This window comes from Oliverpabstia intestinalis (assembly GCF_009696065.1).
GTDB classification, from domain to species: Bacteria; Bacillota; Clostridia; order Lachnospirales; family Lachnospiraceae; genus Oliverpabstia; species Oliverpabstia intestinalis.
The window spans coordinates 57672-99804 of sequence record NZ_VUMS01000013.1 but is presented as its reverse complement, the minus strand read 5'-3'; the positions used below and the strand labels follow the sequence as shown (position 1 = coordinate 99804).

44 protein-coding genes, 2 tRNA genes and 1 rRNA gene (1 of these 47 running past the window's edge) are annotated in these 42133 nt (G+C 44.3%); 5 read left to right on the top strand and 42 right to left on the bottom strand.

The genetic code is table 11. From position 1 onward, the window contains the following. From FYJ57_RS08645 to pcrA, 14 genes are all read right to left on the bottom strand, one after another. Positions 1-122, bottom strand: a 16S ribosomal RNA gene (locus FYJ57_RS08645); the annotation flags it as partial. 327 nt (positions 123-449) lie between these two features. After that, a tRNA-Ser gene (locus FYJ57_RS08640) sits at positions 450-538 on the bottom strand. Positions 539-575: 37 nt separating this feature from the next. Beyond that, positions 576-661 (bottom strand) — tRNA-Ser (locus FYJ57_RS08635). A gap of 96 nt (positions 662-757) precedes the next feature. Further along, a complete protein-coding gene (gene ispD, locus FYJ57_RS08630; protein ID WP_328597453.1) occupies positions 758-1462 on the bottom strand; it encodes a 2-C-methyl-D-erythritol 4-phosphate cytidylyltransferase in 705 nt (234 codons plus the stop codon). 18 nt (positions 1463-1480) lie between these two features. Then, positions 1481-2503, bottom strand: a complete 1023-nt coding sequence (tsaD, locus tag FYJ57_RS08625) for a tRNA (adenosine(37)-N6)-threonylcarbamoyltransferase complex transferase subunit TsaD (protein WP_154432346.1) — start codon at positions 2501-2503, stop codon at positions 1481-1483. Continuing rightward, the gene (locus tag FYJ57_RS08620; protein ID WP_154432345.1) at positions 2469-3416 is read right to left on the bottom strand and encodes a ribonuclease Z; all 948 of its coding nucleotides are present in this window, start codon (positions 3414-3416) and stop codon (positions 2469-2471) included. The genes tsaD and FYJ57_RS08620 overlap by 35 nt, the downstream gene beginning before the upstream one ends. A 16-nt stretch (positions 3417-3432) precedes the next feature. Further along, positions 3433-3882, bottom strand: coding sequence for a ribosomal protein S18-alanine N-acetyltransferase (gene rimI, locus FYJ57_RS08615; RefSeq protein WP_022171382.1), 450 nt, complete (start codon positions 3880-3882; stop codon positions 3433-3435). Beyond that, positions 3882-4592: a tRNA (adenosine(37)-N6)-threonylcarbamoyltransferase complex dimerization subunit type 1 TsaB gene (gene tsaB / locus FYJ57_RS08610; RefSeq protein WP_118575585.1), complete on the bottom strand. Its 711-nt coding sequence runs from the start codon at positions 4590-4592 to the stop codon at positions 3882-3884. The genes rimI and tsaB overlap by 1 nt, the downstream gene beginning before the upstream one ends. Beyond that, complete coding sequence (tsaE, locus tag FYJ57_RS08605; protein WP_022171384.1) at positions 4589-5032, bottom strand: tRNA (adenosine(37)-N6)-threonylcarbamoyltransferase complex ATPase subunit type 1 TsaE; 444 nt, start codon at positions 5030-5032, stop codon at positions 4589-4591. Before tsaE ends, tsaB begins: the two co-directional genes overlap by 4 nt. A gap of 15 nt (positions 5033-5047) precedes the next feature. Next, positions 5048-5551, bottom strand: coding sequence for a YcxB family protein (locus FYJ57_RS15850; protein ID WP_022171385.1), 504 nt, complete (start codon positions 5549-5551; stop codon positions 5048-5050). Between the two features lie 69 nt (positions 5552-5620). After that, complete coding sequence (locus FYJ57_RS08595) at positions 5621-7102, bottom strand: glycoside hydrolase family 32 protein (RefSeq protein WP_154432344.1); 1482 nt, start codon at positions 7100-7102, stop codon at positions 5621-5623. A gap of 121 nt (positions 7103-7223) precedes the next feature. Further along, positions 7224-8624 (bottom strand): 23S rRNA (uracil(1939)-C(5))-methyltransferase RlmD, encoded by a 1401-nt coding sequence (gene rlmD / locus FYJ57_RS08590; RefSeq protein WP_154432343.1) that lies wholly within the window; start codon positions 8622-8624, stop codon positions 7224-7226. A 101-nt stretch (positions 8625-8725) separates the two neighbouring features. Further along, positions 8726-8959: a hypothetical protein gene (locus FYJ57_RS08585; RefSeq protein ID WP_154432342.1), complete on the bottom strand. Its 234-nt coding sequence runs from the start codon at positions 8957-8959 to the stop codon at positions 8726-8728. Positions 8960-9044: 85 nt separating this feature from the next. Then, positions 9045-11270 carry a DNA helicase PcrA gene (gene pcrA / locus FYJ57_RS08580; RefSeq protein WP_154432341.1) on the bottom strand — a complete coding sequence of 742 codons (2226 nt, stop codon included), beginning with the start codon at positions 11268-11270 and terminating at the stop codon, positions 9045-9047. 250 nt (positions 11271-11520) lie between these two features. Here pcrA and FYJ57_RS08575 point away from each other — a divergent pair, with 250 nt between their 5' ends. Beyond that, positions 11521-12132: a DUF1836 domain-containing protein gene (locus FYJ57_RS08575; RefSeq protein ID WP_022171389.1), complete on the top strand. Its 612-nt coding sequence runs from the start codon at positions 11521-11523 to the stop codon at positions 12130-12132. 86 nt (positions 12133-12218) lie between these two features. Here FYJ57_RS08575 and atpC read toward each other — a convergent pair whose 3' ends face one another. The 11 genes from atpC to FYJ57_RS08520 form a co-directional block, all read right to left on the bottom strand. Beyond that, complete coding sequence (gene atpC, locus FYJ57_RS08570; RefSeq protein WP_022171390.1) at positions 12219-12620, bottom strand: ATP synthase F1 subunit epsilon; 402 nt, start codon at positions 12618-12620, stop codon at positions 12219-12221. A gap of 13 nt (positions 12621-12633) precedes the next feature. Next, positions 12634-14034 carry a F0F1 ATP synthase subunit beta gene (gene atpD, locus FYJ57_RS08565; protein ID WP_022171391.1) on the bottom strand — a complete coding sequence of 467 codons (1401 nt, stop codon included), beginning with the start codon at positions 14032-14034 and terminating at the stop codon, positions 12634-12636. Positions 14035-14089: 55 nt separating this feature from the next. Beyond that, positions 14090-14956 carry an ATP synthase F1 subunit gamma gene (gene atpG / locus FYJ57_RS08560; RefSeq protein WP_154432340.1) on the bottom strand — a complete coding sequence of 289 codons (867 nt, stop codon included), beginning with the start codon at positions 14954-14956 and terminating at the stop codon, positions 14090-14092. Between the two features lie 22 nt (positions 14957-14978). Then, positions 14979-16508 (bottom strand): F0F1 ATP synthase subunit alpha, encoded by a 1530-nt coding sequence (atpA, locus tag FYJ57_RS08555; protein ID WP_154432339.1) that lies wholly within the window; start codon positions 16506-16508, stop codon positions 14979-14981. 9 nt (positions 16509-16517) lie between these two features. Beyond that, positions 16518-17057, bottom strand: a complete 540-nt coding sequence (atpH, locus tag FYJ57_RS08550; protein ID WP_022171394.1) for an ATP synthase F1 subunit delta — start codon at positions 17055-17057, stop codon at positions 16518-16520. Then, a complete protein-coding gene (gene atpF, locus FYJ57_RS08545; protein ID WP_106492777.1) occupies positions 17054-17557 on the bottom strand; it encodes a F0F1 ATP synthase subunit B in 504 nt (167 codons plus the stop codon). Before atpF ends, atpH begins: the two co-directional genes overlap by 4 nt. Positions 17558-17588: 31 nt before the next feature. After that, positions 17589-17867: an ATP synthase F0 subunit C gene (atpE, locus tag FYJ57_RS08540; protein ID WP_022171396.1), complete on the bottom strand. Its 279-nt coding sequence runs from the start codon at positions 17865-17867 to the stop codon at positions 17589-17591. Positions 17868-17942: 75 nt separating this feature from the next. Next, on the bottom strand, positions 17943-18701 hold the full coding sequence (locus FYJ57_RS08535) for a F0F1 ATP synthase subunit A (protein ID WP_154432338.1): 759 nt from the start codon (positions 18699-18701) through the stop codon (positions 17943-17945). Positions 18702-18718: 17 nt separating this feature from the next. Next, the gene (locus tag FYJ57_RS08530; RefSeq protein WP_117525707.1) at positions 18719-19135 is read right to left on the bottom strand and encodes a hypothetical protein; all 417 of its coding nucleotides are present in this window, start codon (positions 19133-19135) and stop codon (positions 18719-18721) included. An 18-nt stretch (positions 19136-19153) separates the two neighbouring features. Next, positions 19154-19426 carry an AtpZ/AtpI family protein gene (locus FYJ57_RS08525; RefSeq protein ID WP_154432337.1) on the bottom strand — a complete coding sequence of 91 codons (273 nt, stop codon included), beginning with the start codon at positions 19424-19426 and terminating at the stop codon, positions 19154-19156. A 322-nt stretch (positions 19427-19748) separates the two neighbouring features. Next, complete coding sequence (locus FYJ57_RS08520) at positions 19749-20045, bottom strand: YerC/YecD family TrpR-related protein (protein ID WP_022170986.1); 297 nt, start codon at positions 20043-20045, stop codon at positions 19749-19751. A gap of 196 nt (positions 20046-20241) precedes the next feature. Between FYJ57_RS08520 and FYJ57_RS08515 the strand changes: the two genes are divergently transcribed. Both FYJ57_RS08515 and FYJ57_RS08510 read left to right on the top strand, forming a co-directional pair. Further along, positions 20242-21180 carry a tRNA modification radical SAM protein MnmL/YtqA gene (locus FYJ57_RS08515; RefSeq protein WP_154432336.1) on the top strand — a complete coding sequence of 313 codons (939 nt, stop codon included), beginning with the start codon at positions 20242-20244 and terminating at the stop codon, positions 21178-21180. Continuing rightward, the gene (locus tag FYJ57_RS08510; RefSeq protein WP_022170984.1) at positions 21173-21688 is read left to right on the top strand and encodes a DUF4364 family protein; all 516 of its coding nucleotides are present in this window, start codon (positions 21173-21175) and stop codon (positions 21686-21688) included. The genes FYJ57_RS08515 and FYJ57_RS08510 overlap by 8 nt, the downstream gene beginning before the upstream one ends. A 28-nt stretch (positions 21689-21716) precedes the next feature. Here the strand turns inward: FYJ57_RS08510 and FYJ57_RS08505 are convergent, their stop codons facing one another. From FYJ57_RS08505 to infC, 5 genes are all read right to left on the bottom strand, one after another. After that, positions 21717-23039 (bottom strand): replication-associated recombination protein A, encoded by a 1323-nt coding sequence (locus FYJ57_RS08505; RefSeq protein ID WP_022170983.1) that lies wholly within the window; start codon positions 23037-23039, stop codon positions 21717-21719. Positions 23040-23117: 78 nt separating this feature from the next. Beyond that, positions 23118-23795 carry a polysaccharide deacetylase family protein gene (locus tag FYJ57_RS08500; protein WP_154432335.1) on the bottom strand — a complete coding sequence of 226 codons (678 nt, stop codon included), beginning with the start codon at positions 23793-23795 and terminating at the stop codon, positions 23118-23120. Between the two features lie 95 nt (positions 23796-23890). After that, positions 23891-24247: a 50S ribosomal protein L20 gene (gene rplT, locus FYJ57_RS08495; protein ID WP_022170981.1), complete on the bottom strand. Its 357-nt coding sequence runs from the start codon at positions 24245-24247 to the stop codon at positions 23891-23893. A 28-nt stretch (positions 24248-24275) separates the two neighbouring features. After that, entirely contained in the window at positions 24276-24473 is a 198-nt protein-coding gene (rpmI, locus tag FYJ57_RS08490; protein ID WP_022170980.1) for a 50S ribosomal protein L35, read from the bottom strand. A 32-nt stretch (positions 24474-24505) separates the two neighbouring features. Then, the gene (gene infC, locus FYJ57_RS08485) at positions 24506-25000 is read right to left on the bottom strand and encodes a translation initiation factor IF-3 (RefSeq protein WP_022170979.1); all 495 of its coding nucleotides are present in this window, start codon (positions 24998-25000) and stop codon (positions 24506-24508) included. A 473-nt stretch (positions 25001-25473) separates the two neighbouring features. Here infC and FYJ57_RS08480 point away from each other — a divergent pair, with 473 nt between their 5' ends. Beyond that, a complete protein-coding gene (locus FYJ57_RS08480) occupies positions 25474-26643 on the top strand; it encodes a hypothetical protein (protein ID WP_022170978.1) in 1170 nt (389 codons plus the stop codon). 260 nt (positions 26644-26903) lie between these two features. Here FYJ57_RS08480 and FYJ57_RS08475 read toward each other — a convergent pair whose 3' ends face one another. The 5 genes from FYJ57_RS08475 to argC form a co-directional block, all read right to left on the bottom strand. Beyond that, the gene (locus FYJ57_RS08475; protein ID WP_154432334.1) at positions 26904-27218 is read right to left on the bottom strand and encodes a DUF1540 domain-containing protein; all 315 of its coding nucleotides are present in this window, start codon (positions 27216-27218) and stop codon (positions 26904-26906) included. 110 nt (positions 27219-27328) lie between these two features. Continuing rightward, complete coding sequence (locus FYJ57_RS08470) at positions 27329-28522, bottom strand: aspartate aminotransferase family protein (RefSeq protein ID WP_154432333.1); 1194 nt, start codon at positions 28520-28522, stop codon at positions 27329-27331. Continuing rightward, positions 28509-29402, bottom strand: a complete 894-nt coding sequence (argB, locus tag FYJ57_RS08465; RefSeq protein WP_022170975.1) for an acetylglutamate kinase — start codon at positions 29400-29402, stop codon at positions 28509-28511. The genes FYJ57_RS08470 and argB overlap by 14 nt, the downstream gene beginning before the upstream one ends. Positions 29403-29441: 39 nt before the next feature. Continuing rightward, positions 29442-30665, bottom strand: a complete 1224-nt coding sequence (gene argJ, locus FYJ57_RS08460) for a bifunctional glutamate N-acetyltransferase/amino-acid acetyltransferase ArgJ (RefSeq protein ID WP_022170974.1) — start codon at positions 30663-30665, stop codon at positions 29442-29444. A gap of 48 nt (positions 30666-30713) precedes the next feature. Next, positions 30714-31754 (bottom strand): N-acetyl-gamma-glutamyl-phosphate reductase, encoded by a 1041-nt coding sequence (argC, locus tag FYJ57_RS08455; RefSeq protein WP_154432332.1) that lies wholly within the window; start codon positions 31752-31754, stop codon positions 30714-30716. A 321-nt stretch (positions 31755-32075) separates the two neighbouring features. On the opposite strand from argC, the gene FYJ57_RS08450 reads away from it, so the two are divergent. After that, positions 32076-33302, top strand: a complete 1227-nt coding sequence (locus FYJ57_RS08450; RefSeq protein WP_022170972.1) for an argininosuccinate synthase — start codon at positions 32076-32078, stop codon at positions 33300-33302. A gap of 101 nt (positions 33303-33403) precedes the next feature. On the opposite strand, the gene FYJ57_RS08445 is transcribed toward FYJ57_RS08450, so the two are convergent. The 7 genes from FYJ57_RS08445 to FYJ57_RS08415 form a co-directional block, all read right to left on the bottom strand. After that, entirely contained in the window at positions 33404-35830 is a 2427-nt protein-coding gene (locus FYJ57_RS08445; protein WP_154432331.1) for a ribonucleoside triphosphate reductase, read from the bottom strand. A gap of 258 nt (positions 35831-36088) precedes the next feature. Continuing rightward, entirely contained in the window at positions 36089-37324 is a 1236-nt protein-coding gene (gene hflX, locus FYJ57_RS08440) for a GTPase HflX (RefSeq protein ID WP_154432330.1), read from the bottom strand. Between the two features lie 11 nt (positions 37325-37335). After that, on the bottom strand, positions 37336-38370 hold the full coding sequence (locus tag FYJ57_RS08435; protein WP_022170969.1) for a tetratricopeptide repeat protein: 1035 nt from the start codon (positions 38368-38370) through the stop codon (positions 37336-37338). Continuing rightward, positions 38367-39713, bottom strand: a complete 1347-nt coding sequence (glmM, locus tag FYJ57_RS08430) for a phosphoglucosamine mutase (protein WP_022170968.1) — start codon at positions 39711-39713, stop codon at positions 38367-38369. Before glmM ends, FYJ57_RS08435 begins: the two co-directional genes overlap by 4 nt. Positions 39714-39749: 36 nt before the next feature. Continuing rightward, positions 39750-40820: a peptide chain release factor 1 gene (prfA, locus tag FYJ57_RS08425; protein WP_154432329.1), complete on the bottom strand. Its 1071-nt coding sequence runs from the start codon at positions 40818-40820 to the stop codon at positions 39750-39752. Between the two features lie 53 nt (positions 40821-40873). After that, entirely contained in the window at positions 40874-41731 is an 858-nt protein-coding gene (prmC, locus tag FYJ57_RS08420; protein ID WP_154432328.1) for a peptide chain release factor N(5)-glutamine methyltransferase, read from the bottom strand. Continuing rightward, a protein-coding gene (locus FYJ57_RS08415; protein WP_106492792.1) for a DUF1385 domain-containing protein crosses the window boundary here: on the bottom strand, positions 41728-42133 show its 3' end. 542 nt of this gene lie beyond the right edge of the window; the window shows 406 of its 948 coding nt (coding positions 543-948); its start codon lies off the right edge, out of view — the gene reads right to left on this strand; its stop codon occupies positions 41728-41730. The genes prmC and FYJ57_RS08415 overlap by 4 nt, the downstream gene beginning before the upstream one ends.

Below are 42133 nucleotides of genomic sequence, written 5' to 3'. Positions count from 1 at the left end.
CGTCCGCCACTCAGTCACTAAGGACTTCATCCGAAGAATCTGTCCAAAGCGCTTCGTTCGACTTGCATGTGTTAAGCACGCCGCCAGCGTTCATCCTGAGCCAGGATCAAACTCTCTAAATAAATGTTTGCTCCAGGTCAAAATCAACTCTTGGCTAATTTATCCCTTTTACTGTTTTTTAAGGATCTTTCGATCGTTCGTTTTTATGATTTTAAAAAGAACTTTCGAGGAATGTGTTTCACTGTTCAGTTATCAAAGATCAGTTTTGCATTGCCGTTTGTCTCAAACAGCTTTGCTATTATATCATGTCGTTTCCTGCCTGTCAAGAACTTTTTTTAACTTTTTTGAAGTTGTTTTTGCTTCTCTCTTGCAGCAACTTTGGTAGTATATCATGTCTACCGCTTAGTTGTCAAGAACTTTTTCCTCGCAACTCTTCGGTTTTCACCGAACGGAGAAGGAGGGATTTGAACCCTCGCGCCGCTACTAACGACCTACTCCCTTTCCAGGGGAGCCCCTTCAGCCACTTGGGTACTTCTCCAAATGCCTGATCAGAAGATCAGTTTTTTCTTTTGTAACGGAGAGGGTGGGATTCGAACCCACGCGCCCTTTCGGACAAACGGTTTTCAAGACCGCCTCGTTATGACCACTTCGATACCTCTCCATATCTCTGTAGTGGTCTGCGCTTTTGTCTCGCTCGAAGACAAGTGATATTCTATCATCTGTTTTTCAATATGTCAATATACTTTTTTCATTTTTTTTACTTTTTTTTATCATATGTTTCACGGGCAAATATTTCACCAATTTCAAGGTCTTCCGGTGTAGTAATTTTTATATTTTTATAAGATCCTTCATATAACCATACCTTATGATTTCCATAATCCTCTACTACCATAGCATCATCTGTAATTCTGCTGCTGTCATGCATCAATGCTTTTTCATAAGCTTTTTTTATCAGATGATACTCAAATATCTGTGGTGTCTGAACATTCCACACATGACTCCGATCCGGTGTAGATACCACTTTTTTTCCTTCACCAATTATCTTCACTGTATCTTTGGATGGCACACCTGCTGCACATGCCTGATATTCTTTCGCACAGTCAAGGCCTCGCTGAATCAGTTCTTCTGTGACAAATGGTCTTGCTCCATCGTGAATCAGAACATAATCTGTTTTGTGACAGGCACAAAGTCCCTGATAAACCGATTCATATCTCTCTTTTCCACCTGCAACTACTTCTGACACTTTATCAATATGATACTTCTGCACAAATGCATCTTTACAGTAATTGATTTCTGTTTTCCCACACACCAGAACAATGTCTGTGATTTCCGGTGAATCCTGAAAAGCTTTCAGTGAATAATACAGCACCGGATATTCTCCCAGCTGTAAAAACTGTTTCTGTACATTACTTTTCATCCTTTTTCCCTGACCTGCTGCCAGAATGATTGCTGTACATTTCACTGGTATCACCTTCCTTTCTTACCGTTCTCCCAGTTTCAGATTTGGAACTGCATTCAGATCCCATCCGTGACGCACACCTTTTTTGTATTCGTAATAAGCCGCAACACCAATCATTGCCGCATTATCGGTGCAAAAGATCGGCGATGGATAATAAAACCTGATATGTTCTCTCTCGCACGCTTCTTTCATTGCCTGACGCAGAGCACTGTTGGAGGCAACACCACCAGCAATGGCCAGTTTATCCATATGATGCTCTTTTGCCGCCTTTACCGCTTTTTCCACCAGTGTATCTACCACTGCTTTCTGGAAAGATGCAGCAATATCTGCCTCACAGATTTCTTCTCCCTGCATCTTACATCGATTAATATGATTTAAAACTGCAGATTTTACTCCGCTGAAACTGAAATCATAAGGATCTTCCAGTTTTGCCTTTGGAAATACAATGGCATTCGGATTCCCCTCTTTGGACACTTTATCAATCTTTGGTCCGCCCGGATATCCCAGACCAATGGCACGTGCTACTTTATCAAAGGCTTCCCCTGCCGCATCATCTCTTGTTCTTCCAAGAATTTCAAACTCTCCGTAATCTTTGACGATCACCAGATGGGTATGTCCGCCGGATACGATCAGGCACATAAACGGTGGTTTCAGATCCGGATGTTCAATATAATTGGCAGAAACATGTCCCTCGATATGATGGACTCCTATCAGCGGCAGTTTTTTCGCATAGCTGATTGCCTTCGCTTCTGCCACTCCCACCAGCAGTGCTCCAACCAGACCCGGGCCATAGGTGACTCCGACAGCATCCAGATCCTCCAGCGTAACATCTGCCTCTGTCAACGCCTCTTCTACTACCTGATTTATTTTTTCAATATGTTTTCTGGATGCGATTTCCGGCACCACCCCTCCATACAGAGTATGCAATGCAATCTGAGAAGAAATTATATTAGACAAAATGGTTCGTCCATTTTTCACTACGGAAGCTGCCGTTTCATCACAGGAACTCTCAATTGCCAGAATTAAAACATCTTTCGCACTCATTTTCTTCCTCCTCAAATAACAAATCCACGGATTTTCCATCTTTTCCAACATAACTGTTCGGGAAAATCTCTCTTACACCATCCATATATTCTTCCGGATGTACCAGAGAGGGACTGAAATGTGTCAGCCACATTTCTTTTACCTGTGCTTTTTTCGCGAGTTTTGCCGCCTCTTTCATCGTCATATGCTTGTATTCTCTCGCTTTTGCGTCTTTTTCCGGTTCTCCGTACATTCCCTCACATATCAGCAGATCCGATTCTTTTGCATGTTCTTCCATCGATACCGTCGGACGACTGTCCGTACAGTATGTGACTTTCAGACCTTTTCTTGCCGGTCCGAGTACCATATCCGGTGTATACACCTTTCCGCCTGCCTCGATGGACTCACCTTTTTGCAGTGGGTTCCAGTATTTCAGTGGAATCTCGTTGGCTTTTGCCTGTTCCACAGAGAATTTTCCACCACGGCGAATCTCTACGGTATAGCCGTAACAGGTCACATTATGGTTCACCCGAAACGCCGTGATCTCATACCCCCGAACGGAAAATTTTTCTTCCTGCCCCTGAATTTCTTTGCAAATAATTGGAAATGGAAGTTCCGGAGCAATGGTACGAAGAGCATTAACCACCCGTTCAAGTCCTTTCGGTCCGATCAGGGTCAGCGGTTCCGTACGTTCTGCATTTCCCATAGTCAGTAACATTCCCGGAAGACCACTGATATGATCTGCATGATAATGAGTGAAGCAGATCACATCGATCGGTTTAAAGCTCCATCCTTTCGACTTCACTGCCACCTGAGTTCCCTCTCCACAGTCGATCATCAGACTGCTTCCGTTATATCTGGCAAGGAAGGAGGTAAGATATCTGCGTGGCAGTGGCATCATCCCACCTGTTCCCAATAAACATACATCTAACATCGAATTTTTAATTCCTCTATCTTTCTTTTCCAACTGTCTCATGCATCATCAGTACTGCATGTTCCACAGGATCCTCATAATAATTTTTCCGTAAGCCATTTTTCACAAATCCGGCTTTTTCATATACATGAATTGCCCTTTCATTGCTCTCGCGGACTTCCAGAAAAAGACGGGACACTCCCATCTCATTCGTTATTCTGATCAGCTCCTGCACCAGAAGCTTGCCGGTACCATGGTTCTGCCTGTCTTTTTTCACAGATACATTCGTAATATCTCCTTCGTCCTGTACCATCACAACACCACAATACCCAAGGATCTCTTCTCCTTCCGCCGCTATCAGAAATAACGTATCCTGACGGATAAGAAAAGTAAAAAAACCTGTTTCTGTCCACGGGCGGGAGAAATTCTCATTTTCAATCTTCATCACCTGTTCCAGATCGTCCAGCTGCATTTCCCGAATTTTCATTATTTTTTTCCTGCTTCTCTTTCCGCACGCTCCCGCTCTGCCTGAGATACCCGAAGATATTCCGGCTGATGCTCGGCTGCTGTCACTGTCTTGCCTTCCCGGTAATATTTTTCTGCCAATGCTCCCACAGCTCCTGCACGCTGTTTGTTCAGATGTGCCGGTGCAAAACTGTACGGTACCTGCATATTTTCTTTTAACATCTCCTGATAAACCGTAACACCGTCTCCCAGAAAGATCACCGCTTCTCCCAATGCATTCAGTTCCCGGATCAGTTCTTCCACAGCAATTGCTTTCTGTCTGCTCACTGTTACCAGTTCGTGATCTGCAAAGCGGTAGATTCCGGTGTAGACCTGTTTTCTTCTCGCATCCATCATCGGGCAGATCACGCCTGTAGAATCATACAGATTATATGCCAGTGCGTCTACTGTTGGCACCGGTATCAGCGGTTTCTTTAATGCCAGTCCCAGTCCCTTTGCCGTGGCGGAACCTATACGAAGTCCAGTAAACGATCCCGGACCTGCTGCCACTGCAATAGCATCTATGGTTTCCAGATCCAGTTCGATCATCTTCGCGATCTCATCAAGCATCGGAAGCAGGGTCTGAGAATGTGTCTTTTTATAATTCACCGTATATTCTGCCAACAGCTGATCGTCTTCCACAACTGCGACAGACGCTACCAGTCCTGAGCTGTCAAGTGCTAATATTTTCATTTGTTCTCCCATCCTTCCAGACCGGTAATGGTGATCCGACGGTAATCAAATCCTTTTTCCAGGTCTTTCTCAATTGTTACATGAATACTGTTTTCCGGAATCAGTTCTTCTATCAGTTCCGCCCATTCGATCATACACACACCATTTCCGAAGAAATAATCATCATAACCGATTTCTTCCATCTCTTCGATATCTCCGATACGGTATACATCGAAATGATAAAAAGGAAGTCTTCCCTCTTCATATACCTGCACAATGGTAAATGTCGGGCTGCTGACCGCTTCTGTGATTCCTAGTCCTCTGGCGATTCCCTGAGTAAACACTGTTTTCCCAACGCCAAGGTCTCCATTTAGGGTATAGATTTGTCCTGCTTTTGCCTGTTCTCCAAGTTTCTGTCCCAGTGCAAAGGTCTCTTCAGGACTGTTTGTTTCTATTGTCATTGTTTTCCTCTTTCTTTATTTCAGACGGATCTTCAGTTTTCTTGCATCCACATGTTTTTTCAGAAGTTCCATCAGCTTCGGATAATTTTTACCGACTGCTGCCTTGGGCCATACATATGCATCTGCCTTGTTGATATAGACATACAGACATAACTGACTGTCAATCACCTTTTCCACCTGAGCCCATTTCAGATGTCCGGTCTGGGCGTTCTGGATCGTGGTGATTCCGGTACTGTCTACTTTGTAAGTAAATGGTTTACGATACACTGGTGTTCTTTTGAATCCCTGATCCGCCTTGATCCAAAGTTTTCCCGGCATCAGGAGCAGGAAAAATACAGCAAAAAATATATAACACACGCTGAACATTCTTCCCACCCGGTTCCAGGTAAGCACACACAGTGGAATCATCGCAAGTCCTGCCAGAAGACTGAGCTTTCCACGCAGGGTCCGGTAGGTATGCTGCAGAAAGAAATCAAACAGATACTGTCTGCTCATCTGCACATTAAATTGTAATTTCACTTCTGTTCTCCTTTAATTTCTGATCTTTGCACATTATAGCATAGGAATCTTATTCCCACAAGAAAGGGTCTATTCCGGCATGGTAATTGTATGCTGTGTCACGCTGAATGTTGCTTTTCCATCGCTAGAAAATACGATCCCCTGCGACTTCAAATCCGTATAGATCAGTGTTGTCATCGCCTGTTTACCATCATTTGCAAATACTTCTATTGTATACTTATCCATCACAATCCTGAATTTGATCGTTTCTTTCTCATTTGCCACCTTCATACTGCGACTGCAGATCACATCTCTTACCAGACCGGAATACGTACGATCCACGGTAAATAATTCCTGGTATCTGTTATAGTACAGTTCCGTATAATTTTCATCATCGCAGGCAAGCAAAATGGAGAATCCTTCCAGATCCTCTTTTTTTACTTCTACCGTCATATCAAAACTTCTGCCTGTGATTCCGTCCAGTTCAGCAGACTGGTTTTCCAGGGTGACATTTTCATAGCTGTGCTCGCCGGTATAATAATTTTCAATCTCACGTACCGGAAGCTGTACCAGGCTGCCGTCTTCCACATGGAGTTCTCTCGGAATGGTCATAAGACCGGTCCAGTCCATATCTTCCGGAGTCATGAAATTATCCCAGCTCTGCAGCCATGCAATCATAACTCTTCTTCCATCGGTTGTTTCTACCGTCTGCGGTGCATAAAAATCCATACCATAGTCCACCTGTCTCGCATCGCCTCTGGTATAAGTCATCGCCTCTTTCTCATAATCTCCGGTAAAATAGATGGAATTGTTTCCATTATGAAACTCCAGTCCTTCTGCTCTCATAAACTGCGGAGATACGATCAGAACCTGACAGCCGTCAAGTGCAAAGAAATCCGGGCACTCCCACATTTTTCCATAGCGGTTTTTACACTGGTCGATCATTTTCTCGTAATTCCAATGGAGCGCATCTTCAGATGTAAATAGTGCCAGCTGACCGCTTCCATCCTCTGCCTTGCTTCCGATCAATGCATAGAAGCGTCCGTCTTCTTTCCAGATCTTCGGATCACGAAAATCCACCGGGGAGCTTCCTTCCGGCAGGCAGTCTGCGGTGATCACCGGGTTTTCTGCCACTTTTTCATAATTTTCGCCATCACCGATCGCAATGCTCTGTGTCTGGCGTACCATATGTGTGCCATCCTCCAGATCTTTTTCCAGAACACTGGTATACATCAGAATATGTTTTCCTTCATGTTCCACAGCTGTTCCGGAAAAACATCCCTGACCATCGTATTCCATATCCGGTGCCAGCGCACATGGAAGTTCTTCCCATTTGATAAAATCTTTTGTCCTGCAATGTCCCCAGTGCATCGGACCCCATTTATTTTCATATGGATAATACTGATAAAACAGATGATATTCCTCACCAAATCGGGAAAATCCGTTCGGATCGTTGCACCAGCCGGTTGTCGGCGTTACATGAAATGCCGGACGTTTATCCTCATCTCTCTCCTTCTTTTTCTTTGCCTCATATGCAATTGCTTTTGCTAATTTTTCGGATTGTTTATTCATTAATTAAACCTCTCTTTGCTGTCATTTTTTGATTCTTTGATTCATCATACAATTATCTTTATTTTATCTTGTCAGATGCGTTTCGTCCAGCTGTTTTTGTACCTGCTCAGTATCATCACAGTTACTGTTTTTCTATTGTATGTTTCAGATGACAGATCGTTTCTGTGTGAACTGTCTGTGCAAACTGATCGACACATACGCACCGCTCCACGCGATAGCCACGCTGTAAAAAGATTTCCAGATCCCTTGCAAGGCTGGTCGGTTTACAGGAAATATAAACCAGATTATCCACCTGGTATTCGATGATCTTCGGAAGAGCTTTCGGATGGATACCGTCCCGCGGCGGGTCAAGTACGATAAAATCCGGTTTTTCTTCAATCTCATCAAGCACTTTCAGCACATCACCGGCGATAAATTCGCAGTTTTTGATGCCGTTTCTCTCAGCATTTTCCCTGGCTGCCACAACGGCTTCTTCTACGATCTCCACACCAATCACTTTTTTCGCCACTGCTGCCAGGATCTGTGAAATCGTACCGGTTCCGCTGTAGAGATCAAAGACCGTCATGTCTCTGGTATCCCCAATATAGCTTCGTGCAGTTTCATACAACACTTCCGCGCCGAGAGAATTCGGCTGGAAGAAGGAGAACGGCGTGATCTTAAACTTCAGTCCCAGAAGATTTTCATAGAAATAATCTTGTCCATACAGCACTCTGGTCTCATCACTCTGTACAAGATCTGCCAGTGAATCGTTCAGAATATGCAGGATTCCCACGATCTTCCCTTCCAGAGAAAGCGCCATAAGACGTTCCACCAGTTCAGAAAGATCAGGATTCAGCTGCGTAGTCGTTACCAGATTGATCAGGATCTCCCCGGTCGTATTTCCCCGACGCAGCAGCAGATGTCTCAGATATCCCTCATGGCGCATCTTATGATAATAGGTAAATCCCTGTTCCTTACAGTAATCCAGCACACAGGTCAGAATCTTCGTCAGATCTTCATGTACCAACTTACAGTCGGATGCGGTCAGCACATCATAGGTACTTCCCTTTTTATGGAGTCCCAGTGTCAGCGGGCCGTCTTTTTCGGCATCTCCGAACGAGAATTCCATCTTATTGCGGTAACAGAATTCTGTAGGACTTCCCTTGATTCCCTCAAAAACATAATCCGGGTTTCCGTTTTCATCCACCTGCCCACCGTTTTTGATCGCTGTGTCCAGGAGTCTGCGGATCTGCTCCTGCTTCATCTCCAACTGGTGGCTGTAATCCATGGTCTGATACATGCATCCTCCACACTGCGGAAAGATGGAACAGACCGGTTTTCTCGTTTCAAGCGGTGATGGTTCTAACACTTCCAGAAGCCTTGCTTCTACTCTGCCGCCCCTTTTTTTATTGATCATAAAACGAACTTTTTGCCCAGGCATTCCATTTTTTACGATCACCGTCTGTCCGTCCACCACTACCTTTCCTTTATTCGGAAATTCTATCTGTTCAATGATTCCCTCATATACTTCGCCTTTTTTCATCTGCTGTCCTTTCTTCTTGTTTTTTCTGTCTGCAGCTTTTAACCGAAGAAAAGCTCCGGGGTCTCCTCCGAAGCTTTCCTGCCGTTTTGTGTATTCACATTTTAATTTTCTTCGTTATCTTCATCTTCAAAGTAATCGTCAAAATCATCATCGAAATCATCTTCAAAGTCTTCCAGATAATCCGGTGTGAAAAAACGGTACACTGCGTATGTAATACCTGCCACTGCCGCAACGGCACCTATAATTGCCAGTACCCACATTACTGTGTTTTTGCATTTTTCTTCTTCTTTTTCCTGCTTTTGCAGCAAGGCCATTAACTCGTCAAGTTTATTCATGTTAAACACCGTCCTTTCTCTAAAAGCATAGCTTCCAAAAACTAGTATTATTATACCACTATCCCTGTAATTTTACCACAAAAATTTATTCTGTTATTTTCTTTAATTTTGCAAAGGATGCAAACATTTTCTTTGTTCCGGCTTTATCAAAATCTACTGTAACCTCATAGTCCTTGCCCCCATCAACGATCGCCTGCACCGTTCCGGTTCCGAATTTGATATGGCGTACTGTGTCTCCCACACCATAAGCAAGTCCCTGTGATTTTTTAACTTCAAACTGTTTGGGGGAAAAGCTGGTCTTCTGGTAGGTCTGACGCATCTTTGCATAACTGCTGGATGGTTCCGGCATCTTTGTAATCCTTCGCGCTTTCGGCTCTCTTCCAAGTTCTACCAGTTCCCGTGGTATCTCCCGGATAAAACGGGATACCTTGTTATACTGTGTTTCTCCTCGGATCATACGTTGCTGTGCCGCACTCAACGTCAGTTCCTTCATTGCTCTTGTAATTCCCACGTAGCAGAGACGTCTTTCTTCTTCCATATCCTGCGGATCGTCTCCCACAATTGTCATATACCCCGGGAAAATACCATCTTCCATACCCGCCAGATAGACATTCGGAAATTCAAGACCTTTCGCGCTGTGCAGAGTCATCAAAAGTACGCGGTTATCACTCTCTTCCACCGAATCGATATCTGCTATCAGTGCCACTTCCTCCAGAAATCCGGACAGACTTGGATCTTCTGCCTCATCCTCGTAAGACGCTGCTTTGGATATCAACTCATCGATATTTTCGATACGTGCTTTTGCTTCATCCGTATCTTCTGCTTCAAGTTCTTTCACATAACCTGTCTCTTCAATCAGCTTTTCCAGCAACTCTTTTACCGACAGATACTCTATCTGGCTACGGAATTTCTGAATGAATTCCACGAACGGACGTACTTTTGCACTTCCACGACCAAGTGTCGGGATCTCTTCCGCCTGTCGAAGTGCCTGATAAAAACTGATACCATAAGCATCCGCATAATCCTGCACCTTTCCGAGAGTTGCCGCACCGATACCACGTTTTGGTACATTGATGATCCTTTTGACTGCTACATCGTCTTTCGCATTATCAATGGTCTTCATATAAGCGAGCAGATCCTTAATTTCTTTTCTCGCATAGAAGTTTACACCGCCTACGATCTTATACGGAATATTTGCAATCAGGAATTTTTCCTCAAACAGACGGGACTGGGCGTTGGTACGATACAAAATCGCACAGTCCTTGTAATCATAGATTCCTTCCCGGACTTTCTGGCTGATCGCACCTGCAATATATTCTGCTTCTTCATACCCATTCTGAAACTGACGGAAATGAATGGGAGCTCCTTCTTCATTTGCCGTCCATAAGGTCTTGTCTTTTCTCCCCTCATTATTTTTAATCACTTCGTTCGCCGCATTCAGAATATTCTGGGTAGAACGGTAATTCTGTTCCAGTTTGATGACTTTTGCCTGTGGAAATACTTTTTCGTATCCCAGAATGTTTCCGATATTGGCACCACGAAACTTGTAAATGGACTGATCATCGTCACCGACTACACAGAGATTTTTATATTTCTCTGCCAACAGACTTACAAATTTGAACTGGGCAGTATTGGTGTCCTGATACTCGTCTACCATGATATAACGGAACCGTTCCTGATAATAGTCAAGCACATCCGGGCATGACTGAAACAGTTCCACTGTTTTTACAATCAGATCATCAAAGTCCAGCGCGTTGTTCTGACGAAGCTGCTTCTGATACGCTTCATACACACGGGCAATCGTCTGCGCACCATAGCCGGAAGCAGTCGAAGCCTGCAGTTTATATTCTGCCGGAGATATCAGTTCGTCTTTGGCGGAAGAAATTGCTGCCATCAATGTTCGCTCTTTAAACTGCTTGGTATCGATGTTTAACCGCTTGCAGATCTCTTTGATTACTGTTTTCTGATCATCTGTATCGTAGATCGTAAAATTATTATCGTACCCCAGTCGATCGATATATCTGCGAAGCATCCGCACACAGCTGGAATGAAAGGTACTGACCCAGATACTTTCGGAACCAAATCCCACAATCTGATCCACTCTTTCCCGCATCTCCTGTGCTGCCTTATTAGTAAAAGTGATTGCCATAATATTCCACGGATTAATCCCTTTTTCTTCTATCAAATATGCGATTCGGTGTGTCAGGACACGGGTTTTTCCAGATCCGGCACCGGCAAGAATCAAAACCGGACCTTCGGTATGGAATACCGCTTCCTGCTGCATCGCATTCAAACTATCATATTTACTCATATTTTCCTCTCCATCTCTTACATGTATCTCGAAATATTTCCGGAAATACATTTTTTCGTACAGGTGTTCTTATCATATCATGCACCCGTTCGCAAGTCAATTGTTACCGGCCACTCCCGAAACAGTATCTCAGCTGTCTTGTACCGATCCAATCACCGATAAGCTAGTTGCTTCTTGTGATCAGGAACGTTAAAAAAAAGATTTACAAATAGTATTAAAAACTATATAATGGGGTGGAAGAGGTGATATGATGACGATTGATACAAGTGATCTTTTAAACAGCATTCTTGGAAGCCTTTCCCGTATTGATTATATCAAACCGGAGGAGGTACCAAATATTCCTTTATATATGGATCAGGTAACCACCTTTATGGATGCACAGCTGGCTTCCTCCAAGCGCTATCCGGAGGATAAAATTCTTACGAAAACCATGATCAACAATTATGCAAAAAATGATCTGCTTCCTCCGCCACTGAAAAAGAAATACTCCAAAGAGCATCTTCTTGTGCTGGTGTTTATCTATTATTTTAAAAGTATTTTATCTATTACGGATATACAGGCACTCTTAAAGCCTATTACCGATACGTATTTTTCTTCCTCTGAGAACCTCTCTCTGGAAGATATTTATAATGAAGTTTTCCGCCTTGAAAAATCTCAGGTAGACATCCTGAAGGAAGATATTACCAATCGCTATCGGTTATCCCGCGAAACGTTTCAGGATGCCCCGGAAAAAGATCAGGAATTTCTGAAAACTTTTTCTTTTATCTGCCTTCTCAGTTTTGATGTATATGTGAAAAAGCAGTTAATTGAATCTCTGATCGACGATCTGCACCCGGATACTAAAGAAAAAAAGAAAAAATAGCATTAAAAATGCAGGATTCGATATTTCTTCGAATCCTGCATTTTTTGCTCGTGCCCGGGAAGATACCGAACAATTACATTTTTTCTTTATTCTTTCACTCCGAGACGAACCAGTGCTCTTTGCAGTTTTGCCTTGACGATCCGATATTCCTTATCGCTGAGACCGCCTTCTGCCAGTCTGGCTTCCGCACGTTTTCTGGCATCTTCCGCTCTCTCTGTATCTATATCTTCTTCCCACTCCCAGGTTGTTGCCAGCACATGGCAGGTTCCATTCATCACAGAAAGCATCCCGCCGATACAGGCTGCATTCTTCCTGCTGCCGTCTTCCAGTATAATATGGGCTTCTCCCATGCCAAGTGCCGTACAGTAATTGCAGTGTCTTGGCAAAATCGCAAGATCACCATTGATTGTCCGGCAGACAAGTCTTGCGACTTCTCCTTCATACAGCAGTCCGTCCGGTGTACCGATACGCAAAGGAAATGTGCTCATTCGTTACCCTCCTTTACTGGTTCTGTACTTTTGCTTTTTCAAACACCTCATCGATGTTTCCGGCAAACAGGAAGCAGCTCTCCGGAATCTCATCACACGCTCCGTCAAGGATCATGCGGAATCCACGCAATGTCTCTTTTAACGGTACATAAGTTCCCGCCATTCCGGTAAACTGTTCTGCAACCGAGAAGCTCTGCGACAGATAACGCTGTACTTTTCGTGCACGGTTAACCGTCTTTTTATCTTCTTCCGACAGTTCATCCATACCCATGATAGCTATAATATCCTGCAGTTCTTTGTAGCGCTGCAGTACTTGCTGTACTGCACGTGCAATTTCATAATGCTCTTTTCCCACAATCTCCGGTGCCAGGATACGGCTGGTAGAATCCAGTGGATCCACCGCCGGATAGATACCCTGACTGGCAATCTCTCTGGAAAGAACTGTAGTCGCATCCAGATGGGTAAATGTTGTTGCCGGCGCCGGGTCTGTCAGGTCATCCGCCGGCACATACACAGCCTGTACAGATGTGATGGATCCTTTTCTCGTCGAAGTGATTCGCTCCTGAAGTGCACCCATCTCTGTAGCAAGAGTTGGCTGGTAACCTACTGCAGACGGCATACGTCCGAGCAGGGCCGACACTTCCGAACCCGCCTGTGTAAACCGGAAGATGTTATCAATAAACAACAGTACATCCTGATTTTTCACATCACGAAAATACTCTGCCATCGTAAGACCGGACAGACCCACACGCATACGTGCTCCCGGTGGTTCATTCATCTGTCCGTACACCAGTGCTGTTTTATCAATAACACCGCTTTCTTTCATCTCATTATAAAGATCATTTCCTTCTCTTGTCCGCTCTCCTACACCGGTAAATACGGAAAGTCCTCCGTGAGCAGTTGCTACGTTGTGAATCAGTTCCATGATCAGAACCGTCTTTCCTACCCCGGCACCACCGAACAAACCGATCTTTCCACCTTTCGCATACGGACAGATCAGATCCACAACTTTAATTCCGGTTTCCAGAATCTCTGTTGCCGGAACCTGTTCTTCGTATTCCGGTGCATTTCTGTGGATCGGCCATTGTTCCTCTGTGATTACCGGACCCTGATCATCTACCGTCTCTCCCAGCAGATTAAACACTCTGCCAAGACAGGCTTCTCCGACAGGAACCGTAATCGGTTTTCCCGTATCCACCGCGGCAGTTCCACGAACCAGACCATCTGTCGATTTCATGGCAATGCAACGAACCGTATGATCTCCGGTCTGCTGCGCCACTTCCACGATCAGTTTTTCTCCATGATTGTCTATTTCTATGGCATTCAGGAGTGCAGGTAACTCCCCCTCCGGAAAGCGAATATCCAGAACCGGTCCGGTCACCTGTATTACTTTTCCAATGTGCTTTTCGCTCATCTACCAATCTCCTTACCTTATATTTTTCTTTCAGCTTCCTGCACCGTATGTCCGGCTACAGACATTCTGCACCTCCGACAATCTCCGTGATTTCCTGAGTAATGCCTGCTTGGCGTTCCCGGTTATAATACAAATTCAACTCATCGATCATATCCTGGGCATTACCGGTTGCTTTCTCCATAGCATTTCTTCGTGCTGCCAGTTCGCTTGCCACACTCTCACAGACACCACCGTAGATCAGACCTCCGAGATATTCCGGAACAATGGAGTTAAACACTTCCACTCCATTTGGTTCATACAAAATCAGATTACGAATTCTTTCTTTCTCATTATGTCCCTGTTCTTCTTTTGCAATGTCTATCAGTGGAAGTACCGGAACTGATTCCGGGTTCTGCGTCAGAATGGAAACAAATCGGGTATAACAAAGTTCCACATGACCAAATGTTCCCTGTCGAAATTCTTTGCACAGGATAGAAGCGATTTCAAAACAGTCAGCTACAGAAATATCCGCAATTTCTGCAAAAGCGTCTGTGACGTATTCCAGATTGTTGGATCTGACATATTCTACCGCCTTTTTTCCAATAGGAAGAACACTGACCATTTTCCCTTTTGCATCCTCCTCAAAACAGCGCAGTAAATTGGCATTATACCCACCTGCCAGTCCCCGGTCTCCTGCGATCAGGACATAACAGCATTTTTCCTGAACCGCTTCTTTCACATAAACAGAATAGAATTCTGTATTTCCTTTAGCTATTTCCTGTAATGTACGGTACAACTCCTGAAAATAAGGACGGCAGGTATCCGCCCGCTCCTTGGCCTTTCGCAGCTTGGAGGACGCCACAAGTTCCATAGCCTTGGTAATCTGCATGGTGCTTTCCACACTTTTTATCCGCAGTTTTACCGCTTTCATATTTGCAGCCATAGGTTCCTCCTTCTTTTTTTATTTATTTTTGAATTCTTGTATCCAAAAAGCTTTCTGTATAAGCTTCCAGAGCGCTTTTCAGTTTTTCTTCTGTTTCTTTTTCCAGTTTTCCGCTTTCCCGGATCACCTGCATCACTTCTGCTCCACGGGCATCCGTATCCAGCCATATATATAACCCTTCCTCATACAGTTCCACATCTTCTGTCACTACTTTGGACAGAATTCCTTTTGTGACCGCATAAAGAATCGCTACCTGCTTTTCTACCGACACCGGTGCATTCTGTTTCTGTTTTAAAACTTCTACAATCCGTGCTCCCTGTTCCAGACGCATTTTGGTATCTGCATCCAGATCAGAGCCAAACTGTGCAAAACTTTCCAGTTCTCTGTACTGGGAATAAATCAGTTTTAATGTACCGGCAACTTTCTTCATTGCCTTAATCTGCGCATTTCCTCCTACCCTGGAAACTGAAATACCCGGATTAACTGCCGGCATAACACCGGAATGGAACAGTTCTGATTCCAGGAATATCTGTCCATCCGTGATAGATATGACATTAGTCGGAATATAAGCTGAAATATCTCCTGCCTGAGTCTCAATGATCGGAAGTGCCGTCAGCGATCCTCCTCCATGTGCATCATCCAGTTTTGCCGCACGTTCCAGAAGCCTTGAATGAAGATAAAATACATCGCCCGGATAGGCTTCACGTCCCGGTGGGCGTCGAATCAGTAATGACAGTGCCCTGTATGCCACTGCATGCTTACTCAGATCATCGTAAATAATCAGGACATCTTTCCCCTGATACATAAAATATTCACCCATCGCACAGCCGGTATACGGTACGATATACTGCAGCGGACTTGCCTCCGATGCAGTAGCTGCAACCACTATAGTGTAATCCATAGCACCATTTTTCTCCAGATTTTCCACCAGAGAGGCTACGGTAGAACGCTTCTGTCCGATTGCCACATAAATACAGATCACATCTTTTCCTTTCTGATTCAGAATGGTATCGGTGGCTATGGTTGTCTTTCCTGTCTGGCGGTCACCGATGATCAGCTCACGCTGACCTCTTCCAATTGGAACCATTGAGTCAATTGCCTTGATACCGGTCTGCAACGGCTGACATACCCCCTGCCGTTCACAGATACCCGGCGCCTGACTTTCAATTGGCCGATACTCCGATGCACTGATCGGTCCCCCCGCATCGATTGGCTGTCCCAGCGCATTGACAACTCTGCCTATCAGAGTCTCACCTACCGGAACGGATACTACTTTTCCGGTTCGTTTTACCATCTGCTCCTCACTGATGGTTTCCCCCGAACCAAATAAAACAACAGATACACTGTTTTCTTCCAGGTTCTGTGCCATACCAAAGCTTCCGTCTTCAAACTCCAGCAGTTCCCCTGCCATACAGTTTGCAAGACCACTGACTCTGGCAATTCCATCACCTACCATCAGAACGGTACCTGTTTCATCCTGCCGGATCGCATTCTCATAATACTTGATCTGACTTCGGATGACTTTGGATATTTCTTCTGGTTTCAGTTGCATGTTTTCCTCCTACACTGTTGCATGATGAATCTTGTCGGAAATCTCCGAAATCCGGTTCTTCACCGTTCCGTCCAGCAATTTTCCATCCAGTTCTACCCGAACCCCTGCCAGTAACGCCGGATCGGTTTTCTGAATCAGGATAATCTCTTTTCCACTGATTTTTTTCAGTTTTTCTTTCAGGCGTTTCTGCTGCTCCTCCGACAGAGGACAGACACTGGTCACAACCGCCTCAGCGATATTATGATCTTCATAATATCTGCTTTTGAAAGCCTCGAAACAGCCGGAATATTCCCCGAGAAGATTTTTCTCACACATCAGTTTCATAAAATTCACCAAATATCGTTGCGCCTGACCTCCAAATGCCGCCTCGATCATCCCGTTTCTTTCCATCTGAGGAATCGAAGGTTCTGACAACAGTCGTTCATACTCCGGATTCTCCCGTAAAAGTGTGCGGATCTGTTCCATCTGCCCGAGAATCTCACCGGTCAGATTTTCCTCAGCTGCAAGGTCGTACAGACTGCCCCCATAGATTCTGGCGGTTTCTGTCATGATACTTCACCTACATTCGATATAAATTCGTCTATTAGCTTTTCATGGTCTTTTTCATTAATTTCACGTTCAATGACTTTTCCGGCAATCTCCACGGCCATATCGCCAATCTCGCCTTTCACTTCATTGACTGCTTTTTTCTTCTCCTGGGCAATCTCTTTTTCTGCTTTATTCTTCATTGCAAAGGTCTGATCCTGAGCCTCTTTTAAGATTTTTTCACTCTGGATCGCAGCAGTATTTCTTGCGCTGTCCAGAATCTCATTGGCCTTTTGTCTTGCGTCCTGCATATTTCGTTCATATTCTGCACGAATTGCCTCCGCTTTCGCTTTTGTCTCCTCCGCCTGTATGATTTCCGCATCTGCAGCCGCGCGTCGTTTTTCCAGTATCTCGTGTACCGGTTTGAACAAGAATCGTTTGATCAGATACATCTGAATAAAAAGATTGCAAATCTGTGCAACAAATGTCCAGGGGATAATTCCTACCAGTTCCTGAACCTGCATAATGTTATTCCTCCTAGTTTTCTTTTCGTTCTTATCCCAGGAATTTCATAAACATGCCAGGTGCCACAAAAATCAGAAGCAGACCGGTTACAAAACCATAGATACCCGTGGTCTCTGCAATTGCGCATCCAAGCAGCATGGTACTTGTAACATCGCCTTTACATTCCGGCTGCCGTCCGATTGCTTCCAGTGCTTTTGCCACTGCATTTCCTTCACCGATACCAGGACCAATACCCGCGATCAGCGAACATCCTGCGCCGATTGCACATCCTGCCAGTGCGATACCTTTTGCCAAAATCTGAAAATCCATATTATTTCCTCCTATAAGATTTACCTGAAAATTTCGCTACACATGTTTTCTTCTGTTTTTCCCTGTATCGTCCATCTATTCCTCTGCTGCATTCGCGATGTACATCACCGTCAACATACAGAAAATAAATGCCTGCATCACTCCGGAAAACCAGTCAAAATATACAGATAATACTGCGGGGATTCCCACATCCAGAACCGGGATCTGCGAAAGTACATTTCCCACTGCTCCCGGAATCAGTCCCAGCAATTTTCTACTTGCCAGAGCAAGTGCTCCATAAATCAGTGCATTGATTACAACCCCTGATAAAATATTACCGAAATGACGGCACGCCATACTGATCGGCGTTGCCAGTTCAGAAAGAATATTGAATGGAGTCATAACCGGAATCGGTGTGGTAAATCCTTTCAGATACCCTCCCACACCGTTTGTTTTTATCTTCTGCGCTGTGATCATCGTAAAAACCACAACTGCCCATGCAGCCTCTGTAGAAAGATCCGCTGTCGGACTGCGAAGTCCGATCAGACTGATCAGATTGGATACCACACTGGTTGCAAACAATGCTGAGACGAACGGAATCAGGTACCGGAACTTTTCTCCCATATTTCCCAGTACAAACTTATCCGCAGTCTCCACGATCCATTCGGCTGCCGCCTGTTTTTTTGAAATATTCCGTACCTTCAGTCCTCTGGTCAGCCAGAAGCATATTCCCGTGATCAGCGCCATGACGATCCAGCTGACAATCAGTGTCTCGCTGATCTGTAATTCTCCCAGAAGCGGTACATCGATCGGGGTCGTAAAAAAGACCTTTGCACCGGAGATATCAACCTCCATCCCTGTCTCTCACCTCCTTATTTTCCTTTCACTGCTCCCACCAGTTTGATTGCTGTTCCAGGAATCAGAAGTGGAAGGATTCCAGCTACAAACTGAAAACAGGGAAGAACAATTGTAAGAATCACCCACAGCATCTGCATCATGTTCCTCTGAGAATAACTGGCCTGAATCCATCGCTTTGCCGCTGCTTCCTCTGTCTCAGCTGCGGCTTTCTGCACTGCCATCCCCATCAGAAAAAAATTCAATACCGCAACCGCACCGCCGAAAAGCCCGCCAAGAATCACAGTATAATCAAACGGTACTTTCTCCGGAATCACAAGATGCAATGCCAGAAACACACACCACATCACTGCCACACCTGCTGCCGTATACACCATAACATGTTCTGTTTCTTTTCTTACGGCAGGCTGGATTCTTTCTTTTCTATTGTCCATATTGTCCTGTTCCCTTTCCTAAAGATGTCTGTTGAAAGATACTTTTGATTTTCTTTTTTCTTTTTCTGTCCGTTCCTGACGCATAACCACCGACCGGTAAAACTTCCACGCTGTCATGGCAGATCCTCCAAGGCCAAAGAAAAAGCCGATCAGATAGACCCAGCCACCCAATGACCAGCGGTTACTGCTCCACCAGCACAGCCCCAGACAAAGTAAAAGAGGTGTCACGAGAGACAGACTGAGCTGTGTCAGCATCGTAAGTTTTTCAATGATGTCTGTCCACTTTTTCATTTTCCCTTCCTTTCTGTGCATTTTTTACAATAGTTATCTTTCCTTTTTGAAAATTTCTTGTTCACATTGTAACATATTTTTGGTATTTCGGCAAACATTTTTATGTATTGTTATTTTTTTCTCACTTTTTTCATTTTCTGTTCGTAAAATTTTTCTTATTTTATAAAATATTGGCAACTGTTTATAAAATTTTATATATTTCTGTAAATTCTGCGGATTTTTACTGTTATTTCTTTAACAGCAAAACACACAAAAAGATCCTGTGGCTTTGATTTTCCAACCACAGGATCTTTTCTTTCGTACTTTATTTTCTTTTTGTTCTTTATTCTTCTTTCTCTCCGATCCGGTTAAAAACCATCTCATATCCGTCATTTCCGTATGTCAGAGAGCGGTTCACACGGCTGATCGTTGCTGTGGATGCTCCGGTCTTCTCGGAAATCTCCAGATATGTTTTCTTCTGGCGCAGCATCCGTGCCACTTCAAATCTCTGAGAAAGTGATAACAGCTCGTTGATCGTACACACATCTTCAAAGAATGTATAACATTCTTCTTTATTTTCCAGACATAAAACAGCTTCAAACAAATGATCGACTGCCTCTGTATGTATTTTTTTACTCATGATTTTCTCCTTTACTACCCCATATTTTCATTGCGAACATAAAGTACCACCATTTCTTCTTCCGGGCACTTAATATGATACAATTTTAACACAATACAGCAAAAAAGCAAGGGGTTTTTCCTGTCTGGTGTTTTGACTTGCAAAGCGTCCCCTCCAATGATATGATTAAATAAATTGGGAAAAGGACGGGACTGTAATGAGAAAATGGCTGGAAAAACCTTATCATTCCCTGGACTATATGCTTCAGGATCGTTTCAAAGAAAAAGTTTATAAAATCACATTAAACGGAGGTATGTCCTGTCCTAACCGGGATGGTACACTGGGAAACCGTGGCTGTATCTTCTGCAGTGCCGGAGGTTCCGGTGACTTTGCGGCAGATCCTTCCCAGTCAGTTTCTGCGCAGATAGAGTCTCAGATGTCACTGATACAAAAAAAGCGCCCGGTACAGAAGTTCATTGCTTATTTTCAGGCATACACAAACACCTATGCACCGGTTTCATATCTTCGCCCGCTCTTTTTTGAAGCCATCCGTCATCCAGGTGTGGTAGCTCTCAGCATCGGTACCAGGCCAGACTGTCTGGGGGAAGATGTTCTCACACTTCTCTCAGAACTGAACACTATCAAACCGGTATGGGTAGAACTGGGACTTCAGACGATCCATGCCGATACTGCTGCCTATATCCGAAGAGGTTATCCACTCTCTACTTTTGAAGCCGCAGTAAAAAATCTGCATGCACGTAATCTTGAAGTCATCGTTCACACAATTCTCGGCCTTCCCGGGGAATCTTCGGAACAGATGCTTGAGACAATCAACTATCTGAACTGCCAGCCCATCCAGGGAATCAAATTGCAGTTGCTTCATGTGCTGAAAGGAACCGATCTTGCTGATGATTATCTTGCCGGAAAGTTTCAGACACTTTCCCGTGAAGAATACCTAGACCTTCTGATTTCCTGTCTGGAACATCTGTCCCCTGATCTTGTCATTCACCGTGTGACCGGTGACGGACCCAAAAATTTACTGATCGCACCTCTCTGGAGCAGTGCCAAACGTTCTGTACTCAACGACCTGCATCATATGATGAAAGTTCGAAACACCTGGCAGGGTCGACTTTATAAGGAGGATCTGTATGATTGAAAATACCTCTACACTTTATAAAATGATCATTTTATACATGCTGAAAAAAGTAACCTTCCCTCTTTCCAACAGCCAGATTACCAACTTTCTGCTGGATCATGAATATACCACATATTTTCATATTCAGCAGACGATCCATGATCTGATGGATACACATCTGATTCTGGAGCGAAAACAGGGAAACAGTATCTGCTATGAGATCACTCCGGAAGGTCAAAAAACACTTTCTTATTTTGAAAAGAATATGTCCGATTCCATCCGGCTGGAGGTGGACAGCTATATCCTGGAAAAAGGATATGAAATGCGGAATGAGAATTCTATTACCGCCGAATATTACCGCACACCGGAACAGGAGTATACCGTCCAGCTCGGTGTACTTGAAAAAAATGCACCGCTGATCCAATTAAAAATCACTGTTCCCACTGAAGAAATGGCAAAAAATCTCTGTCATAACTGGCCGAAAAGAAGTCAGGAAATCTATGCATCGGTGATGACATCTCTTTCCTGACTTGTTCTGTTCACTCCGTTCTTTTCTTTTATTCTTCTCTCTCCCGTAAATGTCGGAGTCTCTCTCCGGCCTGTTTTTCATAACCGATATCTGTTGGGTGATAAAAAACTTCCTCTTTGATCTCATCCGGCAGGTATTGCTGTTTCACATAATGTTCCGGGTAATCATGGGCATACAGATAACCAACACCATGCCCCAGTTTTGAGGATCCTTTATAATGAGCATCCTGCAGATGTGCCGGAACACTTGTCTTTTTCTTTTTCACGGAAGCCATCGCTGCAAAGACTGCTTCACAGGCAGTATTACTTTTCGGCGCAGTTGCCACATAGGTTACTGCTTCTGACAGAATGATCTGTGCTTCCGGCATTCCGATCCGTTCTACTGCCTGTGCTGCAGCTGTAGCAACGACAAGTGCCTGTGGATCTGCCATACCTACGTCTTCTGCCGCACAGATCATGATTCTTCTCGCAATAAATTTGATATCTTCTCCCGCATACAACATCTTCGCCAAATAATAGACAGCTGCATCCGGATCAGATCCCCGCATACTTTTAATAAATGCTGAGATGGTATCATAATGCTGATCTCCTGTCTTATCGTAACGCACTACCCGCTTCTGGATGCATTCCTGCGCTGTTTCAAGATCTACATGGATTTTTCCGTCTGCACTTCTCTCTGTAGTAAGAACGCCAAGTTCTATTGCATTCAACGCTGCCCTTGCATCTCCACCGGCAAGGTCAGCCAGAAAGTCCAGTGCCTCCTCACTGACTTCTGCATGATAACTGCCCAGTCCCTTAACCGGATCTGTAACAGCCCTGTCCAGAAGTTTTCGGATATCCTTTTTTTCCAACGATTTCAGTTCAAAAATAATGGAACGGGACAGCAACGCACCGTTTACCTCAAAATACGGATTTTCTGTGGTAGCACCAATCAGTACCAGTGTACCGTCTTCTACAAACGGCAACAGGTAATCCTGCTGTCCCTTATTAAACCGGTGGATCTCGTCTACGAACAGAATCGTCTTTTTCCCGTACATTCCAAGATGTTGTTGCGCTTCTTTTACCACTTCCTCCATATCTTTTTTTCCGGCTGTGGTCGCATTCAGCTGGGTAAATCTTGCGCTTGTCGTGTTGGCGATCACTTTCGCCAACGTGGTTTTTCCGGTTCCGGGAGGACCGTAAAAAATAACAGATCCCAGTTTGTCTGCCTTGATCGCACGGTACAGCAATTTGTCTTTGCCGATAATATGTTCCTGCCCAACCACTTCCTCCAGCGTCGTCGGCCGCATTCTCGATGCCAGAGGAGACTCATTTTCCAGCGTGGTTTCTTTCATATAATCAAATAAGTCCATCTTACGTCCTTTCTAATTCCTTTTGTTGCATCCGGCTGCACTTTCTTTTATCATAACAAACTTTTGTTCCTCTGTCATCTATTCCAGAACCATTTCTTCCACATTAACAAACACAAAACCCTGTTTCTGCAGATGATCCACAAGGGCAAATGCCGCATCCACGGAACTCCGATACCCGTCATGCATCAGGATCACATCTCCTTCTTCCACCTGTCCGGACAGACAGCTCAGTACCTGTTCCTTATTCTGCAGTTTCCAGTCCAGAGAATCCACATTCCAGAATACCGGGATCATATCCACCACCTTTTCCAGTTCCTGACTCCATGCCCCATACGGTGGGCGGATATACACGGGAGCTTTTCCTGTCCACTCCCGGATCAGCCGGTTTGTCTTTTCAATCTCTCTCGCCGCCTCTTTTATGCTCAGTTTGTTTAACTGCACATGATGATACGAATGATTGCCAATCAGATGTCCGTCTTTTACCAGCTCTTCTACCATTTTACGACGTCCTTCCATGTTCTCCCCCAGAAGAAAAAAGGTTGCCTGCACTCTCCGTTCCTTTAATCCTCTGGATAATTCCACCGTGTACTCACTTGGTCCGTCATCAAACGTCAGGGCAACTTTACGTGCTTCCTGCGGTTCCTCCACCAGTTCCTGTCCGCTCACCATTATCATCCTTTTTCCCTTCCAGGCAAGGAACAGATACAGCATCCCGATCACCACCAGCCCGCTCTTCTTCCAAAGATACTTCTGCATCTTATCGCTCCGGTCTTTCTCGTTATGTTACTTTATGTAAAAGAAGACAAAAAAAGACCGCCGCATCTTGCGACAGCCTTATCTTTTGTTTTTAATTAAGCCAGTTTGCTTTTAGCCAGCTCTGCCAGTGTAGCAAATCCTTCTGCATCGTTGATTGCCATATCAGCCAGAACTTTTCTGTTCAGTTCAACACCAGCCAGTTTCAGACCGTACATAAATTTGCTGTAAGACAGTCCGTTCATTCTTGCTGCTGCGTTGATACGAGCGATCCACAGCTGTCTGAACTGACGTTTTTTCTGTTTTCTTCCAGCGTATGCACTTGTCAGAGCACGCATTACAGACTGTTTTGCAACTCTGTACTGTTTGGATCTTGCTCCTCTGTAACCTTTAGCCAGTTTCAGAACTCTATTGTGTTTTTTCTTTGCGTTTAATCCGCCTTTAATTCTTGCCATCTCTTATATTCCTCCTTCAAACTCAATCTTATAAATACGGTAAGATTTTTTTCATGTTCTTAACGTTGCTCTGATCCAGCACGGTAGCTTTTCTCAGATTTCTTTTTCTCTTCTGAGTTTTCTTTGTTAAGATATGGCTTTTATAAGCTTTATTTCTTACGATTTTACCTGTACCTGTAGTTTTGAAACGTTTAGCAGCTGCTCTGCTTGTTTTGATTTTTGGCATTTTATAGTCCTCCTTAGATTTACTCTGTTATTTTAACGTTTTTCAGTTAAAAACATAGTCATGCTTCTGCCTTCCACTTTTGGTGCTTTCTCTACCACTGCAATGTCAGCCAGTTTTTCTGCGAAATCATCCAGAATATATTTGCTGTTGTGCATGTGTGCCATCTCTCTTCCACGGAAACGAAGAGTAACTTTTACCTTGTCACCTTTGGAAATGAACTTTCTTGCAGCACCTACTTTAGTGTTCAGATCGTTTGTATCGATATTGGGAGACAGACGAACTTCTTTAACATCAATTGTACGCTGTTTTTTCTTTGCTTCTTTTTCTTTTCTGGCCATCTCATATCGATATTTTCCGTAATCGATAATCTTGCAAACCGGTGGCTTAGCCGTCGGTGCAATCTTCACCAGATCCAGTCCTGCTTCCTGAGCATGTTTGTATGCATCTCTGGAAGACATGATTCCCAACTGTTCCCCATTCTCGCCAATCAGACGAACTTCTCTGTCTCTGATCTGCTCATTAATCATTAAATCGCTAATAGTAGTGCACCTCCATTATTCTTAGATAACCTTTCCATATGATTCGCATTCACTGCCCTGCAGCATAGCCGCATAAAAAAAGCAGATAGACCGACTATCCGCAAATTTCCCCTAAGATTACTCTTTCCACTTAAGTATTAACCATAGTCACTCTTGTGCTAAGGTGAGAGCGGATACTCTTCTTTGTTTTCATACTTGAATAGGATAGCATAGATTCTTTTTTCTGTCAATATATTTTTGATGTTTTTCCTGTTTTTTTATTTTATTATTTTTACTCTTATAAAATCTTTTCTTTGTATATACTGTAGTACTTCTGACATTTTCCTTACGCTTCCCTGTATTTTTCTCTCCCTGTCTTGTATCTGCCGTAAAATCTGGTATAATGACCATGAGTTTAAATCAGAATGCATGTTCCGATAGAGATGCATCTGGCTTTTTCTAATCTAAGGAGGGGAATATTTATGAAAAAAAAATGGATGGCTTCCACGGCTCTCGCCTGTTCCTGTATGTTATTAATCAGTGGCTGCTCCGGAAATAAAGCAGATGATTTTGATGCTGTTGCTTATACAACTGCATATCTCGACGGTATGATCCGCGGAAATGTGGATACGCTTTCTTCCTTGTCAGGAGTTTCTTCTGATGATCTTACAGCCACCTTCAATTCCATGATCGATGATCTTGTGTCTTCTTCCATTGGCGGCGACGGAAGTAGTCCCGGAAGTACACAGATTTCTCCACAGCTGCGTCAGGACTATACTGATTTCTGGAAACAGGCTTTCAGTAACACAAAATACGATGTAAAAAAAGCAGATAAAAAAGAGAACACCTATCAGATAACTGTAGATACCCAACAAATGCAGCTTTACACTGCCATGGAACCGATTTATGATGAGAAACTTGCCGATTATCTAAAGGATAACAGCGTAGACAGTGACCAGTATATCGAAGATGTATACTCTCTGATGCTGGAAGCTTATCAGACCGCCCTTGACAAAGCAGAGTACAACGATCCGGAATCTGTTACTGTAACTCTTCAGAAAGATGATTCCGAGCAGTGGAGTATTTCTTCTGACGATATGACCACTCTGAAAAATGCTCTGATTGATCTTGCCTCTCTGAATCCTTCTGCTGATGGAACCACCGGAACACCTGCCCAGGTAACCGCAGAAGATATCGCTAACAGCCAGTCTGAGGGAGCTCCGAATATGGAATATCCGAAGGATCTGGAAAGTACACCAGCTTATAAAGTGGGTGATGCGATAACTATTCAAAGTGACGGAAAAGACGTTGCTACATTTACGATTGACAAAGTAGAAGTTACGGATGACCGCAGTGAATATGATACTTCTAATCCTGATAAAGTTATTGTCATTACATACACATATAAAAATCTGGCATTTGATGATCCTCTCTTATATGATCAGATGAGTTTTCGTGTGCTTGACGGTGATACTGTATGTCTTCCTTATTATCTGGCAGATCTGACTTCACCGGATCTTGCCACTACCGGTGGCGATGCAGTAACTGCTACCGCAGCTTACGGCATCAGTGCTTCCTGTAATGAAGTGACCATCTATGTGGATGGAGCTCAGATCGCATTCCCATTCCAGGTTTCCGCATCTGTTTCATAATGTTATCTTTTTCGTAACTATTCAGTAGCCACTGTCCCGCGAGGTGTTTTGACATGAATATGTCAAAATCCCGAGACATACAAGCCAAAATGCATTTAAACGATAAAAACTCGCAAAGCGTGTTTTTATCGTTTAAATGCATTTTGGCTCGTAACTGTGAAGGTACTGAACAGTTACTCTTTTTCAAAAAACTCTCCGTCTTTGTGTTTCGCCTCAAAGACCGGAGAGTTTTTCTTATCTTATTGCAGAATCATCTTGCTTTATTCACACCGGAACGTTCCACAGCAGGTTTCTTCACAGATACAGGCCTGGCTTCCATCGATGTGTACATGATCCGCCTGGCATATCTCCTGTCTGTTATAGGTACAATCATGGGCTGTACATCCGACCTGAATAGAGCTGCAGCCGCCTCCGCATGTATAAGCATTGGACATTCCGGTCTTTTCCACAAAACTTGAACACCAGGTTTCATTTTCCGTAGCTGCATGATCTCCTTTTACCTGGATATCTCCTTTGGAACAAAGATTATCCTTATTATACATACATTTTACCGCTGAACACTGTAATACTGGCATTGCACATACCTCCTTCTTCTTAATAATAAAGAGCATGTCCGGACTGCTTTCTAATCCGGGCATGCTCTAGTATGTGCACATGTTCTGTTTTTATACCCAAAATCACTATCTTAAACAAGTGCTTTTTCCAGTTTTTCGATCATCTCGTCGATATCTGCTTCCGTAATCACAAGCGGAGGTACCATACGAAGCACGTTCGTCCCTGCGGAAATAACCAGCAGACCGTTTTCAATTGCTTTCGTAACCACTTCTCCTACCGGTTTTCCTTCCAGTACCAGTCCCTGCATCAGACCTTTTCCACGTCTTGTGGTAATAAAATCATATTTTTCCACCAACTGATCCAGTTTTTTCTCCAGATACGGTGCAACTTTATTGACATGCTCCACAATTTTTTCAGATTCAAACAAGTCAAATACTTTACTGACTGCCGCACATGCCAGAGGGTTGCCACCGTATGTGGTTCCGTGGTCGCCAGGTACTAAAGATGCGTTGGCTGTCTTTTCATTCAGGACAAAGGCTCCTACCGGAACACCGCAGCCCAGGGCTTTCGCGCAGGTCATAACATCTGGCTGTACGCCGTAAGCCTGGCAGGCAAACATGTTTCCGGTACGTCCCATACCGCACTGGATCTCATCGAGGATCAGCAGAATATCGTGCTCATCGCACAGTTTCCGTACGCCCTGAAGGAATTCCGGTTCTGCCGGATAGATACCGCCCTCACCCTGTACGGTTTCCATGATGATCGCACAGGTCTTGTCGGTAATCTGTGCTTTCACGCTTTCAAGATCATTGAAATCTGCAAATTTGATTCCTCCGATCAGTGGTTTGAATGGATCCTGATAGTGGGTATTACCGGTTACGGATAAGGCTCCCAGACTTCTTCCATGGAAAGAATGGTTCATCGCGATGATCTCATGATCGTTGGAGCCATCTTTCAGGTAAGCGTATTTTCTTGCTACTTTGATCGCACCCTCAATGGCCTCAGTTCCGCTGTTTGTGAAAAACACTTTGGAAAGTCCGGTTGCTTTTACCAGTTTCTCTGCTGCTTCCATCATTGGTACATTGTAATACAGGTTGGAGGTATGGATCACTTTATCGATCTGATCCTTCAGTGCCTGATTGTATGCCTGATTATTGTATCCCAGGGCAAATACAGCGATTCCTGCTGCAAAGTCCAGATATTCTTTACCATCTACGTCATACAGATGGACACCGTTTCCTTTGTCCAGAACGATCTGGAAACGATTATAGGTATGCAGAATGACTTCTTCTGCCCGATCGATATATTCTTTACTGTACGTCATAATCTTTGATCTCATCCTTTCTCAGAATTGCGGTTCCGATTCCTTTATTTGTAAAGATTTCCAGCAGCAGACAGTGCGGGATTCTTCCGTCCAGAATATGTACTCTTGAAACACCTTCTTCGATCGCATCGATGCAGTTTTGTAATTTCGGGATCATGCCACCGCCTACATTGCCGTTATCGATCAGTTCTTTTGCTTCTTTTACAAATAATTTGGACAGCAGGGTGGACGGATCATTCGGATCCAGATATACGCCTTCGATATCGGTCAGGAATGCCAGTTTTTCTGCATGGACTGCCTTCGCGATCGCACATGCCGCATCGTCTGCATTGATATTGTAAGTATCAAAGTTTTTATCCAGACCAATCGGACAGATAATTGGAAGAAAATCCTTTTCCAGCAGATCTTCGATGATCTTCGGATTCACGGAAGTTACATTTCCCACATATCCGATATCTTCCCCGTTGGAATATTTCTTTTCTACATTTAACAGGGCACCGTCCTTTCCGCTGATACCCACTGCCTTTACACCGAGAGATTCTACCAGTGTTACCAGTTCTTTGTTGACTTTGCCAAGAACCATCTCTGCAACTTCCATGGTATCTTTATCGGTTACGCGAAGACCGTTGACAAATCTTGGTTCCATACCGACTTTTCCTACCCAGCGGCTTATCTCTTTTCCACCACCGTGTACAATGATCGGCTTGAATCCTACCAGTTTCAGAAGTACCACATCCTGGATGACCTGACGTTTCAGATTTTCATCCACCATTGCGCTTCCGCCGTATTTTACCACAATAATTTTCCGGTTAAACCGCTGAATATAAGGCAGTGCTTCGATTAACACCTGTGCTTTTTCCAGATATTCTGTCTTTACCATTTTCTTTTGTTCTCCTCTTTCTGGTTCTTGTATATCTATTTATGAACGATAGTCCGCGTTGATCTTTACATAATCATAGGTCAGATCGCAGCCCCATGCGGTAGCTGTCGCCTCTCCCATCTTCACATCTGCAATCGCTGTTACTTCTTTTTCGGAAAGAATCTTTGTCGCTTCCTCTTCACTGTAATCGGTCGCTACACCGTCTTTGATGATCTGCAGTTTTCCTGCTTTACTCTCAAAATACAGATCTACTTTTTCCGGATCAAACTGTGCCCCGGAGTATCCCATCGCACACAGGATTCGTCCCCAGTTCGCATCATGACCAAAGATGGCTGCCTTGGTCAGATTGGAAGTGATGATAGATTTACTTAAAGTTACCGCCTGTTCTTTGCTCTCAGCGCCAACTACTTTTACTTCAAATAATGCGGTTGCTCCCTCTCCGTCTCCGGCAATTTTCTTTGCCAGACAGGTATTGACATAGAGCAGCGCATCCAGGAAGGTCTGATAGTCTTCATTTTCTTCTGTAAGCTCATCATTGCCTGCAGCTCCGTTTGCCAGAAGCAGTACGGTGTCGTTTGTGGAGGTATCTCCGTCTACCGAAACCATATTATAAGTATCTTTTACCACGGTACTCAGTGCTTTCTGCAGCAGTTCCTTGGAAATTGCCACATCGGTGGTCAGAAAACCAAGCATCGTACACATATTCGGATGGATCATACCGGATCCCTTGCACATACCGCCAAGTGTTACGGTCTTTCCTCCGATCTCCATGGTCACTGCCACTTCTTTCGATACGGTATCTGTGGTCATGATTGACTGTGCTGCCAGTTTTCCTGCCTCTCTTGTATGAGATAACAGCGGTACCAGATTCTTTATGCCTGCACCCAGAAGATCCATCGGAAGCTGTTTCCCGATGACACCGGTGGATGCCACCAGTACAGAATCTTCCGGAATCTGTAGGCTTTCAGCTGCGATCTTTGCGGTTTCTTTGCAGTAACCATATCCCTCTTCACCGGTACATGCATTTGCCACACCACTGTTGCATACGATTGCCTGTGCTGTCGGTGCATCGTATACAATATGCTGATCCCATTTTACCGGGGCTGCCTTCACCACATTAGTTGTGAAAGTTCCTGCTGCCACACACGGTTTCTCGCTGTATACCAGTGCCATATCTTTTGTATTTCCTTTTTTGATCCCGGCTGCCAGTCCTGCTGCCTGAAATCCTTCTGCTGCGGTAACTCCGCCGTCAATAATCTTCATCATGTCAACTCTCCTTTGAGACTCTTTCGTTCTGTAGTTTTTTCTCTCCTACGGGAACATTGGAACCAGTTCAAGTCCTTCACTCTCTTTCAACCCAAACATCAGGTTCATGTTTTGTACGGCCTGTCCAGCCGCTCCTTTTACCAGGTTATCAATGGCTCCCATCATGATGATCCGGTTGGTTCTCGGATCTATCTTGAAGTTTACATCCACATAGTTGCTGCCTTCCACCCATTTTGTCTGCGGGCAGACATCTTTTTCCAGTACACGGACGAATTTTTCATCTGCGTAATATTTATCATAAATTGCCTTTACCTCTTCATACGTCACATCTTTTTTCAGGCTTGCATAGGCCGTTGCCAGAATCCCACGGTTCATCGGTACCAGATGCGGAGTGAAGTTGATCGTGATCTTTTCGCCGCATGCATAACCCAGCTGTTCTTCAATCTCCGGGGTATGACGGTGGGTCGCCACACCATACGCTTTCATATTTTCATTGACTTCGCAGAACAGATTGTCCACTTTCGCACCGCGTCCTGCACCGGAGGTACCGGATTTTGCATCTACGATAATCGTGTTCGGATCGATGATGCCTTCTTTTACCAGCGGATAGCAAGTCAGGATACTGCAGGTTGTATAGCATCCCGGATTGGCTACCAGACGGGCTTTCTTTACATCCTCACGGTTGATCTCACACAGTCCGTACACAGCTTCTTCGATAAACTGCGGTGATTTGTGCTCCAGTTTGTACCATTCTTCATATACCTTTACATCTTTGATACGGAAATCCGCACTCAGATCGATGATCTTTACTTTCGAAAGAATCTCTTCATTGACTAAAGATGCACACAGCCCCTGCGGCGTTGCTGTGAAAATCACATCCACCTGATCTGCCAGGACTTCCATATTATCATCCATGCAGTTTGCATCTACCAGCTGGAAGAAGTTCTGATAAATGGACGCATATTTTTTATCAATGTAACTTCTCGATCCGTACCACTTGATTTCCACATCCTTATGCCCCAGAAGAATACGAACCAGTTCCGACCCTGCATATCCGGTTGCTCCAACAATACCAACTTTAATCATTTCTTCAATCTCCTCTTTCTTTCATAACGTTAATTTATTCTACTCTCTTCCACTGCCAAAGTAAAGTGCCTGAGATGAGATCTTTCTTTTTTCTCTTTACAGTTGCATAATTATACAACATCAGTGAATAATATGCAAGTTTTTTTATTTTTTTCCATTTCTCTCTTGCTTTTTCTATTTATATGATGTATATTATGCCTTGTGAGATTCATCTGAATTTGATTTTGTCCCGATAAGATATACAATCAAATGCATAAAAATACATTGTATACCGATTAACAGGACTGAACAATAACATATATCTGTAAGGAGGATATTATAATGAAAGAAAAAGTAATCTTAGCGTATTCCGGCGGACTGGATACTACCGCACTGATCCCGTGGTTAAAAGAAACTTTTGATTATGAAGTTATCTGCTGCTGTGTAAACTGTGGTCAGGGTGCCGAACTGGACGGGCTGGATAAGAGAGCTGCCATGTCCGGTGCTTCTAAATTATATATCGAAGATATCGTAGACGAGTTCTGTGATGAATATATCGTGCCTTGTGTACAGGCAGGTGCCGTATACGAACACAAATATCTGCTTGGTACTTCCATGGCTCGTCCGGCTATCGCCAAACGTTTGGTGGAAATTGCCAGAAAAGAAGGTGCTACCGCGATCTGCCACGGTGCTACCGGTAAAGGAAATGACCAGATCCGTTTTGAACTGGGCATCAAAGCACTGGCTCCTGATCTGAAAATTATCGCTCCATGGCGTATGACTGATGTATGGACTATGCAGTCCCGTGAAGACGAGCTGGAATTCGTAAAACAGCACGGCATCGACCTGCCATTCGATGCAAAACACAGCTACAGCCGTGACCGTAACCTGTGGCACATCAGCCATGAAGGTCTGGAACTGGAAGATCCGGCAAATGAGCCAAACTACAAAGATCTGCTGGTTCTCGGTGTTTCCCCGGAAGATGCTCCGGATCAGCCGGAATATGTAACCATGACGTTTGAAGCCGGTGTTCCGAAAACACTGAACGGAAAAGCAATGAAAGTTTCTGAGATCATCACCGAGCTGAATGCACTGGGTGGAAAACATGGTATCGGTATCATCGATATCGTAGAAAACCGTGTCGTTGGTATGAAATCTCGTGGTGTATACGAAACTCCTGGCGGAACTATCCTGATGGAAGCTCACGATCAGTTGGAAGAACTGATTCTGGATCGTGAAACCATGGAAACTAAGAAAAAACTGGGCAGCCAGTTCGCACAGGTTGTATATGAAGGAAAATGGTTCACACCACTGCGTGAAGCGATCCAGGCTTTCGTAGAATCCACACAGAAATATGTAACCGGTGAAGTAAAATTCAAACTGTACAAAGGCAACATCATCAAAGCCGGTACAACTTCTCCATATAGCCTGTACAACGAGTCTCTGGCATCCTTCACAACCGGTGATATGTATGATCACCACGATGCTGACGGATTCATCACTCTGTTCGGACTTCCACTGAAGGTTCGTGCACTGATGATGCAGGAAGTAAAAAACAATAATAAATAATGCAAAACAGTTATCCCCGGCAGAATGATTTCTGCCGGGGATTTTTTATATCTTTGTCTGTGGTTTTCAGGATTTTCTCGTTACCACGCTTATTTCTATTTTTACTCGTTCTCTTCCACATACTTCTGAATATTCGAAGCATTTACATATTTCTTTGTCTCTTCTCCTTCGATGACTACCAGTGTCGGTGCCTGCATGATGCCGTATCTTGATACCAGTTCCGGGTTTTTCTCGGCATCGATCAGCTGATACTCTTCTTCCGCTTCTGCAAGCATCTGTTTCGCAATCTTACAGTTCGGACAGGTATTTGTGGTGAACAGATATTTCACACTGTCCGGATGCTGGATCTTCACATCGTCTTTTGTCATAGTTACCATCGTTCTGGTAGGATGTTTTCCGCCCATCACCGGCCGCTCCTCTTTCACTGCTTCCACCGGTTTTTCTGCCGGTGCACCGGAGTGAAGGATATCATACACGGTTCTGTTCTTGTATTCCTGCGCTTTTCCGTCATTCCAGTTCTGTACCGGACGGTAATATCCTGTAATTCGACTGTAGACCTCTGCCTTCTTGCCACAGGTCGGACAAGTGAAATGTTCTCCCGCAATATAACCATGTTCTTTACATACCGAATAAGTCGGTGACAGGGTATAATAAGGCAGACGATAATTTTCTGCAATCTTTCTTACCAGTGTGGCTGCTGCCTTCCAGTCCGGAAGTTTTTCTCCCAGAAACGCATGAAAGACCGTACCGGACGTATACAGGGTCTGCAGTTCATCCTGCACATCCAATGCATCAAAGATATCAGAAGTATAGTCTACCGGCAGGTGAGAGCTGTTGGTATAGTACGGGGTATCTCCTTCATGACCTGCAGTAATAATATCCGGATAATGTTTCTTATCATGTTTTGCCAGACGATATGCGGTGGATTCTGCCGGTGTTGCTTCCAGGTTATACAGTTCTCCGTATTCTTCCTGATAATCGGACAACCGTTCTCTCATATGATTCAGAACATTTTTTGTAAACTTCTGTGTCTTCTCATCAGCCATGTCTGCACGAAGCCATCTTGCATTCAGTCCTGCTTCATTCATTCCAACCAGACCGATGGTGGAAAAATGATTGTCAAAGCTTCCCAGATAGCGCTTGGTATACGGATACAGCCCCTCATCCAGCAGTTTTCCGATCACTTCTCTCTTGATATGCAGGGAACGTGCGGAAATATCCATCAGGCGGTCCAGACGCTGATAAAATTCATCCTCATCCTGAGACAGATAAGCGATCCGCGGCATATTGATGGTTACCACGCCCACAGAACCGGTGCTTTCGCCGGAACCGAAGTATCCTCCGGTCTTTTTACGCAGTTCTCGCAGATCCAGACGCAGACGACAGCACATACTTCTTACATCGCTTGGCTGCATATCGCTGTTAATATAGTTGGAAAAATACGGAGTTCCGTATTTGGATGTCATCTCAAAGAGCAGACGGTTGTTTTCTGTATCGGACCAGTCAAATTCTTTTGTGATGGAGTAAGTCGGAATCGGATACTGGAAGCCTCTGCCATTGGCATCTCCTTCGATCATGGTCTCGATAAACGCCTTGTTGACCATATCCATCTCCTGTTTACAGTCTTTATACTTAAAGTCCATCTCTTTTCCGCCAACGATTGCCGGAAGTTCTGCCAGATCATCCGGTACAGTCCAGTCCAGTGTGATATTGGAAAATGGAGCCTGTGTTCCCCAGCGACTTGGTGTGTTCACACCATAGATAAAGGCTTCGATACATTTTTTCACTTCCGGATAAGTCAGATGGTCTGTCTTTACGAAAGGTGCCAGATAAGTATCAAAAGAAGAAAATGCCTGTGCACCTGCCCATTCATTCTGCATGATGCCAAGGAAATTGACCATCTGGTTACACAGAACACTCAGGTGTTTCGCCGGAGCAGAAGTAATCTTGCCTTCTATTCCTCCTAATCCTTCTTTAATCAGCTGTTTTAATGACCAGCCGGCACAATATCCGGTAAGCATGGAAAGATCGTGAATATGGATATCTGCATTTCGGTGCGCATCTGCAATCTCTTTGTCATAGATTTCAGACAACCAGTAATTTGCCGTTACTGCTCCGGAATTGCTTAAGATCAGTCCGCCTACGGAATAGGTAACCGTAGAATTTTCTTTTACACGCCAGTCTTCTACTTTCACATAACTGTTTACGATTTCTTTATAATCCAGGATCGTGGACTTCATATTTCTTACTTTTTCTCTCTGCTTGCGATACAGGATATAGGCTTTCGCCACCTCAGAATATCCGCACTGGATCAGCACATTTTCCACGCTGTCCTGAATATCCTCCACAGATACCTGATCTTTTTTTATCTTTTTCTGGAAATCTGCGGTTACCCGTAGTCCCAGCATCTCCATCATATCCGGTGTATACTGTTTTTCCTGTGCCTGGAAAGCTTTCTCGATCGCCTGGGTAATCTTACTCAGCTGAAATGCTGCAACTTCTCCATCACGTTTTATCACATTAAACATTATTCCATCCTCTTTTCCTGTTGCTTTTACAGGCTGTATTTTATACGTTCACCTGCTTTTTGACCCTCTCGCAATTATTCCTTTACGGATGTGTCGATTACTATAGTAGCAAACCAATTATCCTCTGTCAATACAAAAAACTACCATATATTGTGTCTCAATTTCTACTCGTACAATATATGGTATGAATGTTATGTAACCTTATAAAGAGGGAAAAGCACCTTACTATAAGGGTTTGCCCTCTTTTTTCTTCTTTTCTCAGATCTGACTGTAAACCTCCATCGGAACATAAGCCTTCACAGAAATTCCTTCTGCCAGAAATTCTTCCTGCACCACCTGTCCATATTTTCGGATCCTGGCAATACTTCCTGCCTGATCATACGGAACCAGACGTTCAATATAAATCTGTCCTTCCCGCAAAACATCCGCAAGAAGTTCTTTCAGTTCCTCAAGTCCCTGTCCATTCTTTGCCGAAATCTGAAGTACATGATCGGCCTGAAAATCTCTCAGCTGTTCTTTATCCGTACACAGGTCCTGTTTGTTAAACAGAGTGATCATTTTCTTATCCGACACCCCCAGCTGGCGCAATGTATCATAAACTACCTGCATATGTTCATCCATCTGGGGATTGGAAGCGTCTACCACATGGAGGATCATATCTGCATATTTGGCTTCCTCCAATGTACTTTTAAAGGCCTCGATCAGATGATGCGGCAGTTTTCGAATAAATCCTACCGTATCTGTCAGAAGAATCTGCTGTTTGCCCGGAAGATCCAGCGCCCTTGTCGTTGGATCCAGCGTGGCAAATAACTGGTTTTCCTCCAGAACCCCTGCCTGCGTCATTGTATTGAGCAGTGTGGATTTTCCTGCGTTAGTATATCCCACGATTGCCGCCACCTTCACCTGACTCTTATCCCGCTGGCTGCGAATCAGTTCCCTGTGCTTCTGCACCTGCTCCAGCTGTTCTTTCAGCTGACCGATCCGGCTGTGGATCAGTCGACGGTCCATCTCCAGCTTTTTCTCACCCGGGCCACGGGTACCAATGCCACCTCCGAGACGGGACAGCGAGGCACGCATACCGACCAGTCTTGCCGCCCGGTACTTTAATTGTGCAAGTTCTACCTGGATCTTTCCTTCGCTGGTCTTTGCACGCTGCGCAAAGATGTCCAGAATCACCATGGTTCTGTCCATCACCTTACATTCCAGTTCCTGCTCCAGATTATTTAGCTGTGCCGGTGAGAGTTCATCATCACAGATCACACCAGTGGCATCCAAATCATACAACAACTCTTTCAGTTCTTCCAGCTTTCCTTTTCCCAGATAGGTTGCCGGATGAATGGTCTCTCTGCTTTGCATGATCGTCCCAACAGTTACGGCCCCGGCTGTCTCAGCCAGTTCTCTCAGTTCATATAAAGATTGTACGGTATCATCAGACTCATATGTCTGTACGCCTGCCAGAATCACCCGTTCCAGCTGTTCCCCCATCTCATACATGCTTTTTCCTCCTATCTTGTAGAAAGAAACTCGTTCTCCCGAAGAGCCGCCTCATCTTCCGGATACTGTTCCAGATATATCTTCATCTTTTCTTTTGCTGTAGCAAAATCCCGTTTATATTCATAGGCCACAATTTCATTATAAAGCAGACCCTGTTCGTCCTCTTTGGAATTTTCCTTCAGACCCTGTGCGATATTCTCCAGTGCGCTATCATATGCACCATCATAAATATCACACATTGCCAGTCCGTTATAGGCCTTGGCACCCTGCTCACTCTTTTGCAGATATTCCTGATACATGGATCTGGCACTTGCCGGATCTTCCATCTCCAGATATACCCGACCCAAAAGCAGCATGGCATCCTCATATCCCTGTTCCATCGCTGTTTTCAATTCATCTCTGGCTGCCTCATAATTTTTTTCATATTCGTAGATTCTTCCTCTGTGATAGCAATCTTCTCCGTCCTGAGGTTCTAACTCCAGAGCCATCTTCAGATAGGCATCACCATCTACTGCCTTGTTGTGATCCACATAAATCTGATAAATATTGATATACAGATTATAATCTTCACAGCCTTCCAGTGCTCTCTGAAAGTCTTTTTCGGCATTTTTATAATCTTCCATGGAAATATATGCCTTTCCTCTCAGAAAGAATGCCTGTTCGTCTTCCCCGGCCTTCAGTATCTCGCTGTACACTTCAATCGCTTTATCTACCTCGCCATAATCCATGCGTGCCTGGGCAAGATAAAACTGTACATCTTTTTTAAATTCCTTATCCGGATCATCCATATTGTTCAGACTTCGCGAAAAAGCAGCAATCGCCTCCGGATAGGCCTTTTCTGAATAATAGGCAATTCCTTCTGCCCGGTAACTTTCTGCCAGTCTGCTGTTTTGATCGATTACCTGCTGAAATTCGTTTACTGCAGTAGTGTAATCTTTTTTTTCCATAGCCGCCCAGCCGCTTTCATAATGTTGTGCCGCATTATTTTTCCCACAGCCGCAGAACACCATCAGCGCACATCCAACCGCCAGTACCTCTTTTCTCATGACAAAATCAGTCCCTCTTTGTCCATCACTTCAATCACGCGCTGTACCATTTCACGACAGATCGCATCTTTTTTCGCTTCTACCATAACACGAATGACCGGTTCAGTGCCACTCTCCCGCACAAGAATTCTTCCGTCTTCTCCTAATTCTTTCTCCACCGAGGCAACTGCCTTCTTTACTTCTTCGTTGTTTCTTGCAGCTGTTTTATTGGCAACACGAACATTTTCCAGAAGCTGAGGATAAATGGAAACTTCTGATGCAAGAGTATTTAATAACTGTTTTTTTTCAATAATAACTTCCATCAGCATCAAAGATGTCAGGATGCCATCTCCGGTAGTAGCATGTTTGCTGAAAATAATATGTCCGGACTGTTCACCGCCGAGACTGTGTCCGTTTGCCATCATGTTTTCACAGACATATTTATCTCCTACTGCTGTTTTTTCGTACCGGATACCTTCCCTGTCACAGGCTTTATAAAGACCAAGGTTGGACATAATCGTAGTGACGATCGTATTATTTTCCAGTTTTCCGGTCTCTTTCATATATTTTCCACAGATATACAGGATCAGATCTCCGTCGACTACATTTCCCAGATGATCCACAGCGATACACCGATCCGCATCTCCGTCATATGCAAATCCCACATCCAGATGTTTTTCTTTGACAAATTGCTGCAGCACTTCGATATGTGTTGATCCGCAGTTCGTATTGATGTTCGTTCCATCCGGCTCATTATTGATGACATAGGTTTTTGCTCCCAGTGCATCAAACACACTCTTGGCTACCGAGGAAGCACTTCCATTAGAACAGTCCAGTCCTACTCTGTAGTTTTTGAACGAACGGGTAGGAATGGAAATCAGATAACCGATGTACCGGTTTCGTCCGGCCGCAAAATCCACCGTCCGACCAATCTTTTCTTTTGTTGCAAACGGAATCTTCGGAACATCATCATCAATATATCCTTCAATCATGGCTTCCACTTCCGCATCCATCTTTTGCCCGTTTCCGCCAATGATCTTGATGCCGTTATCATAAAATGGATTGTGACTGGCAGAAATCATAATTCCACAGTCAAAATTTTCCGTCCGCACTACATAGGAAACGCTTGGTGTGGTGGTTACATGAAGCAGATACGCATCCGCACCGGAAGCAGTCAGTCCTGCAACCAGAGAATACTCAAACATGTAGCTGCTTCTTCTTGTATCTTTTCCGATCACAATCTGTGCTTTGTGTTCTCTTCCGTAATACCATCCAAGGAATCTTCCTACTTTATAAGCATGTTCCACAGTCAGATCCACATTCGCTTCTCCACGAAAACCATCGGTACCAAAATATTTTCCCATGATGTTTCCTCCGATCCTTTTATTTACATATTTTGTTTATTGGTTCATTTTTGCCAGCTTGGCTGTCTGGTCTGCTGCGATCAGGCTGTCAATGATCTCATCAAGATCACCATTTAAGATTGTATCCAGACGATGCAGGGTCAGTTTGATTCTGTGATCTGTCACACGGCCCTGCGGAAAGTTATAGGTACGAATCTTCTCGGAACGGTCTCCCGTACCTACCTGGCTTCTTCTTGCTTCCGCTTCTTCGTCATGACGTTTCTGTAACTCCATATCATACAGACGGGAGCGCAGAACACGCAGTGCCTTATCTCTGTTTTTGAGCTGTGATTTTTCATCCTGGCAGGAAATTACAATACCGGTCGGGATATGAGTCAGACGTACCGCGGAGTCTGTGGTGTTGACACACTGTCCACCGTTACCGGATGCACGGAATACATCAAACTTACAGTCATTCAGATCCAGCTGGAAATCAATTTCTTCTGCTTCCGGCATGATTGCTACAGTAATCGTAGAAGTATGGATACGTCCACCGGACTCTGTCTCCGGTACACGCTGTACACGGTGCACACCACTTTCGTACTTCAGACGGGAATATGCTCCCGCACCATTGATCATAAAAGTAACTTCCTTGAAACCGCCGATCCCGTTTTCATTCAGAGACATCAGCTCGGTTTTCCATCTGCGGGACTCTGCATATTTTACATACATACGATAGATTTCAGCGGCAAATAAAGCAGCCTCGTCACCACCGGCGCCGGCGCGTATCTCAACGATAACATTTTTACTGTCATTCGGATCTTTAGGCAACAACAGGATCTTCAGTTCTGTCTCCAGTTCTTCAATTCTGTTTTTTGCATCTGCCAGCTCTTCTTTCAGCATCTCACGCATCTCTTCGTCAGATTCTTCATCCAGCATCATCAGACTCTCTTCCACCGTCTGCTGACACGCTTTATATTCTTTGTATGCATCCACAATTGGCTGCAGTTCGCTCTGTTCCTTCATCAGCTTCTGAAAACGTGCAGGATCATTTGCAACTCCCGGCTCGTTTAATTCACTTAAAATTTCTTCCAGACGAACCAGCAGATCTTCTAATTTATCAAACATTTCTCTTCCTCCTGGTATATTTCGTAACTGTTCAGTACCTTCACAGTTACGATTCAAAATTCATTCCAATTATTGTTTTTCTGTCCAATGGCTACCCGGTCAAGTCCTGCCAGATCTTTGATGATCTTTACCTGTCCATAGCCGGCTTCTGTCATCATCTCTTTCAGTGCCTCTCCCTGATCATATCCGATCTCAAAGCAGAGCCATCCTCCCTGTTCCAGATATTCACCTGCCTGCGCCACAATCTCCCGGTAAAAATATAACCCGTCTTCCATTCCGTCAAGTGCCAATATCGGCTCATGCTCCCGTACCTCCGGCATCAGTCCCTCCAGTTCTTTCGTGGCAATATACGGTGGATTCGACACGATCACATCATAAACTCCCTCAACATCCGAAAACAGATCACTCTCTCTGAAATCCGCTGTGAGTCCCATCCTGTTTCTGTTTGCAATTGCAACCTGCAGTGCATCTTTGGAAATATCTACACCTGTTGCCGCGCTGATCCTGCCCTTACATTCTTCCAGCAAGCTCAGCAAAATACAGCCGCTTCCGGTACATACATCTAATAACCGACATCCCGGCATAATATGTTTTATTGTCTCCTCCACCAGAACTTCCGTATCAAATCGTGGAATCAGCACACTGGAATTAACCAGAAATTCATACCCCATAAACCAGGCTTTTCCGGTCAGATATTGTACCGGAATCCGTTTTGCCCGGTCCCGGATCATCTCTTCATATCTTTTTTGTACATCCAGGTCTATTTTATCAGTTCCGTGAAGAAAATAATAGCTTTTTTCTATTCCGAAGACTTCTTCCATCAACATCCATGCATCCTGTCCGCTGTCCGGTACTTCGGCTTTCTCCAGTGTTTCGCTTCCCCATGAAAGCAATTGTCTCAATGTACTCATGACTTTTCTCCGTATTGTTCCGGAAAGTTTTCTTTCAGATAACTTCTCCAGTCAAATACCGCTTCTACCGCTGCGATAGCAACCTCTGCCATCTCCGGTTCCGGCTCTCTCGTTGTCAGATGCTGTAACATCAGCCCCGGTTTACTCAACAATGCTACAATTTTGTTATCACTTTTTCCTGCCAGCCGGATAATCTCATAAGATACTCCGGCGATAACCGGCATCAGAAGCAGACGGATCACTACCCGCAGTACCGGTGAAGACACCCGGATAAACAAAAAGAAAATAATGCTGACGATCATGACAAACAGCAAAAAGCTGGTTCCGCAGCGTTTATGTTCTCTGGAACTTTTCATTACATTTTCCACATTCAGTTCCAGTCCGTGTTCCACACAGTTAATA

Bases quoted from the DNA above. Each gene is read 5' to 3' on its own strand.
- tsaD (WP_154432346.1), bottom strand. From the start codon at position 2,503: ATGAGTGCGAAAGATGTTTTAATTCTGGCAATTGAGAGTTCCTGTGAT.
- FYJ57_RS08620 (WP_154432345.1), bottom strand. From the start codon at position 3,416: ATGTTAGATGTATGTTTATTGGGAACAGGTGGGATGATGCCACTGCCA.
- rimI (WP_022171382.1), bottom strand. From the start codon at position 3,882: ATGAAAATTCGGGAAATGCAGCTGGACGATCTGGAACAGGTGATGAAG.
- tsaB (WP_118575585.1), bottom strand. From the start codon at position 4,592: ATGAAAATATTAGCACTTGACAGCTCAGGACTGGTAGCGTCTGTCGCA.
- tsaE (WP_022171384.1), bottom strand. From the start codon at position 5,032: ATGACAATAGAAACAAACAGTCCTGAAGAGACCTTTGCACTGGGACAG.
- FYJ57_RS08595 (WP_154432344.1), bottom strand. From the start codon at position 7,102: ATGAATAAACAATCCGAAAAATTAGCAAAAGCAATTGCATATGAGGCA.
- rlmD (WP_154432343.1), bottom strand. From the start codon at position 8,624: ATGAAAAAAGGCGAAGTATATGAGGGAATCATTGAACAGATAGAATTT.
- FYJ57_RS08585 (WP_154432342.1), bottom strand. From the start codon at position 8,959: ATGAATAAACTTGACGAGTTAATGGCCTTGCTGCAAAAGCAGGAAAAA.
- pcrA (WP_154432341.1), bottom strand. From the start codon at position 11,270: ATGAGTAAATATGATAGTTTGAATGCGATGCAGCAGGAAGCGGTATTC.
- FYJ57_RS08575 (WP_022171389.1), top strand. From the start codon at position 11,521: ATGACGATTGATACAAGTGATCTTTTAAACAGCATTCTTGGAAGCCTT.
- atpC (WP_022171390.1), bottom strand. From the start codon at position 12,620: ATGAGCACATTTCCTTTGCGTATCGGTACACCGGACGGACTGCTGTAT.
- atpD (WP_022171391.1), bottom strand. From the start codon at position 14,034: ATGAGCGAAAAGCACATTGGAAAAGTAATACAGGTGACCGGACCGGTT.
- atpG (WP_154432340.1), bottom strand. From the start codon at position 14,956: ATGGCTGCAAATATGAAAGCGGTAAAACTGCGGATAAAAAGTGTGGAA.
- atpA (WP_154432339.1), bottom strand. From the start codon at position 16,508: ATGCAACTGAAACCAGAAGAAATATCCAAAGTCATCCGAAGTCAGATC.
- atpH (WP_022171394.1), bottom strand. From the start codon at position 17,057: ATGACAGAAACCGCCAGAATCTATGGGGGCAGTCTGTACGACCTTGCA.
- atpF (WP_106492777.1), bottom strand. From the start codon at position 17,557: ATGCAGGTTCAGGAACTGGTAGGAATTATCCCCTGGACATTTGTTGCA.
- atpE (WP_022171396.1), bottom strand. From the start codon at position 17,867: ATGGATTTTCAGATTTTGGCAAAAGGTATCGCACTGGCAGGATGTGCA.
- FYJ57_RS08535 (WP_154432338.1), bottom strand. From the start codon at position 18,701: ATGGAGGTTGATATCTCCGGTGCAAAGGTCTTTTTTACGACCCCGATC.
- FYJ57_RS08530 (WP_117525707.1), bottom strand. From the start codon at position 19,135: ATGGACAATAGAAAAGAAAGAATCCAGCCTGCCGTAAGAAAAGAAACA.
- FYJ57_RS08525 (WP_154432337.1), bottom strand. From the start codon at position 19,426: ATGAAAAAGTGGACAGACATCATTGAAAAACTTACGATGCTGACACAG.
- FYJ57_RS08520 (WP_022170986.1), bottom strand. From the start codon at position 20,045: ATGAGTAAAAAAATACATACAGAGGCAGTCGATCATTTGTTTGAAGCT.
- FYJ57_RS08515 (WP_154432336.1), top strand. From the start codon at position 20,242: ATGAGAAAATGGCTGGAAAAACCTTATCATTCCCTGGACTATATGCTT.
- FYJ57_RS08510 (WP_022170984.1), top strand. From the start codon at position 21,173: ATGATTGAAAATACCTCTACACTTTATAAAATGATCATTTTATACATG.
- FYJ57_RS08505 (WP_022170983.1), bottom strand. From the start codon at position 23,039: ATGGACTTATTTGATTATATGAAAGAAACCACGCTGGAAAATGAGTCT.
- FYJ57_RS08500 (WP_154432335.1), bottom strand. From the start codon at position 23,795: ATGCAGAAGTATCTTTGGAAGAAGAGCGGGCTGGTGGTGATCGGGATG.
- rplT (WP_022170981.1), bottom strand. From the start codon at position 24,247: ATGGCAAGAATTAAAGGCGGATTAAACGCAAAGAAAAAACACAATAGA.
- rpmI (WP_022170980.1), bottom strand. From the start codon at position 24,473: ATGCCAAAAATCAAAACAAGCAGAGCAGCTGCTAAACGTTTCAAAACT.
- infC (WP_022170979.1), bottom strand. From the start codon at position 25,000: ATGATTAATGAGCAGATCAGAGACAGAGAAGTTCGTCTGATTGGCGAG.
- FYJ57_RS08480 (WP_022170978.1), top strand. From the start codon at position 25,474: ATGAAAAAAAAATGGATGGCTTCCACGGCTCTCGCCTGTTCCTGTATG.
- FYJ57_RS08475 (WP_154432334.1), bottom strand. From the start codon at position 27,218: ATGCCAGTATTACAGTGTTCAGCGGTAAAATGTATGTATAATAAGGAT.
- FYJ57_RS08470 (WP_154432333.1), bottom strand. From the start codon at position 28,522: ATGACGTACAGTAAAGAATATATCGATCGGGCAGAAGAAGTCATTCTG.
- argB (WP_022170975.1), bottom strand. From the start codon at position 29,402: ATGGTAAAGACAGAATATCTGGAAAAAGCACAGGTGTTAATCGAAGCA.
- argJ (WP_022170974.1), bottom strand. From the start codon at position 30,665: ATGAAGATTATTGACGGCGGAGTTACCGCAGCAGAAGGATTTCAGGCA.
- argC (WP_154432332.1), bottom strand. From the start codon at position 31,754: ATGATTAAAGTTGGTATTGTTGGAGCAACCGGATATGCAGGGTCGGAA.
- FYJ57_RS08450 (WP_022170972.1), top strand. From the start codon at position 32,076: ATGAAAGAAAAAGTAATCTTAGCGTATTCCGGCGGACTGGATACTACC.
- FYJ57_RS08445 (WP_154432331.1), bottom strand. From the start codon at position 35,830: ATGTTTAATGTGATAAAACGTGATGGAGAAGTTGCAGCATTTCAGCTG.
- hflX (WP_154432330.1), bottom strand. From the start codon at position 37,324: ATGTATGAGATGGGGGAACAGCTGGAACGGGTGATTCTGGCAGGCGTA.
- FYJ57_RS08435 (WP_022170969.1), bottom strand. From the start codon at position 38,370: ATGAGAAAAGAGGTACTGGCGGTTGGATGTGCGCTGATGGTGTTCTGC.
- glmM (WP_022170968.1), bottom strand. From the start codon at position 39,713: ATGGGAAAATATTTTGGTACCGATGGTTTTCGTGGAGAAGCGAATGTG.
- prfA (WP_154432329.1), bottom strand. From the start codon at position 40,820: ATGTTTGATAAATTAGAAGATCTGCTGGTTCGTCTGGAAGAAATTTTA.
- prmC (WP_154432328.1), bottom strand. From the start codon at position 41,731: ATGAGTACATTGAGACAATTGCTTTCATGGGGAAGCGAAACACTGGAG.